General features: G+C 70.4%; 47 protein-coding genes, 1 pseudogene and 1 CRISPR repeat array (1 of these 49 running past the window's edge). Of the genes and pseudogenes, 8 read left to right on the top strand and 40 right to left on the bottom strand.

The genetic code is table 11. The annotated features are described in order from the left end of the window. From cas6e to QCN29_RS26220, 18 genes are all read right to left on the bottom strand, one after another. On the bottom strand, nucleotides 1-154 hold the 5' end (the start) of the coding sequence (gene cas6e, locus QCN29_RS26305) for a type I-E CRISPR-associated protein Cas6/Cse3/CasE (protein ID WP_279931257.1). It extends 638 nt beyond the left edge of the window; only the first 154 of its 792 coding nucleotides appear in the window; its start codon is at nucleotides 152-154; its stop codon lies beyond the left edge, outside the window. Nucleotides 155-158: 4 nt separating this feature from the next. Next, a complete protein-coding gene (cas5e, locus tag QCN29_RS26300) occupies nucleotides 159-959 on the bottom strand; it encodes a type I-E CRISPR-associated protein Cas5/CasD (RefSeq protein ID WP_279931256.1) in 801 nt (266 codons plus the stop codon). After that, nucleotides 956-2,134: a type I-E CRISPR-associated protein Cas7/Cse4/CasC gene (gene cas7e / locus QCN29_RS26295; protein ID WP_279931254.1), complete on the bottom strand. Its 1,179-nt coding sequence runs from the start codon at nucleotides 2,132-2,134 to the stop codon at nucleotides 956-958. Before cas7e ends, cas5e begins: the two co-directional genes overlap by 4 nt. Before the next feature lie 140 nt (nucleotides 2,135-2,274). Beyond that, entirely contained in the window at nucleotides 2,275-3,468 is a 1,194-nt protein-coding gene (gene casB / locus QCN29_RS26290; RefSeq protein ID WP_279931252.1) for a type I-E CRISPR-associated protein Cse2/CasB, read from the bottom strand. Further along, entirely contained in the window at nucleotides 3,465-5,255 is a 1,791-nt protein-coding gene (gene casA / locus QCN29_RS26285; RefSeq protein WP_279931251.1) for a type I-E CRISPR-associated protein Cse1/CasA, read from the bottom strand. Before casA ends, casB begins: the two co-directional genes overlap by 4 nt. Before the next feature lie 228 nt (nucleotides 5,256-5,483). Beyond that, entirely contained in the window at nucleotides 5,484-8,378 is a 2,895-nt protein-coding gene (gene cas3 / locus QCN29_RS26280; protein ID WP_318036743.1) for a CRISPR-associated helicase Cas3', read from the bottom strand. Between the two features lie 176 nt (nucleotides 8,379-8,554). After that, nucleotides 8,555-10,046: direct repeats of the CRISPR family, unit length 28 nt; unit sequence GTCGTCCCCGCACCCGCGGGGGTTGCTC. Between the two features lie 364 nt (nucleotides 10,047-10,410). Next, complete coding sequence (locus tag QCN29_RS26275; protein WP_279931250.1) at nucleotides 10,411-14,115, bottom strand: LysM peptidoglycan-binding domain-containing protein; 3,705 nt, start codon at nucleotides 14,113-14,115, stop codon at nucleotides 10,411-10,413. Nucleotides 14,116-14,118: 3 nt separating this feature from the next. After that, nucleotides 14,119-14,583, bottom strand: a complete 465-nt coding sequence (locus QCN29_RS26270; protein ID WP_279931248.1) for a TadE/TadG family type IV pilus assembly protein — start codon at nucleotides 14,581-14,583, stop codon at nucleotides 14,119-14,121. After that, the gene (locus tag QCN29_RS26265; RefSeq protein WP_279931247.1) at nucleotides 14,580-15,038 is read right to left on the bottom strand and encodes a TadE/TadG family type IV pilus assembly protein; all 459 of its coding nucleotides are present in this window, start codon (nucleotides 15,036-15,038) and stop codon (nucleotides 14,580-14,582) included. Before QCN29_RS26265 ends, QCN29_RS26270 begins: the two co-directional genes overlap by 4 nt. Beyond that, nucleotides 15,035-15,433 carry a TadE/TadG family type IV pilus assembly protein gene (locus QCN29_RS26260; protein ID WP_279931246.1) on the bottom strand — a complete coding sequence of 133 codons (399 nt, stop codon included), beginning with the start codon at nucleotides 15,431-15,433 and terminating at the stop codon, nucleotides 15,035-15,037. The genes QCN29_RS26265 and QCN29_RS26260 overlap by 4 nt, the downstream gene beginning before the upstream one ends. 62 nt (nucleotides 15,434-15,495) lie before the next feature. Then, a complete protein-coding gene (locus QCN29_RS26255; RefSeq protein WP_279931245.1) occupies nucleotides 15,496-15,684 on the bottom strand; it encodes a hypothetical protein in 189 nt (62 codons plus the stop codon). Between the two features lie 24 nt (nucleotides 15,685-15,708). Continuing rightward, nucleotides 15,709-16,596 (bottom strand): type II secretion system F family protein, encoded by an 888-nt coding sequence (locus QCN29_RS26250; protein ID WP_279931270.1) that lies wholly within the window; start codon nucleotides 16,594-16,596, stop codon nucleotides 15,709-15,711. A gap of 5 nt (nucleotides 16,597-16,601) precedes the next feature. Beyond that, nucleotides 16,602-17,522 carry a type II secretion system F family protein gene (locus tag QCN29_RS26245; protein WP_279931243.1) on the bottom strand — a complete coding sequence of 307 codons (921 nt, stop codon included), beginning with the start codon at nucleotides 17,520-17,522 and terminating at the stop codon, nucleotides 16,602-16,604. Beyond that, the gene (locus QCN29_RS26240) at nucleotides 17,519-19,087 is read right to left on the bottom strand and encodes a CpaF family protein (protein ID WP_279931242.1); all 1,569 of its coding nucleotides are present in this window, start codon (nucleotides 19,085-19,087) and stop codon (nucleotides 17,519-17,521) included. The genes QCN29_RS26245 and QCN29_RS26240 overlap by 4 nt, the downstream gene beginning before the upstream one ends. Continuing rightward, the gene (locus tag QCN29_RS26235; RefSeq protein WP_279931241.1) at nucleotides 19,080-19,949 is read right to left on the bottom strand and encodes a hypothetical protein; all 870 of its coding nucleotides are present in this window, start codon (nucleotides 19,947-19,949) and stop codon (nucleotides 19,080-19,082) included. The genes QCN29_RS26240 and QCN29_RS26235 overlap by 8 nt, the downstream gene beginning before the upstream one ends. A gap of 3 nt (nucleotides 19,950-19,952) precedes the next feature. Then, on the bottom strand, nucleotides 19,953-20,636 hold the full coding sequence (locus QCN29_RS26230; protein WP_279931240.1) for an SAF domain-containing protein: 684 nt from the start codon (nucleotides 20,634-20,636) through the stop codon (nucleotides 19,953-19,955). A gap of 38 nt (nucleotides 20,637-20,674) precedes the next feature. Further along, the gene (locus QCN29_RS26225) at nucleotides 20,675-21,451 is read right to left on the bottom strand and encodes an ATP/GTP-binding protein (protein WP_398859999.1); all 777 of its coding nucleotides are present in this window, start codon (nucleotides 21,449-21,451) and stop codon (nucleotides 20,675-20,677) included. A 128-nt stretch (nucleotides 21,452-21,579) separates the two neighbouring features. After that, complete coding sequence (locus tag QCN29_RS26220) at nucleotides 21,580-22,101, bottom strand: hypothetical protein (RefSeq protein ID WP_279931238.1); 522 nt, start codon at nucleotides 22,099-22,101, stop codon at nucleotides 21,580-21,582. Nucleotides 22,102-23,159: 1,058 nt separating this feature from the next. Here QCN29_RS26220 and QCN29_RS26215 point away from each other — a divergent pair. Then, the gene (locus QCN29_RS26215; protein ID WP_279931237.1) at nucleotides 23,160-23,342 is read left to right on the top strand and encodes a hypothetical protein; all 183 of its coding nucleotides are present in this window, start codon (nucleotides 23,160-23,162) and stop codon (nucleotides 23,340-23,342) included. Between the two features lie 42 nt (nucleotides 23,343-23,384). Here QCN29_RS26215 and QCN29_RS26210 read toward each other — a convergent pair whose 3' ends face one another. Both QCN29_RS26210 and QCN29_RS26205 read right to left on the bottom strand, forming a co-directional pair. Continuing rightward, nucleotides 23,385-24,032 (bottom strand): hypothetical protein, encoded by a 648-nt coding sequence (locus QCN29_RS26210; protein WP_279931236.1) that lies wholly within the window; start codon nucleotides 24,030-24,032, stop codon nucleotides 23,385-23,387. A gap of 892 nt (nucleotides 24,033-24,924) precedes the next feature. Next, complete coding sequence (locus QCN29_RS26205) at nucleotides 24,925-26,175, bottom strand: transcriptional regulator (protein WP_279931235.1); 1,251 nt, start codon at nucleotides 26,173-26,175, stop codon at nucleotides 24,925-24,927. 230 nt (nucleotides 26,176-26,405) lie between these two features. On the opposite strand from QCN29_RS26205, the gene QCN29_RS26200 reads away from it, so the two are divergent. The 5 genes from QCN29_RS26200 (at nucleotide 26,406) to QCN29_RS26180 (ending at nucleotide 30,537) form a co-directional block, all read left to right on the top strand. Continuing rightward, nucleotides 26,406-27,041, top strand: a complete 636-nt coding sequence (locus tag QCN29_RS26200; protein ID WP_279931234.1) for a hypothetical protein — start codon at nucleotides 26,406-26,408, stop codon at nucleotides 27,039-27,041. Nucleotides 27,042-27,046: 5 nt separating this feature from the next. Continuing rightward, the gene (locus tag QCN29_RS26195; RefSeq protein ID WP_279931233.1) at nucleotides 27,047-27,661 is read left to right on the top strand and encodes a hypothetical protein; all 615 of its coding nucleotides are present in this window, start codon (nucleotides 27,047-27,049) and stop codon (nucleotides 27,659-27,661) included. Between the two features lie 33 nt (nucleotides 27,662-27,694). Then, a complete protein-coding gene (locus tag QCN29_RS26190; protein ID WP_279931232.1) occupies nucleotides 27,695-27,859 on the top strand; it encodes a hypothetical protein in 165 nt (54 codons plus the stop codon). Between the two features lie 102 nt (nucleotides 27,860-27,961). Beyond that, nucleotides 27,962-29,134 (top strand): YcaO-like family protein, encoded by a 1,173-nt coding sequence (locus tag QCN29_RS26185; RefSeq protein WP_279931231.1) that lies wholly within the window; start codon nucleotides 27,962-27,964, stop codon nucleotides 29,132-29,134. Beyond that, nucleotides 29,131-30,537 (top strand): TfuA-like protein, encoded by a 1,407-nt coding sequence (locus QCN29_RS26180; protein WP_279931229.1) that lies wholly within the window; start codon nucleotides 29,131-29,133, stop codon nucleotides 30,535-30,537. Before QCN29_RS26185 ends, QCN29_RS26180 begins: the two co-directional genes overlap by 4 nt. Here the strand turns inward: QCN29_RS26180 and QCN29_RS26175 are convergent. Then, nucleotides 30,456-31,694: an MFS transporter gene (locus QCN29_RS26175; RefSeq protein ID WP_279931227.1), complete on the bottom strand. Its 1,239-nt coding sequence runs from the start codon at nucleotides 31,692-31,694 to the stop codon at nucleotides 30,456-30,458. The two genes, QCN29_RS26180 and QCN29_RS26175, sit on opposite strands and share 82 nt — an antisense overlap. On the opposite strand from QCN29_RS26175, the gene QCN29_RS26170 reads away from it, so the two are divergent. Next, a complete protein-coding gene (locus QCN29_RS26170) occupies nucleotides 31,621-32,862 on the top strand; it encodes a DUF6083 domain-containing protein (RefSeq protein WP_279931225.1) in 1,242 nt (413 codons plus the stop codon). The genes QCN29_RS26175 and QCN29_RS26170 overlap by 74 nt on opposite strands. A gap of 230 nt (nucleotides 32,863-33,092) precedes the next feature. Here QCN29_RS26170 and QCN29_RS26165 read toward each other — a convergent pair whose 3' ends face one another. The 18 genes from QCN29_RS26165 to QCN29_RS26080 form a co-directional block, all read right to left on the bottom strand. Beyond that, complete coding sequence (locus QCN29_RS26165; protein ID WP_279931224.1) at nucleotides 33,093-33,494, bottom strand: DUF6009 family protein; 402 nt, start codon at nucleotides 33,492-33,494, stop codon at nucleotides 33,093-33,095. Then, nucleotides 33,491-35,014, bottom strand: a complete 1,524-nt coding sequence (locus QCN29_RS26160; RefSeq protein WP_279931223.1) for a DNA primase family protein — start codon at nucleotides 35,012-35,014, stop codon at nucleotides 33,491-33,493. Before QCN29_RS26160 ends, QCN29_RS26165 begins: the two co-directional genes overlap by 4 nt. Next, nucleotides 35,011-36,120 carry a bifunctional DNA primase/polymerase gene (locus QCN29_RS26155; protein ID WP_279931222.1) on the bottom strand — a complete coding sequence of 370 codons (1,110 nt, stop codon included), beginning with the start codon at nucleotides 36,118-36,120 and terminating at the stop codon, nucleotides 35,011-35,013. Before QCN29_RS26155 ends, QCN29_RS26160 begins: the two co-directional genes overlap by 4 nt. 818 nt (nucleotides 36,121-36,938) lie before the next feature. After that, nucleotides 36,939-37,883, bottom strand: coding sequence for a replication-relaxation family protein (locus tag QCN29_RS26150; protein ID WP_279931220.1), 945 nt, complete (start codon nucleotides 37,881-37,883; stop codon nucleotides 36,939-36,941). Nucleotides 37,884-37,898: 15 nt separating this feature from the next. Next, complete coding sequence (locus tag QCN29_RS26145; protein ID WP_279931218.1) at nucleotides 37,899-40,073, bottom strand: type IV secretory system conjugative DNA transfer family protein; 2,175 nt, start codon at nucleotides 40,071-40,073, stop codon at nucleotides 37,899-37,901. Continuing rightward, nucleotides 40,070-40,537 carry a hypothetical protein gene (locus tag QCN29_RS26140; RefSeq protein ID WP_279931217.1) on the bottom strand — a complete coding sequence of 156 codons (468 nt, stop codon included), beginning with the start codon at nucleotides 40,535-40,537 and terminating at the stop codon, nucleotides 40,070-40,072. Before QCN29_RS26140 ends, QCN29_RS26145 begins: the two co-directional genes overlap by 4 nt. 242 nt (nucleotides 40,538-40,779) lie before the next feature. Beyond that, on the bottom strand, nucleotides 40,780-41,127 hold the full coding sequence (locus QCN29_RS26135) for an SH3 domain-containing protein (RefSeq protein ID WP_279931216.1): 348 nt from the start codon (nucleotides 41,125-41,127) through the stop codon (nucleotides 40,780-40,782). A gap of 86 nt (nucleotides 41,128-41,213) precedes the next feature. Next, on the bottom strand, nucleotides 41,214-42,299 hold the full coding sequence (locus tag QCN29_RS26130; protein WP_398859997.1) for a C40 family peptidase: 1,086 nt from the start codon (nucleotides 42,297-42,299) through the stop codon (nucleotides 41,214-41,216). A 62-nt stretch (nucleotides 42,300-42,361) separates the two neighbouring features. Then, on the bottom strand, nucleotides 42,362-44,716 hold the full coding sequence (locus QCN29_RS26125; RefSeq protein WP_279931214.1) for a hypothetical protein: 2,355 nt from the start codon (nucleotides 44,714-44,716) through the stop codon (nucleotides 42,362-42,364). Beyond that, nucleotides 44,713-47,256, bottom strand: coding sequence for an ATP-binding protein (locus QCN29_RS26120; RefSeq protein ID WP_279931213.1), 2,544 nt, complete (start codon nucleotides 47,254-47,256; stop codon nucleotides 44,713-44,715). The genes QCN29_RS26125 and QCN29_RS26120 overlap by 4 nt, the downstream gene beginning before the upstream one ends. A 1-nt stretch (nucleotide 47,257) precedes the next feature. After that, nucleotides 47,258-47,866: a hypothetical protein gene (locus tag QCN29_RS26115; protein ID WP_279931212.1), complete on the bottom strand. Its 609-nt coding sequence runs from the start codon at nucleotides 47,864-47,866 to the stop codon at nucleotides 47,258-47,260. Further along, complete coding sequence (locus QCN29_RS26110; protein ID WP_279931211.1) at nucleotides 47,863-48,165, bottom strand: hypothetical protein; 303 nt, start codon at nucleotides 48,163-48,165, stop codon at nucleotides 47,863-47,865. The genes QCN29_RS26115 and QCN29_RS26110 overlap by 4 nt, the downstream gene beginning before the upstream one ends. Nucleotides 48,166-48,271: 106 nt before the next feature. Beyond that, nucleotides 48,272-48,649: a hypothetical protein gene (locus tag QCN29_RS26105; RefSeq protein ID WP_279931210.1), complete on the bottom strand. Its 378-nt coding sequence runs from the start codon at nucleotides 48,647-48,649 to the stop codon at nucleotides 48,272-48,274. Then, on the bottom strand, nucleotides 48,646-49,824 hold the full coding sequence (locus QCN29_RS26100; protein ID WP_279931209.1) for a conjugal transfer protein: 1,179 nt from the start codon (nucleotides 49,822-49,824) through the stop codon (nucleotides 48,646-48,648). The genes QCN29_RS26105 and QCN29_RS26100 overlap by 4 nt, the downstream gene beginning before the upstream one ends. Next, a complete protein-coding gene (locus QCN29_RS26095; protein WP_279931208.1) occupies nucleotides 49,821-50,087 on the bottom strand; it encodes a hypothetical protein in 267 nt (88 codons plus the stop codon). The genes QCN29_RS26100 and QCN29_RS26095 overlap by 4 nt, the downstream gene beginning before the upstream one ends. Before the next feature lie 54 nt (nucleotides 50,088-50,141). Continuing rightward, entirely contained in the window at nucleotides 50,142-51,050 is a 909-nt protein-coding gene (locus QCN29_RS26090; RefSeq protein ID WP_279931207.1) for a hypothetical protein, read from the bottom strand. Nucleotides 51,051-51,542: 492 nt separating this feature from the next. Next, nucleotides 51,543-53,039, bottom strand: coding sequence for a DUF2637 domain-containing protein (locus QCN29_RS26085; protein ID WP_279931206.1), 1,497 nt, complete (start codon nucleotides 53,037-53,039; stop codon nucleotides 51,543-51,545). 740 nt (nucleotides 53,040-53,779) lie between these two features. Then, on the bottom strand, nucleotides 53,780-54,202 hold the full coding sequence (locus QCN29_RS26080; protein ID WP_279931204.1) for a GNAT family N-acetyltransferase: 423 nt from the start codon (nucleotides 54,200-54,202) through the stop codon (nucleotides 53,780-53,782). Nucleotides 54,203-54,397: 195 nt separating this feature from the next. Here QCN29_RS26080 and QCN29_RS26075 point away from each other — a divergent pair. Then, nucleotides 54,398-55,638: pseudogene (locus tag QCN29_RS26075) on the top strand (IS701 family transposase); the annotation flags it as partial. Between the two features lie 1,657 nt (nucleotides 55,639-57,295). On the opposite strand, the gene QCN29_RS26070 reads toward QCN29_RS26075, so the two are convergent. After that, nucleotides 57,296-57,571 (bottom strand): hypothetical protein, encoded by a 276-nt coding sequence (locus QCN29_RS26070; protein ID WP_279931202.1) that lies wholly within the window; start codon nucleotides 57,569-57,571, stop codon nucleotides 57,296-57,298. Between the last annotated feature and the right edge of the window lie 100 nt (nucleotides 57,572-57,671).

The following is a 57,671-nucleotide window of genomic DNA, read 5'->3' as shown; positions in this document are numbered from 1 at the left end:
GGGTGCTGTTCTCCAGGCGCCACAGGACCCGTTCGGTGACGGGCTGGACGGCCAGTCCGGCGAGGATGGCGGCGTGCAGGCGGTGGGGGCTGGAGAGCAGAGATACAGCGGCGCGGCGGCGCGGGTTGAGTGCGATCTTCGACAGGTAGGGCATGAGGTCACCAGCCCAGGAGGGCGAACGGGTCGTGATCGGAGTATCCGGCGGCTCCGGTGTCCGGTGCGGAGTCGGACGGGTGGGTACGGCCGGTGGGCACGGTGACCCAGAGGTGGCGCACGGCGCGGCGGCCGAAGCGGGTTCCGGTCTTGAGGTCGAAGGTGTCGGGGACGTCGACGGCCAGGTGATCGCCGGCCGGGTCTTCGACGGTGGCCTCCAGCGACACGCTGGCGCCCTGGACTTGGCCGCGGCGGTGACGGCCCGCCTGCCACGGCACTTCCCTCAGCACGTTCTCCAGTGTTGCGTCGGGATGCAGGCCGAGGCTGACCGGGCCGGTGGGCGGGCAGGAACGACGACCGAGGGACAACGGGTGCACGGGATTGCGTACGGCCTCTTCCAGGGCCTGCAGGAGGGGCTTCGGGCCGCGGAGGGCGGCGACGAAGGCCGCGTCTTGGAGGTAGAAGCGCCGGGTGACGCCGGTGTACTTGCGCGGTGTGGTCCGCGTCTGCTGTCCCTTGGCGTTGGTCTTGGCCGACAGCAGCGGAAGTCCCCGGTAATCGCTGTAGGTGTGGTAGTCACGAAGCAGGGTGCCGGGCTGGTCCGCCCGGACCCCGAGTTGCAGGCCAATCAGGTCGGTGAGGGACGCCTCACGGTCGCGGCCTTCGGCGGCGGCCAGGAGGCCGAGGACGCCGGACTTGGTCGGTTGGGGGCGGGTCTCTCGCCAGTTGTAGCGGGAGGGCCCGCCCCAGGACTGCAGGGGCGCGGCCAGCCTCAGGGCCAGGACAGCGTGCTCGGTGCCGGTCATCGGGCGCCGACCTCGGCCGTGTCGGCAGGGGCCAGTTCGCCGCGGTCGAGCCACTCGCCGACCAGGGCGTCCACGGAGTCGAGGAGGGCGGGGAAGGCCAGGGAGGCGCCGAACACCTCGGCGATCTTGTTGCCTTCTGCGGTGTAGGTGGCCAGGGTCCGCAGCGGCTTGTTGCCCCAGGTGTCGCCTACTGCCTTGAGCTCGGCGGCCAGGCGCACGACGGACTCGGCGGCCAGGCCGGTGACGCCGGTGACGGGCTCTTCGTAGGCAGAGACCAGGTTCACCGGCTGGTCGGTGCGGACGGTCAGCAGGACCAGGTGGGGCAGGGTGCGGTGGGCGAAGGAGTTCTGGTGCCCGGTGGGCATGGAGCGGGCGAAGGCGTCGACGAAGCGGACGGCAGTCTGGCGGGTCGCTTCGGCGTCGGAGAGGTTGTCGCGGAGTTGGTGGACACCGAGAACGGCGTAGCGGTAGAGGGTGGAGGAGTTGAACTCGACTGTGCCGATCATGCCGGCACCGTGGTCGTCGGTGTTCTCATCGTCCACCGCTGTGTAGTAGTCGAACTCGGTGCGCACGGCATGGGTGGACAGGGCGTGCGCGACCTGGACGGAAGCGTCCACCTTCAGGGTGGGCAGGTCGGCGACCATGCGGCCGAACAGGGCGACCTCGGCCGGGTGTCCGGTGGACAGTGTCTGCACCACGTGCAGCTTCTTCATCTCGCCCTTGAGGTCGTCGCCGGACAGAGCGGCGAGTTCGGCGGCGCGGCCGTCCAGCAGCTTCACCAGAGCGTCGAGCTGCTTCTTGCCGAAGAACAGGAGGTAGGCGGACTGGTCATCCTTCTTGGCGGACTTGGTGATACCGAGCGGTTCCAGCAGTGCGGCTGCCAGGTGGTCGGCCTGCTCCTCGGCGAGTCCAGCGCCGCCGTCGGCGGCGGGTCGGGCGAGGCGCTGGGCGAGCAGGGTGGCGATCCGCTTGGTGCGGGTGGCCCGGTCGGACTCGGGTACCTGCCGGGCGTACTCGGTGCGGGTCGCGCGCTTCCACGCCTGCGATGAGACACGGGCACGTCGGGCGCCGCCGAAGACCGCCTGCTTCGGAGTCCCGGAGTCGTCCCGGTTGGCGTTGGAGGGCGGAAGGCTCTGCAGGATGTGGACCTCGACAAACAGGCGGGGCTGGCTCATGGGACGGTTCCTTGATTTCCTGGGGCGCCGCCGGAGCGTGCGCGCGCTGGGGTTGTAGTGGAGAGGTACAGGTTGCGCATGGCCGAACTAGGCAGGTCGGCCCTTGCTCGGGGCAGGCGGGGCTGCCTCGGCTGGTGGTGTCAGGCAGTGGCGGCGCGGTGGAAGTCGTGGTCCCACCGCTGTCTGAAGTCACTGGCGGCGTCCGGGTGGCGGGGGTCGTCCCAGACACGCAGCGCCGTGCGGAGCAGGTCGTAGTCGAGTCCGACGCCTGCCTGGTTCAGCTGCGGGACGAGCGAGCGCAGATGCATGGCGAGTTCGTCGGCGTCAGCGGAGGTGAGCAGGGCACCGAAGCGTCTCTCCAGCGCTGCGGTCGCGCTCTTGCCCTCGCCGCTCGCGGCTGCCTGCCTGGCGAGCAGACCGGCGGCCCTGCCCGGGCTGTTGCCCGGGATGTGCATCCGGCGTTCGTGCGTCTGCTGGTGGCGGGCGAAGAGAGTGAGGACGACGTGCTCGGCCGTCAGGTCCCGGGTGAGGGAACCTTTGTCGCGCCACTGGGACGTCATACGGGTGCGGTGGAAGGGCCACATCACGGCGACCGTTCCGGGCTCGCGGCCGGTGCCGGACCGCATTGCGGCCAGCGCCGCAGCGGCCTCCGGGTCCTTGGGGCTGTACGTCACCCAATAGGGTGCCGGCTCCTGGCCGGGGCTCTTCTCGTCACCGCTGTCGAAAGACGAGGCGGGGGTGCCGGGGTCGGTGTGCTGCAGGCCCCAGGCGCGCAGCACGCGGTTCCTTTTCCCTCCGTCCCAGTGGGTCAGTTCATGGAACAGGCGCGTGTAGTCGAGGCGGACGTCAGCTTGCCGCAGGAGTGGCACGAGGCGCTGAAGGTGCTGCGCGAGCTCGTGCACGTCCTGGGCGGTGGCCGCCGCGATGAGCCGCCGCTCGACTGCAGCCTCCGTCAGGGTCTCGCCTCTGTGCAGTTGCAGGCATGCGGTGCCCAGGCCGATGCCTGCGTGGTGGACGGGCCCGGACGCTGCGTGCTGGTGCAACCCGAACAGTGTCAGTGCGTAGTGCTCGGCGATGTAGGAAGCGGGGAGACGGTCGGGGCCGCCGTCAGGGAGGAAGACTCGGTGGACCGGCCGCATGGACGCGACCGTTCCGGCTTCCCGGCCCACGCCCTCACGCAAGGCCCTGAGGCTTCGGGCAACGTACTCAGAGAACCCCGGGGAGCGCCCCTCGCCCGGCGTCGGCTGCCAGTCCTGGGCGGCTTCCTCCCAGAAGAAGCGCCGTAACCGCCCCGTCGCGAGACGCGGGCCTTCGGTGTTCAGTGAAGATGTCATACCTCAAGCGCCTCCTTCGCGGGAGCGTGGCGTTCCTGGGTGGCTCGCTCAAGAATCTCGGCGACTCTCGTCCGGAAGACACCGATGGCCTTGCCGCTGCGGTAGACGAACTCCTTGTCACCGTTCTTCACCGCGCGGCCCACTGCGGCGCGCGGCGGGGTGGCCGCGAGCAGCAGGGCGGCCTCCCGGTCCGCGGCCATCCGGACGGACTGTTCCCACGCCAACTGTGCGCGCTCCAGGAGTTCGTCGTCGTCCTCTCCGACGCTGCGGAGCCCGACGAGCAGGCGGCGCACGGTCCGGTCGAGGGCGTGCAGGAACTGGGCGGACGGCCTGCTGCCCTTGTCGCGCGGCAGCGGATCGCCGCCCGACGCACGCCGCAGGTCGTTGTTGAGGCTGTCGAGTGCACGGGCCACTTGGTCGGCCTGCTCCACACACTCCAGCAGGGCCCGGCGCAGCCATTCGTCCTGGGCGAGCAGTGATTTCACGGGGAGGGGCAGGTCGTCGCCGATGGCGTTCTCCACCACGGCGGACTGTGTGCCGTACTCCAGCCCCGACGTCTCCACGCCCAGCAGGTACCCGTCGGACAGAACGCCAGCGCCCTGCAGGTCCCCGATCTGACGCAGCAGCAGGGAGGTGTACGGCCCGTCGCCCTGCGCAGGGAGCGTCATGGCCAGCAGGGTCGCCAGGCCCTGCCAGGCAGCGCGGCCCGAGGTGTGCCGGCGGGGGCGCTGGTGCGGTTGGTTCTTCTTGGGCTTGGCGGTGTGCTGCCACGCGGTGTGCGGCTCAGTCTCGGGGGTCCGTGCCAGCCGGTCACCCGCGGACACGATCACGCGGTTCACGCGGAGTCCGCTCTCCGTCTCGCATGGAAAGAGTCGGATCCGGCGGGACTGGAAGGTCAGCAGGTCCAACAGCCCGCTCACCGGCCGCTCCGACCACTCTGGGCCGGCCGGCGACTTGCAGCCCGCCCCGGCCGGACGCTCGTCCCACGCCCACTGCGGCCGGTCGTCGGCCTTCAGCCCGTCGGGGAAGATCGGGGTGTTCAGCAGCAGCGTCTCGTACAGTGTTGCCCCGGTCGGGACGATGACACCCAGCTGGCCGAGAGGCCCGGGCGGATTGCCGGAAGTAATTGCTTTCTTCACCTGAGGATCGCCTTCAGCGCCGGTCTTGATCGAGGCCGTGTCCCAGCACTGCACATGAAGCAGCCACAGCACCGCGTCGCCCGGAGTGAGCAGAAGCTCATCGGCCTCGCTCAGCGCGCTGAACATGGGCACGTTGTTGCCCGACGCCACCGACTGCACCAGCTGCGCGGCCGGCTTCGTCTCCCCGTTGGCTGCCTGGAGGTCTGCGACCTGCGCGAACGGACGCTCCGCGTCGAAGAGCCGGAACCGGTCCCCGTAGCGAGGCCCCAGGTACTCCTCGAGACGATTGTGTTCGTCCTCGGAGAACCGCCCTCGTCGGAATCTCTCGCCCCACTCCTGCCGAGTGCACGGCACCCCGAGGGCGTCGAACACAATCGGCAGCAGGAGCTGGCGGAGCGCCACGGCCAGCATCGTATGGACCGGTAGTTCGAGGCGCCGGATCCTGTGCGCCTCGGATAACGCGCCCAGCAGACCGACGGGCCGTGTGGAGCCATCCACATCGACCGCGGTGAGCACAGCGCCGTGGACCAGGTCTCCATTGGCGTCCATGGCGGCCTTCCCCTCCATGAGGCAGCCCCACGCCCCGCTGGACGTGGGGGTGGCAGTCGGATGCGCATCCTCCCCGGAGCGCACTACCTCGCCACTCATCACGCTTCCACACAACGTTCAGTGCTTTCAACCGAGTTGGCCATTTCTCCGGCCACGAACCTGGACCGCCTACTCAGCACTGGGCAGCGACTCAGTAGGCTCTGCCGCGCGTACGGAGGGTCCCTCGCTTCCCCGCAGGGCTGGGGGTGTTCCCGTTCAGTGCTTCATGTGGTCCCCGCACACGCGGGGGTGACCGGAACCGCGGGGGACGCTCCGCACGCACCCCACTTACTGGCGCTCGACGACCAGACCGAGGACGTCGTCGTACGACACCAGGTCCGTCCCCAGGAGCCTTGTTCCGCCCTCCTCCAGTACCAGAGCGGACCGGTGCTGGAGCCACGGACGGCCGGCCCATCCCGGCAGAGGGCCCAGTTCCGCCTGGGCAGCGTCGGTGAGTCCCGGCGGCAGGCGGACGGTGCCGCCCATCAGGCGGTCGGTCACCTCATCGTCGTCCACCTCGCCGTGCACGCCGAGCCAGGTGCCGTCATGCGCCCGGTAGCCGCCGGGAACCCGGCGGACAATCACCGCTTCGACCGTGACCTCGCCATCCCTGACGACGGCGTCGAGTTGTTCCTCCGTGGCCGCCCGGCTGCCCGCGTAGTGCAACCCCTCCAGCGTGGGGGAGGCCCACTCTCGCTGACGGCAGAGGAGGAATTCCTCAGCCTCCCTCGCCCTCTTCAGCTCTGCAGCCTGCCGCCGCTCCCATGCCTCGGCTTCGGGCCAATCGGGCGGGCAGACCGCGGCATCCCCGTAGGCGGTGGCAACCAGCTCCGGCACGTCGGCGGGAATGCTCCAGGATGACCTGGGCGGCCCCTGCCCCTCTCCGCCGAAGGGGCCGGCGACCTCCATGACAAGGGCAGCCGCACGCAGCAGCGACCACTTGCCATAAATGGCCTCCGACGCCCCCAGGAACCGCGGGACACCATCCCGCCCCGCCGTCACGCCGGTGACCAGAACCCGCGGCGCCCGATGCGCATCCGGCCGCCGAGTACCGCTATGGCGGTGCAGCCGGCCGATACGCTGAAGGAGCAGGTCCGCGGGCGCCAGGTCGGTAATCAGCACATCGGCGTCCACGTCGAAGGACTGCTCCGCAAGCTGGGTGGCGATCACCACCATGCGATGCGGCCGATCCTCTCCAGCATGCGGCCCCAACAGACAAAGACACTCCGCCGTGCGGTCCGCACGGTGTGCCGCGCACAGACGCGCGTGCAGCAGATGCAGACTGCCGTCGAAGCCCCCTTCCAGCAGTTCCTTGTAGATCGCCTGCGCCCGGGCCACCTGATTGACCACCACCAGCGCCACACCGCCATTAGCGACGGATCTCCGCACAGCCTCCGCCACCCGCGCCCCGGCACGATCGACATCGGGCAACCAAGCCAGCTCCACCGGCACCGACTCCCGCCAGGACTCCACCGCCTCAGGAGACGTCTCGGCGACCGCCCGACCGCCCACGCCATAGGCCACCGTGACGCACGGGTACCCGGCCGGCTCCGGCACCGGCTCGTGCACGTCGGTCCCCAGAGCACCGGACACATAGGCATCGACGAACGTCTGCCGCTGAGAAGGCGGCAGCGTAGCCGACAGCAACACCACCGGAACCCCCGCCTGCCCCAGCCAGCGCAGCGCCTCCACAAGGAACTGCCGCATATACACATCAGCAGCATGCACCTCGTCGACGACCACAACCTTTCCGGACAGCCCCGCGAACCGGAGCATGACATGCCGAGTGCGTGTCGCCGCATGCAGCAGGTGATCGACGGTGCCTACCGCAAACGCGGCGAGCAGCCCCCGCTTGCTCCCGAGAAACCAGTGCGCCGGGCCATCCGCCGCGGGATCGGCCCCTCGGCCCGTCGACGGCAACTCAGCCGGATCCCTGCCGTACCAGGCGTCCTCGTCAATGGCTCCGAAGTCATCCTCCCCCTCATCCGGCCCGCCCCCGGAGCTGGCTCCGCCCTCACACCCGCAGCCGTCACCGCCCGGCCGCGGCTCACCCTCCCAGATCGCTCGCCACCAGGCGTTGAATCGCCGACGACCGTGCAGGAGCGCAACCTGCGACTCAAGCTCCGGCTCGAAGGTGCGCACCCACTCGAGCACCTGCTCATACATCGGATCGCTCGTCGCCTGCGTCGGCATCGCCACGAACACACCGTGCAGACCGAACCTGGCCGCCAGAACCTCCGCAGCCGCAAGCGCCGCCTTCGTCTTGCCCTCCCCCATGGGCGCCTCGGCAACCAGAAGCCCCGGCACGGGCATCGCCCAAGCCCGCTCCACCAACTCCTGCTGTGACGCACGGGGTCGCACCCCCAGACGGCCGGTGAGCGGATCCAGCCGCTTCTTGGGCAGCGGCAGGTCTCGCCAACCGCCACGCAACCGCAACCGCCCCCACGCCCCCTGCGCCCGACGCCGAGCCTCGCCGAAGGAGACGAGCTTGGCATCCGACAGGCCGGTGAACCGACTGCTGTCGCTCGCGATCCAGTCAGCCATCACGATGAAGCCCGAAAGCGCCAGCTGCTCCGCCTTCCGGAGAGCACCCACCGGCCTCACGTCCGCAAAGTCCTCAAACCCAACGGCCCGGGTGAAGACGTCCACCACCGCCCGCTGCGCCTCTTCCCACGAGGCACCCCGCCCCTGGACCTCCCGGTGCGACGGCCTGATGTCACAAACGGACGGAAACGCACCATGATGCCCCGCTACCAGCGGCCACACCCATCCAGCGGCCTCCTCACTGCCCCACTCAGCCACCATGCGAGGTAGCAACAGCGCAGCCCCAGCGACATCATGACGCCACCTTCTCCGCCGGTTCGTCGGCAGCCGTCCCCACGTTAACCCCGCCGCCAGCACGGGGGCGGCCTCGGCCGCGTCGACCGCCTGGAACGCCGGGCATGCTTTTCCGCAGTCGTGGATGCCGCACACCCACATAAACCACAACCTGCCCCGGCCCCCGCTGACCTCATCCAGTCGCCGTCGGAACGCCGCAGACACGTACCGGTCCCACATCTCCGCCGCCACAGCCGCCGTATCCAGCAGATGCCCCAGCAGCAAGTGCGTCCGGCCCCCATTCCGCACAGCCGACTTCCCCCACAACTGCGACACCCGCTCCACGGCCTCCGACGACAGTCCCATAGCCGCCATCAACTCGACGACCGAGCCTTCACCGTCGACCACCCGAACCACCCCCAATCCGACGCTGCGCCACACTAGGCTCTGCCACTGACAACGCACCCGGACAAGCCACCAGAACCCCCATGCATGTAAAGGAAAACCGCACCCCCGGCTAGCATCAATGCAGCGTACGAAGTGTCGTCCCCGCACCCGCGGGGGTTGCTCGCGGCCCGCGGATATGAGGTGCACGCTGCCGTCGTCGTCCCCGCACCCGCGGGGGTTGCTCGCCTGACCAACCGGGATGACGTCCTCGGCTCCGGTCGTCCCCGCACCCGCGGGGGTTGCTCCCACAGGCCGCCGAACACGGCGACCCCGAACACGTCGTCCCCGCACCCGCGGGGGTTGCTCGGCGCTTATGGACGGCGTGACCGCCAGCAGCACGTCGTCCCCGCACCCGCGGGGGTTGCTCAGGACGACCTGCGCGACTACCAGGTCGTGCTGCGTCGTCCCCGCACCCGCGGGGGTTGCTCCCTCCATGCTCGAGACCGGGCAGTGGCTGCGACGTCGTCCCCGCACCCGCGGGGGTTGCTCCTCAGACGGGGCGTCGTTCACGCACGACGGATGGTCGTCCCCGCACCCGCGGGGGTTGCTCCTCCGCAGCCGCATCCGCGCCGTCCTCGACCAGGTCGTCCCCGCACCCGCGGGGGTTGCTCGCTGCTGGGGATCTCGACCCCGACGGTCCAGCAGTCGTCCCCGCACCCGCGGGGGTTGCTCCTCCGCCAGCCTGCACGGCAAGGACTCGCACGAGTCGTCCCCGCACCCGCGGGGGTTGCTCCTCAGCCGCCGTGCCCTGCTCGATCGGATGCCCGTCGTCCCCGCACCCGCGGGGGTTGCTCCCACACGGCGGCGCGCGCGGCGAGGTGGGTCTTGTCGTCCCCGCACCCGCGGGGGTTGCTCCGCCGCGGTGCGGCTGCCCTGCCACGGGTAGGAGTCGTCCCCGCACCCGCGGGGGTTGCTCTCGGGTCCGAGAGGTAGTCCTGACGCGCCCCATGTCGTCCCCGCACCCGCGGGGGTTGCTCCCGCTGCAGATACATGCCGCGCTCACCGGCGATGTCGTCCCCGCACCCGCGGGGGTTGCTCGACGTTCCACGGATTGTCGGCGGTCGCGGTGCCGTCGTCCCCGCACCCGCGGGGGTTGCTCCGTCCTCAGTGAGCGCGCCGCGATCGACCGCACGTCGTCCCCGCACCCGCGGGGGTTGCTCCCTGGTCTGCGGGCACTCGGAGCCGTACTCGCAGTCGTCCCCGCACCCGCGGGGGTTGCTCGCTGGTGACGCCTGTGTAGAAAGTCGCTCCCACGTCGTCCCCGCACCCGCGGGGGTTGCTCGTCGGATCCGCGGGGCTGGTCGCTGCCGGTGATGTCGTCCCCGCACCCGCGGGGGTTGCTCCATCACCCCGGGCGGGTTCCTGCGCGGGGTGCGGTCGTCCCCGCACCCGCGGGGGTTGCTCCCCGAGCTGGTCGAAGAAGTCGCTGTACTCCTTGTCGTCCCCGCACCCGCGGGGGTTGCTCCGGGGCCGACGCCGTGGCGGCGACCGGGGTTCCGTCGTCCCCGCACCCGCGGGGGTTGCTCCGGGCGCCCCTGGCGGGGCGGCTGTTCCCGTTCGTCGTCCCCGCACCCGCGGGGGTTGCTCCGCCTGGACGACGTCGGTGCCGTGGACGGGGCCGTTCGTCCCCGCACCCGCGGGAGCCCGCAGCACCCACGCCGCCCTCACGGAGGTGCTCGTGGCCCTGGACGACCCCGATCGCCGCGGCTTCTTCGTCCTGACCACCGGCGCGCTGGCCGGACTCGCCGCCGACTGGGCCACGAGCGCTGACCAACACCAGCGCACCCGAGTGCACCACGCTCCTCCACCCGCTTTTGCACACAGACCGGTGGTGTCGGCCCCTGGTCATGCGAGCGCGTAGGTCCGCGATCCGGTCTCGGCGACGACATCGTCGGGCCCCTCGGTGAGCAGTACTCGCCACCAGCGGGCTTCCTACGCCGGAGTCCTTCCGTCAGCGGGCACGGCTCACGGGGCGCGGCAGCAGGTTGCGCAGGAGCTCGGCGGTCTCGGCTTCCATATCGACGCCGCCGAGGAGCTGTTCGTTGATGCGGGCGAGACGAGCGGCGGCCTCGCGCAGGGCGTCGATGTCGCCGGCGGCATGGTGGGCGAGGAAGATCTGGCGGTGCAGCATCTCGCTCTCCTCGGCGGCGAGCAGTCCTCGCTTGGCCGCCCATAGGGCGCCGGGCATGTCGTCGGCTTCCCTGCGGCGGGTGGACAGCTCGTACGCGACGTCCACGACCGCGGAGACCATCTCCTGGATGGCCGGCTCGGCCCAGGCGTAGCGCTGGGGGGCGATGCCGGTGAAGGGTCGTCCGCGGACCAGGGCGAGCGCGCGGCGCAGAGCGAGGTCGCCGTCTTCGTCGTGGCGGGCCAGGCCGGTGCGGGCGAAGCGCTGGAAGCGGGTCCAGTCGCAGGTGACGGCGGGGCCGAGGCGGTACCGGCTGTCGCCGGTGTCCTGGACGCGTGGCAGATGGGCTTGGCCGTCGGCGTCCTTGCCGAGCCAGGATCGGGTTCTGCTGATGACGGCGTTGCGCATCTGCTTGTTGACCAGGCGCCCGGGCCAGAGGGCGTCGTCGATGCCGTGGTGGTCGACGCCTGGGTTGAGGGCGAGGAAAGTGACCAGCTCGATGCCGGCGCTGCGGCGGCTGGAGTCGATCCGGCCGCTCGCGCCTTCGATGCTGATGGGTCCGAGCAGCAGGACAGTCGGCCCTTCGGCGGCGGCTGCTTCAGCCGCCGGCCCAGGCGGCGCGGCGACGGTTGAGTGTGCCGCCACCGGTGTCGGCGTGTCGCCGGCGGCGGGGTCGGTGTCGCCAGCGGGTGCTGGTGCGGGGATGGTGACGTGGACGGCTGGCGCGGCAGGCGTGGGGCAGGGGCTGGTCAGGGCGAGCGCAACGTCCGCCGGTCCGGAGGCCGGTCCGGGGCCGTCGTCCTTCGTGCCGGTGGCCTTGGGGGCGGCGGTGACTGCGTCGCCCTCGTCGTCGGCGGCCAGGACCTCGGCGAGCGAAGGGCCAACGGCGGCAGGGGCGCCCTGCGGCCCGTCCTCGTCCTCGTCTTGGCGCTTGACCAGGTCGGGGCTGGTGCCTTCTTGGGAGCCGTCCGTACCGGGCGCAGGCTCGTCGTCCTTGGAGGCGGCATCCTGTTCGAGCTCGGCATATTCCGCCGGCAGCCCGTCTTCGTCCGCTGCGTCCTCGTCGGCGACTTGCTCGGCCTCTTCAGCGGGCTCTGCGCCTGCGGCATCCACGCTGCTGGCGGCGTCGTCGATGCGCCCGGGCCCGTCCTGCTCGTCGTCGTCCTGGTCGTCCGCGGCGTGGGTCCAGTCGGGGGCCGGGACGTCGGCGTCGCTGGCCGCGAGGATGAGCAGCTCGATGGCGTCAGCGAAGTGTTCGTCGCTCAGGCCTTGCAGTTTGACGGGGAGGTTGGAGCCGGGCAGGGCGATGGTGTGGTCCGGGCCCTGGCATTCGAGGGTCCACGCGGTGGCCGGAAGTTCGGCTGGGGGGCTGGCGGTGATGACCGCGCCTGCAGCGCGGGGTTCTTCGGTGAGGGAGTCGAAGAGCGCGGTGCGGTCGGTGCCCTCCGGCAGGGACTCCGCCAGCAGGATGTGCGGGGTCCAGGCGCCGGCGGCGTCGTCCGTGAGGCGGGCAGCGCGCAAGCTGCTGGTGCCGACGACACCCAGGGCGCGGCGTTGGTCGTCCGTGTGGCCGGTCAAGTCGGCGGCGGCGTTGGCGAGGTCGGCGATGCGGACGACCCGCTCGGGGGCGGCCGAGTCCAGGCCCGGGGCGGTGTCGGCCAGGGCGGTGACTTCGAGGTGACCGGGAAGCGGGGTGCTGGCCAGCTCGACCGCGATGGCCTGCAGGACGTGCCGGGCAAAGTCGTCGTCGCCGGCGAGGTTCAGGATGCCGACGTGCTCGAGGTCGACCAGGACTAGGTGGCCGGCGCCGTCCCAGCCGATCGAGACTAGCGCCGGGTACGGGGCGTCGGCGTCCTTCAGCCGCTCTTCGTCGGCCAGGTCCGGGCTGGAGGCTGGGCAGACCCACAGGTCCGTGCGGCCGGCCGTCTGGGTGAAGGGCTTCATGGGTGCGGTGTCCTGGGCCAGGTGGAGTTCCACCTTCGCTTCGTGGAGGACGACCGCTTCGATGACAGGCAGTTCGCGGCCGGCGGCAGCGAGGTTGAGGGCGAGCGATCGCAGGGCGGTGCCGAGCAGATCGAAGCCGGTGGGGTGCTGGGCGGCGCGCAGGCCCTGTTCGGTCGCGGCCGCGCGTCCGGCGGGCATGGGGATGCGGCGGCCGGGCCGGCGGCGACGCTGCTGCAGGATCCGGCGGGTCGCCAGGGTGCCCACGAGCGCGGCCGCCAGGGCTCCGGCACCGGCCCATACGGCACCCGGTGCCAGGGCGGTGTCGTTGTTGCTGCTGGGCTGTGCGGCCGGTGCCGGGGTGGGGCTGCTGTCCTCGCTGGGCGCGGGGGCCGCGGTGCTGGGCGCGGGGGCCGCGGTGCTGGGGGCGGGATGTGCGGTACGGGAGGGCGTGGAGGCCGCGGCTGGCGGGCTCGGCTTACCGACCCCCGTGTCCTTGTCGGCGTCCTTCTTCGGAGTCGTCTCAGGCGCGGGCTTCTCGTCCTGCTTGTCCTGGGGATTCTCCGGCGTCTTCGGGTCGGCCGTGTTCTGGTCTGCGGGCGGCGCGTCCGTTTCGGCCTGGGGCAGGTCCAGCTCCTGGCCCGGGTAGATCAGGTTGGGGTTGTTGAAGCGTCCGCCGCCGGGGGTGGGTTCGCCCTTGTTGGCCTCGTAGATGGCCGGCCAGTCCTCCGGGTCTCCGTGCGCGTCGGCGATCGTCCAGAGACTGTCGCCCGCGCGGACCGTGACGCTGTCCGGCCGCTGTGGTTCGTCCTCGCCGTCGGTGGAGTCGCTGCCGCTCCGGTCTTGGGCCTGGTCCTGGGTGTGCTGCTTGGGGGCCTTGGTCTGCGGGCTGCTGCTCGCCTCGGGGGCGGGGCTGATGGCCGGGGCGGCGGGCCGGGCGTCGGCTGGCAGCTTGATGACCGCGCCCTTGGGCAGGTACTGGTCCCCTGCCGCCAGCTGCGGAATCTCGGGGTTCAGCGCGGCGATGTCCTTCCAGCGCTTGCCGTCCCCGAGATACTCCTCCGCCAGATCCCACGGCAGCTCGGTGGCGGAGGCGACGGTGTGCTGAGGCCAGTCGGCGTCGTCGACCGGCGTGGAGGCCTTGGCGCTCGGCGTGGCGCTGCTGCTGCTCTCCCCCGCTGTATTTACGGTGGCTGCGATGGCCGGCCCCGTAGTGGCCGCGGAGGCGGCGGTGGGGGCGAGCAGCACGATGCCGCCGATGAGGAAACTGGCGAGCGACTGCAGACTGCGCAGCCCCTTGATCCTGGGTGCGGAGCGGCGGCGCAGCAGGGCGACGATTTCCACCAGAACGGAGACGGTGAAGGCCGCCCAGCCGGTCCAGCCGATGCAGGTGAGCACGACCAGGAACAGGCTTCCGTCGTCCTGCTCCAGGAGGTTGATGCCACCGGCCAGTTCGGTCGGCTGGTGGCCCACGGTCAGCAGCAGGTAGGGGACGCCGGCGACCAGGGCGGCCAGGATGGCGAGGCCGAGCAGGGCCCGCAGCAGCACGCCGATGGCGCGCAGCGGGGCGGGGGTGCGATGGGGCACGGTTCAGCCTCCAGCGGCTTGGGTCTGCAGGTGTGCTTTCGCGGTGCCGGTCACGTGGATGGTGCCTTTGCCGACGAACTGCGCGAAGTAGGTGTCGTAGCTGTCGTTTACGGTGACGGTGAGGCTCTGCCCGCTGTCGGTGATCTCCACGCTGCCTTGGACGTTGGCGGCGGCGAGGTAGTCCTGGGCAGCGCCGACGGCGGCGTCAGGGTCGATCGTGATGGCGGTGCCTTCGATTGCCTGGGCGGGGTCGAGCTGTTGGCCGGCGGTGCGGGCCGCCTCCTGCGCGATGGAGGTGGCCCGGTTGGCGGCGTTCAGTGCGCCGCCGCCGTCGACGAGCAGACCCATCACCATCAGGATCGCCAGCGACGACAGCGCGAAGAACATGGACATGGAACCGCGGTCGCGGCGGCGTCCGGCCAGTGCCGCACGCCGCCGCGCCATGATGCGGTGAACGAAGGTGTTCACGAGCGGCCCCGGTGGGTGTCGATGGGGCTGGTCCACGACGCGGTGAGTGTCTTGGAGCCGGGCAGGCCCGGCAGTCCGATGTCGGACAGGTTCGCCGTGCAGGCGATCGTCGCGGTCACGTTCGCCTCCACGCCGATGTCGAGCGCGTAGCCGGAGGTGTCGACCACGACGCTGGAGGCCTGGCAGGTGATGCCCTCGCCCTGCAGGCTGCGGTTGGCTGCGGCCTGTGCCTCGGCCTGCGCGCTGCCGGCGTCTCTTTCGAGGGAGGCGGCACGGGCCGCGGCACGGGCTGCGGAGTCCACGGCGCCGTCGGCGTCCGTCACCCGCCCGAAGGCGATCATCAGCAGGAGCAGGCCGATCATCACTGGTGCGAGGATCGCTGTCTCCAACGCGTAGGAGCCTCGGTCGCGGCGCAGCGCCTGTGCGAGCTGCTGCAGGTTGGTTCGCGCGTTCACGGCTGGGTGAACCGTTCGATGGGGGCGTCGGCGTGCTGGACGACGTCCAGTGTCAGGCCGGGGACCAGGGTGGCGACGCTGCCGCGCACGGTGATGCGGATCTCCTCTGTGGTGCTGCCGGCCGACGACACGCTCGGCTCTTGGACGCTGCCGCCGAAGCGGTTGAGGAAGGTCTGCGCCTGGGCGACGCCGTCGCCTTCGCTGGCGCCGAACTGTCTCCCGGCCTCGACGCCCTGGCGGGCGGCGGACTGGGCGACTTTGCGGGCGTGGTAGTACAGGCCGACCTGGATGGCGGTGAAGATCAGCGCGAGGACGACGACGGCCAGGACCGCGAACTCCACGCTGCCGAAGCCCCGCTCGCTCCGCAGTTGGCGACGACGGATAAAGCGTCGCAAGCCTCTCAGCATCCGTGGTTTCACGCCTTTGTCCTCCTCTCGTGTTCGTCGGCAGCCGCTGGTCAGCCGCCGTTGATGATGCCGATCTTCTCCATGAGCTTGGTGCGGATGGCGAGTACCAGCAGGCCGGCGCCGACGAGCAGAGCGCCGGCGATGAGGGCCAGTTCGGCGGAGGTCTGTCCGGCGTCCTTGCCGGCCTTGAGCGCCTCAAAGCGGCCGCGGATCCACACGGTCAGGGTCTGGATGTCCATGGGTGGTTTCCCCCTTCTTTTGGTTCAGCTTCCGAGGATGGTGATCGTGATGGGGATCATCACGAAGACGAGCATGAGGATGACGCCGGCGGTGACGGGCAGGATCATCGCGGCGCTTGCCGCGTTGGCCTGGGCCTTGGCGTCGGACAGCAGTGCGATGCGCAGCTGGCGGGCCTGGGCTTGGAGGGTGGTGTAGACGGCGGCGCCGTCGCCGGCGAGGGCGAGGGTGTCGGCCGGGCGGGTTAGCTCGGGGATGTCGAGTTCGTCGCCGAGCTGCTTGAGGGCGTCCCAGACGGTGACGCCGGCGAGGTCGGCCTGGTGGAAGACCTGCCGCATGCGGACGAAGATGAAGGTGTTGCCGACCTCGGCGGTCTGGGTCAGGGCCTGGGCGGCGCCGGAGTTGGCGATGCGGGCGAGCGCGACGCGCTCGAGGTAGGAGGCGGCGGCGTGCCGCACGATCAGGCGCGCCGCGGCCGCTTCCCGGGCGACTTCCTTGCCGGGCCACACCCAGAACAGGCCGGCCATGGCCAGGGAGACGAGCGTCGGCAGTGCGAACGGCAGCGGGCTGCCGGCCAGGGCGAGCAGGGCCTGGAGCAGCTGCGGGAGCAGCAGTCCGTACAGGGCGAACAGGAACCTTTTGCCGAGGTGTTCAGCCGGGCTGATGCTCAGCAGGTTCAGGTCTCGGGTGGGCAGGGTCATGCGGCCGCCGAGCTCGCCGAGCAGCCGGCTGCCGACGCGCTCGGGAAGGGTGCCGGTGGTCTTGGGTGCGGCCGACGGCAGCAGCGGCCCGCTGGTCTTGGCGACGTCCAGGCGGTCCAGCGCGGAGGTGAGGTCGCGCCGGGCGGGCATGGCGGCGCGGACGGCCAGGCCGATCAGGGCGCCGGCGGCAGCCGCGGGCAGGACGGCCTCCATCGGGATCACCGGGTGCCTCCCGTCAAGGTGAGCTGCGTGTTCGCGGGCAGCGGGTCGATGAGGCGCGGGTCGGGCTGGGTCCGGGCAATCGTGCGGAGCCAGCGCAGCGTGTACGCGAACAGGCCGCCGAGGACGGCGAGGACGATCTGCCCGAGCGGTGACTGGTACCAGGCGGACCAGGCGTCGTTGAGCATGCAGCCGACGACGACCACGCAGATGACCATGGAGACCATGCGGGAGGATTTGCGGACCTTGGCGCGGTCGGCCTCGATGTCGCGGGCGTCGGCGGCTTGCTGGTGGATCGTGACGGCCAGGGCCTCCAGTGCGTCCGCCAGGCCGGGGCCTTTGTAGACGGCGTGGGACTGGAACAGCAGCACGACGTGGTCGCTGACGCCGTCGGCGAGCTCGTCGGCGAACAGCGCGAAGGCGTCCTCGGCTTCCATGCCGGAGCGCAGCCGGTCCGCCAGGGCGCGTACGTTCGGCGCGATCGGCGTGGGGGCTGCCTTGGCAGAGGCCCGGATGGTCTGGGTGAGGGAGATGCCGGCTTGGTGGACGCCGGCGAGGTGGTTGAGCCACTGCCCGAGTGCTTCGAGGCGTTCGATGCGCTGGGTGGCGGCGGTGCCGGGGTTGAGGACGTAGGGCAGGCCGAGTACCGCGGCGCCGGCGAGGATGCCGTGGACGGGCCAGCCGGTCCAGGCCCACACCACGAGTGTGACGATGCCGGCGGTGGTGATCAGGTGGCGCCAGCGGCGCTGCCACTTCTCCGGCAGCTCCGCCTTGGCGCGCTGGATCCGGCCGGTGAGGCGGGACTTCGGCTTCGCCGGGTCGGGGACGCGGCCGCGGATCTCCCGTACGGCGACCACGACCGCGATGACGGCGAGCACGGCGCAGCAGGCTGCGACGAGGGCAAGCTGGGAGGTGTTCACCGGGTAGCCCTCACCGTCGTCAGGGGCCCCATCCAGGCACCGAAGGGGTTGTCGGTGAGCCACTCGCGGCGCAGCAGGCCGGTGAGTTCGAGGTCGTCGATGAAGGTGGGCATGTTCTTGTAGACGGCGCGGACCTCTCCGGCCTGCGGGCCGAACAGGTCGGTGGTGACCGGGCGGCCGCCTTCGCCGACGATGTCGTGGACCTCGTACACGTGGCTGACGAACCGGTGTTTCTGGCCGCCGATCGCGGTCTCGTCCAGGTAGGTCAGGTAGACGACGACGTCGATCGCGGAGGCGATCAGGTGGTGGGCGGCGTCGGTCTGCATGCCGGCCTCGGTACACAGCTGGACCAGGCGGGAGATGATGGCGTGTGGCCGTCGCACGTGCAGGGTGCACATCGAGCCGGAGCCGCCGGCGGACATGGCCTGCAGCATCGGCACGATCTCGGTGGAGCGGACCTCGCCGACGATGACACGGGTGGCGTTGTAGCGCAGGGCCGTGGCGAACATGTCGGAGATGGTGACCTCGCCGGCGTTGTTGCCGCCGCGGACCTCGCCGTTGGACTGCCTGGCCTCGAACGCGTATGTCACCGGTCCGGGCTTGGGGCCGGGCTCGTCCAGGTAGAGCTCGCGGTCCGATTCGAGGGTGACCAGCCGCTCCGAGGGCGGGATCTCCCGCCCGAGCGCGCGCAGCAGCGATGTCTTGCCGGCGCCCATGTCGCCGACGACCAGGATGTTCATCTTGGCGTGGACGCACGCGGTCAGGAACCGCTCCAGCATCGGGTTGATGGAGCCCCACTGGACCAGTTCGGCGATGCCGTGCTGCCGGATGCGGTGGCGTCGGATGACCACCGAGGGCCGGGTGGTGAGCAGGGAGGCGGTGACGCGGGAGCCGTCGGGCATGCGGAAGCCGACCATGGGGGTGGCCTGGGTCAGGGCGCGCTCGCCGTGGCCGGACAGGCGGGCCATGCGGTTGACCCAGCTGATGAGCTCTTCGTGGCTGTCGGCAACCTTCTCGATCGTCTGCCGGGGCCGGTCGTGGTACTCGACGTGGGCGCGGAGCCCGTCGACCATCACGTCCTCGACGCCGTCCTGGTCGAGCAGCGACTGCAGCCGACCGCCCCGGTACATGGAGTCGAACACCGCGGTGCCGATCGCGGCTTCCTGCTCGGCCGTGAGCGGGGTGTTGCCCTGGGCGTACTTGGTGGCCCAGTCTGCGACGGCGTTGCGTACCAGGCGCTTGGCGAGTGCCCGGCGGTCGGGTTCTTCCAGGAGCTTGTCGGGGTCCTCGGTGCTGAGCTGTTTCGAGACCAGCGCCTGCAGGTCCTCGATGACGTCCCAGCCGACCGGGATCTCGCCCGGAAGACCGGCCAGCCGCGGAACGTCGCCAGCGCCGCTCGCGCCGGCCGGGACGGCGGGGGGAACGGTCGGCGTCGCGGGGGCGGCCGGTGCGGGGGCCGCGGGGCGGCGCTGGCCGATGCGTCCAGTGAGCAGGCCGGCGATGTCCTCGCGGCCCATGGGGGCCGGCTGGCCGTTCACACCGGGGCGCTGGTGAGTGTCAGCCACGGGATCCTCCCCTCTCGCTCAGGCGCTGCAGCACGCCGGCCAGCTGCGGGTTGGCGGGCCGAGCCGGGTACTGCTTCTGGATGTGCCGGCGGGACGCGGCCGCTTCGAACTGCTCGGTGGCGGTGCGGGCATGGCGCAGCAGAGGGCTGCGGCCGTAGCCGCGGGGAGGTCGGCCGCCGTTCGTGAAGTAGCCCGCGGTGCTGGGGTCGAAGGGCAGGGCGGCCAGGACGGGGCACGTGAGGGCCTCGGCGACCTGGTGGGCGCGGTACGGGCCGTCCTCGATGAGCAGCAGACCGAGTGCGTCGGATCCGCTGCCGCGTTCGGCTAGCTCGGTACGCAGCGGGTCGATGACGTGCCGGGCGAGAGTCAGGGACTGCTCGGTGCCGCGGACGACGAGCAGGACCAGGTCCGCATGGTGCAGCAGGGGCGCCGGGGTGAGGGTGGTGTGCAGCCGGCCGGACTCGAGCGCGAGACGGCCGGCGTCGATGAAGACGTCGTATCCCGCCTCGTCAGCCAGGACGTGCATGACCTCCGACAGGGCCGGCCAGGTCCGGCCCAGCGCGGCAGCCTGGGCCGGGTCGGTCAGCCCAGGGAGCAGCTTGCGGTGACCGGCCTCATCCATCGACCAGAGGTGGGAGGCGAAGGCCTGGGCCAGGGCATCCGGGCCCGTGCGCTCGGCGGCGGCCAGGTGGTAGAGGCCGAAGCCGGCGCCGACTTCGCCCTGCAGGAAGCCGGCCCTTATGGTGCCGCCGGCCGGATCGCACTCGGCGAGCAGGCTGGGCCGCTTCGAGGCGAGGGTGAGAGCGAGGGCGGCGGCGGTGACGCCGCAGGACTTTGCGGAGACGAGTGCGGTGACGGGCATGAGTCAGCTCCGCGGTTCACGCACGAGGGCGATGCGGCCCTGGGCTGCGCGGGTGGCCAGCAGCGGGCCGTCTGTCGGGGAGACGGCGAGGTTGACCACGACGTTGCCGGAGGCGTCCGGACGGGAGACGGTGACGACGACGGCGTTGACGGTCGACGGCGGCGCCTCGGCTTCCTTGGCCGTCTGCTGCTCGCCCTGGGCGGGCGTGGTGACGGCGAGGACCTTGTCACCGGGTGCGAGGGTTCCTGCCGGGGCCTGGCCGCGCTTGACCTGGACGCCGACCTGCTGCTTGTCGTCGCCCAAGCCGGTGCCCTCGGCGAGTTGGGAGGCGGTGAGCAGACCGCCCTTGCGCAGGTCGACGGCCGGCCGTTTGCCCACCATGGACGCCTTCTGCGACGCGGGCAAGGGGGTGAGGGCAGCGTCGGCGCTCACCTCGGCGACGGTCAGATCGGCCGTGGTCAGCGCCTGGCCGGCCGGGACGTCGCGGGCGATGGCCAGGACCTTGGCGCGGTCGCTGGCCGAGGTGACGGCCGCAGCCGCGCCGAGGCCGGCGAGGACGGCTAGGACGATGCACAGCGCGGCGACCGACCAGCGGCGCTCCCGCTTGACCGGCGCGGTGGTGGTGATGGGGACCTCGGGGCGTGCCGGAGCGGCCGGGCGCGGCACCGGCGGCGCGGGGGTTTCCATGCGGTGGTGTGCCTCTCGAAGTGCTGAGCGGGTCGGAGCTAGTTGAGGACCTGAACCTCGGCGACGGTGATGTCCACAGCGCTGTCGCGGACTTCCGTGAGCTGGCCGGTCGGGCCGCTGGTCGCTACCCAGTCGATCGTCCAGGTGGACGTCGCGGTCACGTGGAACCTGCCGGAGCCCGTGGTCGACGAAGGAACGTTGTAGCGGTGGCCGCAGTCCGGCGACGGCTTCTTGCCGTACTCGGCCCTGTAGGGAGTGCCGGCCGTGGTGCAGGTGACCGTCTTGCCGTCGCCCATCTGCCACACGATCTTGCTGACCTTGGCGGTGGCGGTGACGGTGATGCCGCCGGCGGATGCGCTTGCCACGTTGGGGCCGTACGTCTCCGGCCCCTTCTCGGTCCACATGTAGACCGGCATGCCAACCACGCCCTTGCCGCCCGGCCTCGGGGTGATACCGATCTCCGGGGCACGCAGCAGCATCTTGTCGAGAGCCTGCTGCGCCAGGACAGCCGGATCGACCGGTGGAGCAGCTGGCGGACCTCCCGGCCCCCCGTAGAGGGTTTCGGTGATCATCGTCGATGCTCCGCTGGTCGTGAAGTAGCGGCAGGTGCGTACGTAGACGGCGCCACCATCGGCAGGGTCGTGGCCCTCCCACACCTCGCTATTCGCTGGCGGCTGAGGCTCCAGCTTCTGCGCAGGAGTGCACTCGGGAGGCTTCGCTTTTCCCTTGCCCTCGCCGCCGTTGGTCCCGGCCGTACCAGCGCCCTGCTCGGCCTGGCCGGAGCCGCCGGGCTCCCCTGGGACTTCGACCTCCACTTGGCAGGTGAACAGACCGCACTCCGCCCCTCCTGTGCCACCAGCAGGGTCGTCATCGGCGTAGGCGGGGCCGGAGAGCGTCAGAGCGGCCAGGCTGAGCGCGGCGGCGGCCGCAGTGCGCCTGCGGGTCAGCATGACTTGTCCTGGGGTTCATCGCGGATGACGCGCCACCCTTCGGGCCAGCGTTCGACTGTGGTGACGATGACGTACTTCGTGAGTCGGTTGGACGGCAGGGTGACAGGCTTCTTGGTGGTGGCGTCCACAACCTGCCACCGGGAGATGTCCAGGCAACTGGCGAGCGTCACATTGGGGATCTCACGGTTGATGTCGGCTTTGGTCACGGTGGGGTTTTCGACGACCACCTCTCCGATGTGAATCCGGTTGCGGTCGTGGGCACGCTTGGCATCTGACTCCGCGGCCGTCAGTGCTGCGGCTGCCGCGTACTGTTTGAGGTTCGCGCTCTTGCGGCTGCGATCCGCATAGAGCTTCTCCATCTCCCGCCAATAGGCCTGGTAGGAGGCGATGGCGTCCTTCTTGGCGGTCTCAGTGGGGTCCGCCGGCTTGGCCGACTGGGTGGCCGAAGGTGTGGGTGAAGCCTTGGGGTCGTCGCCCTTCGAGTCGTTGGAGCTGCAGGCCGAAACGGCGGTCACGGCGCAGGCCGTCAAGAGGAGGGCTGCGGACCGCGTCCAGTTCCGTTCGCGAAGTAGTGATCGACCTGATCGTGCCGGCAGTGCCACTGTCCCTCCCCGTGTGTTGTTCCGCTGCGTCTCTCGGCCAGCAGCGTCGTGCCTGCGGTAATGGCTCCGTTGTGGCCTCAACCACAACAAGTGGCCAGCCTGTTCCCATACGTTACGCAACGATCCTCCAACGGCCCAGTCTGTTTGAGCAGTTCAGAACCACAAGGCGGGTGCGAAACCGCCACAATTCCAGACGCTGGGAGAAGTGCAACCGAATTCGGCCAGCGCTTCCCGGCCCGCGGGATGGGTTCAAGGAATTCGCGACCGGTAACAATGTCGACTCATCGGCAATGTGGTGCGCACGCCGGCGTGAAGAGGCAGGCGACAGTCAACGGAATGACCGAGCCGGTCATCTTCCGAGAGACGGCGAAGCTGCACGGCATCGACAGCCAACCGGGCCATGTTCGAGGCCTTTGCCCGCTCCTCGGCCGAGCGATCGCGCTCACCTCCCCGAGGCCGCTGTCCGCCAAGAGGTGACCCGCTGATGGCCGAGATCCGGATCAGGGGCGCGAGCGTCGAGGAACAGGAGCAGGTCACGGACCTGATGAGGAAGGCCCTCGCGGCGTACCCGGTACCGGTCGCCGTGGACGAACCGCGCCGTCTGCAGAACCGGCGGTCCGAACCCGGCACCCCCGCGTACCGGATCGACGATGCTGAAGGTGTTCGAGACGCTGGGGGTCAGGCTCGCCGTCGACCCCGTTCAGGCAGGCACGAGGGAGGACCTGGTCCTCAACCTCGCGCACGGCCTGGTCGGCGCCGCCGAGCAGCACGCCATGCGCGCCGAGCAGGCCGCCCGCGCGGCCGGTACCCGGGATCGAGCAGATCGGCGAGGCCACTGGGCAGGCCTTCAACGCGGCGGGCTGCCGCAACGCGACCGAGGACGCCACGCTGTTGTCCTGGCGCTCACAGGCCCTGGCGCAGGCAATCGGCCAAGTGAACGGGCATCACAAGCCCGATGAGCTGATAAGACGGTGGCGCTGGTCGCGGCGGCCTTGCTGGCCGCCACGCACACGATGCGCGATCCGGTCCGCGGCGCCACCGAAACCAAGGAAGCGGCCTGGGCGGTGCGCGCCTCGGCTGCCGCCCTCGACAAGGCGCTGACCACCGGGCCCGGTCTGAAGGTTCTCGCCGACCTGCTCGACATCGCGGACTGACTCCGCCGCCTCGTGAAGGGGCCCGGGGTCCCCCGACTGGAGCTATCCGCGGAGCAGAGACACGATCGAGGCGAGCGAACCTACGATTCCGAACCGGGTGGCGAACGGTTCAATGCAGAGCCTCCACATGGACTCGCGCAGTTCCGGTGTGTCCCCTTCTGACGCTGCCTGGCTCTGGAGTTCGTCTATGAGCGCATTCCCTCCGGGATGCTCGCCCAGGTCGTGCCGAAGCCGGTCGAGAATCGTGATCAGGTCGGCGTGTTCCAGGCCGGTGTTCTGCTGGTTATGGCTTCCAGCGATGGCACTGCCGCCCCGGGACGCTGCGGAGGCGTGGCCGCTGCCGAGACTTACGGCGGCGCCCGCGCCGATGTCACCGACGCTGATGTTGGGCTGGGGGGCCTGCGGGTGGTGCTGACTGTGGTCGGTCACGTTCCCTCTCACGGTCTGGGCGTTGCTTGCTCCGGCGGCCAGGCTGCTGTCGTGCACCTCTCCGTACACGACGTTGCTGCCGACGAAGGTGTTGACGTTCGGGGCAGACCGCTGCTGGCGGGTGGTCAGGAAGAACGACAGAGTCTGCTTGGAGCGCACGAAGTCGATACCGTTGGCGGTCAGCGCGATACGGTGGGGCCGGGGTGCGCGGTCGGCCACGAGAATGCCTCTGGCTTCCAGGTAGGCGACGGCGACGTCCACCTCATCCCATGTGACCTCGGTGCCGCAGAACCACCACTCCTTGGCCGCGGCGAACGTCTGCAGGTCCGCCGAGCCCCCGACGGGGAGTTGTGATACGCCCAGCGGGGCAGCCAGTTGTTCAGGTGCGTCTCACGTTCGGCTCGTGACTCCGAATGCTCCCGCAACTCCCGGGCCTTGGCCACGCCTGCCCGGGTCAAGCGGATAAGGGGGGAACGGCGGTTGGCCTGGTTGACCGCACGCTCCGCCCAGCCGCGTACCACGAGATGGGAGACCACGGCCTGCTCGTCGGCCGCGTCCAGCCTGGCGGCTCCCATGATCCTTCCTGCATGGAGGATCTGCTCCGGGTCGTTGCCCATGGCGTCGAAAGCGCTCTGCAGGAATCGGTCGGCGTACACCTCGATTGTCACGCCGTCCATCGTAGGGCGGGAGAACACCACGCCCCCGAGACGAGCGTGAGCAGGGGTCCTGGGGCGCCCACTCACCAGTTCACCCGGAGAACCGACCGGCCCCAAAGCCCGGAGAACCGACCGGCCCCAAAGTACGTGAGTCCCGGAGTCACAGACTTCGGGACTCGGCCGTGCTGGGGACAGGTCAGACGAAGGGGGGCGTAGCGGGATGACGTGTGCCGACACAGCGGTATCTCCGCTCCCGCCCCGGCCGCCGAGGAGCACACCGTGCACGTCGAGCGGGAGGAGCCCGCCCGCCGCGGCGGACGCCAGATGAGCGGGCGCCGAGACCGAGTGCCCGCCCGTGAGGTCACGCCGGAACGAGCAAGCCCAGCGCCGAAACGGGGGATTCGGCGCTGGGCTGTTGGCCCACTCTGCCACGGAATTGCCCGTCCGTACCCTGATTGAACCTTTGGGTGCTCCGCACGACAGAGCCCTGTCAGGTGTTAGGCGAGAGCTTGCCCAAGAAGGTCCCGTGGGCGGCCATCGAGTGCCTGGTGCAGGACCTCGGCCCGAGACCGGATCAGGCCGCCACGGTAGGGGGCCGGGAGACGGTCGAAGATGCCTGCCGCCATCTCGGCAGACGCCGAAGGGTCGCCGTCGAGGCGCAGACAGGCGGCGGTGTCCATCACGATCAGGGCCCGGGTCATCACCGATGGGGAATCGGTGAGGGCGAGGGCATCGTCCTGGGCCGAGTAGGCGGCCCCGGTGTCCCCGAGGAGGGTGTACGCCTGGGAGAGGTGGACGAAGTGCTTCTGTCCCGGATAGCCGAACCAGGTGTCTGCTGTCTCCTGTCCGTCGAGGCGTTCCACGAGGTTCCGCACGTCCGTGACTGCCAACCGGGCGCCCCGAAGGTCACCGATGGCGGCCAGGGAACGAGCCGTGACCGCCGCCGCCAACGCGCCGGCGGCGGTGGGCGTTCGACCGGCGGCCCTACGGGCTCGGGAGGCGATCCGTACCGCCGTCTCGGGAGCTCCGTAGTTCAGCGGCACCATCGCGTGCCGTGCCAGCACCCAGGCGGTCATCCTGCGGTCACCGGACTCGCGAGCCGCCTTCTCCGCCGTCGCGAACCATCGGAACGCGTCCCCCTTGTCACCGCGATCGTGCTGGACGATGGCGACGAGACCGGCAATCCCCGCAGCGGTACGGGCGAGATCAGCGCGTGCCCCGGCGGGATGTGGCTGGTTGAGGACCTGACCGAGGAGATCGAGGTCCGCCTGCATTTCGCTCAGCACGTCGTCGGGAGCCCGGCCGTGGTAGCCACCCCGATGCCGCTCGAATGCCGACTCCAGGTAAGCCAGATCACCGGCTCCGGAGCCCGTGAGGGCCCCGTCGATGCCCTCTCGCGCCTGCGCGATGCCCGGCAACGCGGTTGAACCTACGGCCGCGGCCGCCACCCCGAGGAAACTGCGTCGCTTCACGTCCTCTTTCTCCCTGCGCTGGCTACGTCGGTACTGCCGCGATGCGGCGACGGCCCGCTGCACGTCCGCGACGCTCAGCCCGTATGCGCGGGCGATCGTCTCGTGCCAGTCCGGGACCGGTAACCGCTTCTCCAGTTCCCACCGCTTGATGTTCTCCCAGTCGAACCACCGGCCGCCCTGGGCCTGTTGGACGACCTTGGCCTGCTGATCTCGGGTGCGTCCGGCGCGTTCGCGGATCGATCGAAGTAAGACGCCGATGCCGTCCGGGGCCACCATGACACTTTCCCTCCGTCGCCGTCGGGTGCGGCCCTCATCCTGGCCCCCCGGAGCGGCCCCCCGCCGGGAAACGCACCCCTTCGTGGCCCCTCATTCCTTGTGTTCCCCGGCAGTTCAATGGGCGAACGCCGCCGACCCCTCGGCTCGCCGCCGGAACGGCTTCGGCTGCGGGTCGAGGTTCCACCGGCCGCACGGCGCCACCCGGACAGACAGACCAACTGGAGGGGATCATGGACACCGCAGCACCCGTGGATCGGCTGCCGGCTCGCGCCGCATGGGAGGAGACGGGAACAGCAATCGTTCCCGGTGTCCTGGAGCCCGACCGCTTCAAGGCCCTGGTCGAGGAGGCACACGGCCGGATCGACCTGGTCACCCCGCACGTCCACGAGCACACCGCCGCGCACCGTGACGGCAGCTTCGCCTCCCCGGTCCACTGCGGCTTCATCCCGCCCGGCCCGGTGCTGGAGACCCTGGCCTACGACAAGACCCTGCTGATGACCCTGCGCGAGGCCACCGGCATTCCCCGGCTGATCCCGCGCGGTGGCGCCGTCGTCCTCTACAAGGAAGGCGACTTCCAGGGCCTGCACGTGGACTCGGTGAAGTCCACCGTGACCGTCGCCGTCGCGCTGACCGAGGACCTGCCGCCGATGGGCTGGGCCCCCGACCTGCTGGGAGCCTTCCCCGACCGCTTGGGGGAAGTCGTCGCCGAGCACGGCATGTTCCCCGAGGGGGAGGGCTTCACGACCCTGGCCCACCCGTACGGCGACGGCAGTGTCCGGGCGTTCGCCGGGTACCACGTGCCGCACTGGCGCCGGCCGGTCACGTCGACGGGCCTGCTGGTGACGATGTCGTTCATGGACCTGTGATGGCCATGACCCCACGTCAGCTCTGGCTGGCGGAAGGACGGGCGGTCGTTCCGGAGAATGTGGTCGACCCCGGGCTCTGGGAGGAGCTTGCCAAGGAGGCCAACCGGTGCGAGCCGCACGCGGTCGTCCGCCACAACCGGCGGCCGGGCCTGCTGGTGATGCGGGACGGCTCGATCACCTCCCCCCAGCGATGCCGCGTTCACACCGGGGGAGACGCGCTCAGCCGACTGGCCATGTCCAAGGGCCTCGCGGAGGTGGCGGGCGAGGCGACCGGCCGGGCCCGGATGACCCCGATCCGCTTCGGCCTGAAGTTCTACGAGCCCGGCGACTACATGCACGTCCACCGCGACGACGGGAAGTGTGAGATCACCTTCTCGTGCGGCCTGACCCCCGGTCTCGTCTCGATGGGCTGGTTGCCCCGCCTGCGGTGGCTGACCACCCAGCAGGTGGCCGACCGCCTCGGTGACACCCCGTACCCCGACGGCGGCGAGACCTTCCCGGTCCGCCACCGCGTCCTCACCGGATTCGACGGAAGCCGAATCCCCCACTGGCGTACCCCGCTCGACTCCCAGTCGCGCGAGGTACTGATCACCATCTGCTTCACCGACCTCTCGGTGTAGCAGCGTCCTTCCCCAGACCCAGGAGGAACGACCATGTCCCAGCAGATCCCGTCCGCCACGACGCAGGCCGTGGACCCGGCCGACTTCGTGGCCGAGCTGCACGCCGAGGGCAACATGCCGCAGAACTCCGGCGGCGACCCGGCCGTGCCGGACTCCGCCTTCCCCGACAACCACACCTACCCGCTGCCGTCCGCCTGACGGCTCCGCAGGCGGTAGCTGAACCCGCCCGGCCGCCGGGGCACCCTTCACGACTGGGTGTCCCGGCGGCCGGGCTTCGGCATCTGCGAAGGGAAGAGCCCCATGCGCAAGGCGTACTTCGACGGCACCCACCGGACCCGTCATCCCGACGAGACCTGGGAGGCGATCCAACCGCTGCTGATGGCGTACGGCATCACCCGCGTCGCCGACGTGACCGGGCTGGATGACCTCGGTATCCCGGTGACCATGGCCGTGCGGCCGCTGGCCCGCACCTTGTCCGTCGCCCAGGGCAAGGGCGTGACGCTGGCCGCCGCCCGGGTCTCCGGGGCCATGGAGGCGATCGAGGCATGGCACGGCGAGCGGGCCGTCCCGACCGCCGAAGTGCGGGCGCCGACCGACGGTCTCGGCCTGGACCTGCCCTATGGGGTCACCGCCCTGGAGAGCCACCCCGGCTCTCTGGTCACCTGCCGGACCGTCCTGGACTGGATCACGGCACGATCGGCACTGGACGGCGAACCCACGCTCGTTCCGGCGGCGTGCGTGCAGTTGGGCCGGGAAGCCCACGCCCGGTGGCGGCTGCACCTGCCCAGCGCGTCCACGAACGGTCTCGCCTCCGGCAACACGCGCGCCGAGGCCGTCGTCCACGCCCTGGCCGAGCTGATCGAGCGCGACACGATCAGTGCGCTGGCCGACGGGTCGGGGCACGGCCGTCTCATCGACCCCGGCACGGTCGAGGACGAGCACTGTGCGGCCCTGGTCGACCGGGTGCGGGCGGCAGGGGCCTGGCTGGAGCTGTGGCACCTGCCGAACCGGTTCGAGGTGCCCGTCATCAGCTGCTATCTGTGGCGCGAGGACCAGCCGGCCCTGCTGGTCTCCGGCTCCGGTGCCCACCTGGACCCCCACGTGGCCCTGTCGAGGGCGATCACGGAAGCGGCTCAGTCCCGGCTCACCCAGATCACCGGCAGCCGGGAGGACATCCACCCGGCCGCCTACCGGCCCGCCGTGCACCACGGACCCCAGCAGTCCGCCGGCCGTGGCGCCAAATGGGCGGAAGTCGCCGCGCAGCACACCACCGGCTTCGCCACGGACGAAGGCGAGGCCGAGCACCTGGCGGCCCGCATCAGCGCGGTCACCGGCCACTCCCCGCTGGTCGTGGACCTCACCCACGGACCCCACCAGCGACGTGAGTTCGCCGTCGTCAAGGTGCTGGCCCCGGCCCTGCGCTACGACGCGCGGCACGTCATCCCCCGACCGACCCAGGAGGCAGTCGCGTGAGCGTTCAAGTCTTCTCCGGCCCCACCGTGCCCGCCGCCCGCGTCAGGGAAGTCCTCCCCGACGCCGTGACGCACCCCCCGGTCCGACACGGGGACCTGATGCGGCTCGGAGCCGGCCCCGGCGACACGGTGCTGATCATCGACGGTCTCTGGCACCAGAGCGCCCCGGTACGGCACAAGGAGATCCTGGCGCTGCTGGCCGACGGCGTCACTGTGGTTGGCGCCGCCAGCATGGGAGCCCTGCGGGCCGCCGAGCTCGCTCCGTACGGCATGGTCGGCATCGGGCGGATCTTCGAGGACTTCCGCAGCGGCGCCCTGGACGCGGACGACGAAGTCGCCGTGCTCCACACCGACGACGACCGCCCACTGTCCGAAGCCCTGGTGAACCTGCGGGCCGCTCTGACCCGGGCGGCCGCCGACGGACAGATGGAGACCACCGAAGCGACCCGGCTGGCCCACCTGGCTCGCTCCCTGCCCTACACCCGCCGGTCCTGGACCGCCCTGGGCCGCCTCGCGGCAGGGGAGGGGTTGAAGACCGCGTTCAACCGGGCGGATGCCTGGCGTCGCGTGCACCCCTGCGACGCCAAGCGAGAGGACGCCGAGCGGGCCCTTGCCCTGGTGGCCGCCGGCCTGCCCCCGGCCCCCGGCACAGCCGGGGCATGGGCTGGCGAGCCGTGGCAGACCAGCTTCGTCCGGTACTGGCAGGCGACCTTCCGGCCGGTCGCGGAGGCGAGCGGGCAGTCCGTGAACTGCCTCGCTCTCCTGAACTATCAGCAGCTCTACGACCCGGGGTTCCCCAGCCGGTGGCGCACGCGGGTCCTGGCTGCTCTCGCGCAGGAAGAGGGCGACGACGTGTGCCGCCCGGTGCGAGCCGCGGCGGTGGAACGGTCCGCTCTACGGCGCGTTGCCGAGGCCGGTGTGGAGCTGGGCGGCATGTCCGGCGACCAGCTCGCCCACTGGCTCACCGAGGACGAGGTGAGCCAGCTCCCGCCGGAGGAGGCGCTGGTGCGGATCGTCGTCCGCTCCGCCCGCCTGGACGGAGCTTGGACGGTGTGGCCGGTCACGGTGGCCGAAGCGGGCGACCTGATCGGCCCCGTCCCTTCAGTGGCCGAGGCCGTGGCCGCCGCGTTCACCTTCAACGCCGAGGTCGAGGCGGCCGACCCTCACCACACCACGGCCCACCTGAGCGCTGACCGCATCACCGCATCGCTGGTCCAGCGGTGGGGGCTGCCCGAACGGTGCGGCCGGACCGTGCTCGACGCGGCGGCCCGGGACCGGGCGTTCCGCGACTTCGCCGGCGCCGTCGAGGTGGCCCGAGCGTTCTACCTCTCCGCCCGCGCCGGAACTGCCGGGCCGTCGCCCTCCTTGGTCACCAGCGGCGCGAGGCAAAGCCCCCGGACCTGAGCAATGGCCAGCGGCACGACAGCGGCGGCCGTAATGATCAGGGCGCCCACCGCCAGTGTCGTGCGAAGCCCGAACACCTCAGAGGCGGGGCCCGCCAGGAGGTATCCGAAGGGCACGGGAAGGATCTGCCCGAGCGTCGAGTAGGACAGGGTCCGGCCCAGCCGGTCCGCCGGAATCCTCTCCTGCACCAACGAGGCCCACACGGTCATGCTGACCGCCAGCCCCGAGCCCGCCAATGCCGTGGCGGCCGCGAGGACGGGCAGCGGTACGGACGCCGCCATCGCTCCCAGCGGCACCGCCATGGAACCGGTGCCCGCACAGACCACGAGCCCGACACGGCGCGGCTTCCACATGAGGGCGAGCGCCGCCCCGGCCACCAGCCCCGCGGTGAAGCCGGACACCACCACACCCCACGGAGCGGCGCCGCCGAGAACCCGCTGTCCGTACACCGGGCCCAGGAGCTGGTAGCCGACCAGCCACACGGGAACGATCACGGCGGCCTGGCAGACCATCACCCACAACCAGCGGCGGGAGCGGAAGTCATCCCAGCCCTCGCGCAGGTCGGCGGTGAAGCCGGTCCGGACCTTCACGTTCTTGGCCTTGAGGCTGATCCGGGAAAAGAGCAGGGCCGAGGCGGCGAACGTGAGAGCGTCCCAGCCGAGGGCCCAGCCAGGGCCGACCACGGCGACCAGGACGCCGCCCAGGGCGGGCCCCGCCACCTTCACGGTGTTCTGCCCGATCTTCAGCAGGGCATTGGCCGCGTGCCGGAGTTCGGCCGGGACGACCTCCACGACGATGCCGCCGGCCGCGGGGGTGAAGAAGGCCCCCGCCGCCCCACAGACGGCCGACATCGCCACCAGGTGCCAGACCCGGGCCGTACCCGAGAGAAGCAGGAGCACCGCCGCCGCCTCCGCGGCCGCGCAGACGACGTTGGACCACACCATGACTCGGTGTCGGGGCAGCCGGTCCGCGACGACGCCGCCGACGAGCAGCAGCAGGATCTGGGGTACGACGCTCGCCGCGAGAACCGCGCCCAGCGCACCGGGCCCGCCGCCGATCTTGAGCACCGCGAAGGCCAGCCCGATGGGCGCCACGGCCGAGCCGGTCCAGGAGAGCAGGCGGGCGGCGAAGTGCAGCCGGTACGGTCTGATCGCCAAGGGGGCGCTTGCCTCCCGGACCCGGGCCGCCCAGCTGATACGTGGGACGGGCCCCGCTGGATTCCGGTCGTGCAGCCGCGCCTTACGCAAGATCCAACTCCACCCAAAGAACACGAAATCCCGGCAGCGAGGCGCCACCGGGAGGGTCGCCCCGACTCTAGAGCAACCCGAAGATCGTCTGTCGCAGACGCACCAACAGGCACCCGCAGAGCCAACAGCGGGGCGGCTGGTGCGCGAGTTCCCCTCCCACCTCGTGCCCGAGCGCTACCGGTGGTCCGTGTTCAACGGCCTGGTCTATCTCGCGGACGGCGGAGGGGCGGGTTGCCGGATCGTGCACCCGACGGTGTGCCCCGCACTCGACCACGATGACGATCCCGTGCTGCGCGGCCTGCGCCGGAGCTACGCGGTGACTACGAGGAAGTGGATTCACGAACGGGCTTTTGTCCCGGCGCCTCGCAAGGTGTTGGAAGAGAATGTGGTCGAGCAGCTGGTTCAGGCCGGCCCCGGTCCCCGGCACGTCATCACCTACACGTGCTGGACCTGGCTTGCGCCGTCCTCGCTGGACCAAATCCGTTGCGTCGCCATCGCCGCCAGCACCGGGGAACGATGTAAGAAGACGGTACTCTCGGACGACCTCTACGAGAGGCACTGGACGCAGGTCGACATCCCTGTTCCTCCAGGCCGCGCGGGACAGAACACCCTGTGGGCCGAGCAGAAGATGTGGGTGTACGACCTGAACGCCCTCTACCCCGACCAGTACAAGCGGTGGAGGGACCAGCACTGTCCAGAACACTTCGACAGCAGCGCGCCGGACGCGACTGTGCCGCAATGGGTCGTCTTCGACACCTTCCGGCACAGCGACTTCATCACCTACGAGCGGCCAAAGATCACCCAGGAGCGTAGGCGCGAGGATCATCCTCTGCTGGGGCTGCTACGACCCGTGTCGACGGGGTCTCAGTGCAGCGGCGAATCGTGCACCAACCGCAGCCACCGCAAGGAGCAAGAAGGGTGGCTGTGCTGGACGTGCACTCCCCTCGCGCGTCGGCGCGCGCGGATCCACGAGAAGTGGCAAGCCCCGCCCCCCGAGGACGAGCCGCCTTTTTGTTGGGGACCGGCGCTGTCGGATTCGATGCGTCGCGGCTGGGCCGTTTCATCTCGTTCACGGTGAATTGACCCGGCAGCTCGGGGCGCGAGCCTGATCTCGCGGGCGAACTGGACTGAAAGCCTCGAACTGCAGGCGGATCACTGCCGGCCGTGGTCGGAAGATTCTTCTCGATTCTCCAACCACGGCCGGAATCAGCCTGCGGGCACCAGGAGCAATCGCCCTGCTGGCTACGGCTACAACCCGGTGGGCACCATCCCTGCGGGGACAGGAAGCAGGAATGACGACCTGACGTGCTACAACGGGAGCGTTATCCCAAGCTCCTGCATGGCCGTCGATGGGGGGCCGCCTTCGGAGCGTTCGGTCTTGCGCCCTTTAACGCCGGGGGTGAGGGTGCGCGGGTCGACGGCTTCTGCGGGGGCTCCCGTGGCGTAGAGGCCCTCCGGGGCCGTGTCACGGTCGTGGGGCAGGAGCCAAAAGACCCGGCGGCGGAAAGTGCCTGAGGCGCGGGAGGCCTTGGCCTTGGGGCCGAGGATGGCGTAGCCGACCATGCGCCCGTCGCGGAAGTAGGCCGGTTTTGCCCCGCGGGTGGGGAGGCGGTCGAGGCTCTGGCGAACGTAATCGAGCTGGGCAATGTCTTCCAGCCAGACCAGTTCGGTCTCGTGTTTGATCTCGTCGTCGCTGATCAGGGCACTCATGCCATCTCCTCGTCGGCGAGCAATCCGATGCCAGGGTAATACTTCCGCGAATTCGACAAGATCATCTCTTTCGGGGAGGACAGGCCTACAAGCTCGCGGGCACGGGCGGCAAACGCCCTGCTCGAGGCTGGCGGGGCGCCTTCGCTCAGGCACCAGGATTTGTACACGCTGTACAGGCGAGCTTGCTCGGCTCGGTAGTCGGGATGCAGCACGCAGGTCTCGTCGAAGAAGCGGCCGGTGTGGTCCTCGGTCTCGGCGTACGCAGTGGTGGCGATGCGGACCTTGCCGGGACCGGTGAGGTCCTTGTCGCCGCCGAGGTAGCGGCGTGCACCCTCAATCAGCCAGTTGAGGATGCCAGGACCTTCCTCGGCGACGAGGATGTCGGCCAAGTTGTCGATCTTCCGGTCGTCGGAGACCGTCCGCTCGAACGGGATCAGACGCATGCGGCGCCAGAACGCGAAGCCGCCGGTACCGACTTCGGGACGGTGGTTTCCGAGCAGCCAGAGCTTGTGGGTGGGTTCGAAGCTGAAGAAGTCCTGCCTCATGCGACGGGCTTTGATCCGGTCACCACCGGTCAGTAGTTTCACGCGGGCTTCGTCGAACTTGTCGCCTGGCTTGACCTCGGAGCAGACGATGACGCGTCGGCCGTGGAGCTCGGCGAGGTCAGTGGGGTGTCCTTCGTAGGGGCGGGCCATGAGGAAGCCCGGCGGGGCAGCATCGGCGTAGTCGCCGAGCAGTTTCATCAGGACGTCCAGGAGAACGGACTTGCCGTTCTTGCCCGCGCCGAAGAGGAACGGCATGACCTGGCCGCCTACATCGCCTGTAACGGAGTAGCCGAGCAGCAGCTGCAGGAAACTGATCATCTCGGCACCGTCGGCGTCGTCGCCGAAAGTGTCGGCCAAGAACCGGTTCCACCGGGGGGTCGCCATGGCGGCCGGGCCAGTGGTGGTGGAGCGGGAGTGGAAGTCCTTGTTCGGATCAGGGGTTCGCAGCAGGCCGGTGCGCAGGTCGACAAGGCCGGCCGGGGTGCACAGGGCGTAGGGGTCGGCGTCGAGGAGAGCGGCGTTGAGGACCATGCCAGGGGCTGATCTGGCCTGGGTCAGCATGGCGTTGATACCGGAGGTGCTCAGGGCGCGTCGGCGGTGTTTCTTAAGGGCCTCGGCGGTGTAGAGACCGCGGGGGTCGGTTGCCGCAATGTGTTCGCCGAGGTCGCCGGCCGCCCAGAGGACGGTGTCGTCCTCGTCCATCTGCCAGCGGGTCGTGTCCCAGCGGTACCAGCCGAGGCCGGGGACGTGCCGAAAGTCCGATGCGTAGATGCGGACGAACAGCTTGGCGTTGCCGCGGTCGGTCAGGGTGTCCGGCAACAGCCCGTGGGCCGTTGCAGCGCCGGTTCTGTTCTGGGGCTCGTGGGCGGTCTGAGCGGGTACGGGGGTAACGGACTTTGCGATGATTTGCTCGGCCATGGCCTGCGGGTCGAAGTCGAACAGCAGGTTTTCGCTACCGCCGGTCGGGCTGGTCATGGGCGGCTCCCAGAACGCAGGGGGCGTCGGGCGCCGGCGGTCATGCCGCTGCGGATGATCTGGGCCGAGTGGCGCTCCTGGCCAGGGCGGGCGAGCTCTGCGGTCTCAAGCAGGATCCGCTCGGCATCTTCCTCGGTGAGGTGACCGGCGGCTGCGAGACCACCTGCGGTGAAGGCCGCGCGGTTCAGCTTCTCGGAGAACCCGGTGCCTTCGGGAGCGGCGGCGCATGCGGCGACCTCTGCCAGGACCGTGGCAAGTGCTTTGGTGGCTGGCCCGCGGCCTCCGCCCGCTGCGATCACCGCCTGTCGTGCTCGCGCCGGCACCGGCCGGGGTGCCGGGATGTGGAGGGGAGGCAGGTGATGTGTCCGCTCCAGTTCGTGAGCCAGCCATGTGGGCAGTGGTGCCGGCATGCGGGCGGTGCCGACGGGCGTGTACGTGCCGACCGACGTGGCTGTGCCAGGAGCGATGATGTAGCCGCCATGGGCTCGGATGTCGACTTGCCAGGCCAGAGCGCGGCCGGAGCCGGTACCTGTGGAGCATTGCCAGCGGCGACCGTCGGTGGCGCGGTACCAGATGTGCAGGCCCCCTGACGGGGTGCGGACACGGAGGGTACTGGTGTCGTCAGCTGGGTTGGGCTGGGCTCGGAGAGCAGCTAGGACAGCCAGAGTGTGGAAGCCGGTGGTCATTTGAGAAACGTCGATGTCGTCCGCGATGGCGATCCCAGGAAGGAGCTTATTGCGCGCCGGTTGGACGGCGGCGTGGGCATCGACGTCAATGACGATGAGGTTTGCGGGTCCGCAGGCGACTCCGACGCCCATCTGGGGGCGGGTTGCCCACCACTCGTTGATGCGGGTCATGTCCAGGGTGGCTGCGTGGAATCCGTGGCACCAGCGGCCTGCGGTGCGGCAGATGCAGGTCTTGCGGTCATGAGCAGGGTCTCGACAGGTCTCGCAGTTTCCGGCCGGGGTCTTCCTGCCAGGGGCCAGGGGGTGGACGGGCCAGCCATGACTGGCGCACCAACGGGCGATGGCCAGCGACTCAGCGACTGAACCGGTGGAGACCTCAGTTCCTGAGTCGCTGGGGGAAACCCACAGGTCAGCAGGCATGCAGATCCCCCATCAGCGACTGAAGCGACTCAACGACAGAAACAGCCTAGCGAAAGCGTCCGCTCGGAGTGGCGAGACCTGCCGGGGAAGCGTGCTGTGTCGGGACGCTGCAGCAGCCAGCGACTGAACGTGCGGGGCAGCGACCCAATGCCGCTTCAACACTGTTAGCTGCACTCGTAAATCTGCAGGTCAGCGCCTTAGTGCCGCCGTCGCAGCGACCGAAGCGACTGAAGTCTCTTATATATGACGCATACGCGCGCACAGGTTGCTCCTCATATACCCGGACCTTCGGTCGCTTCAGTCGCTGTCCGATGGAAAAAACACCTCTCACCTGGTGCTTTACCAAGCACCTCAAGTCGCCGTGAGTCGCTGCCGTTCGGTCGCTGCGAGATGTGCCAACGACTGTCTCAGGACTTCCGAGCTACTGAAGCGACCGAAGCGACCGATGTTCCAGATCAGCCTTCAGTGCGAGAGCACGTGTGTAGGCATTCCACCGTGGGCCCTGTGTCGCTTTTGGAGCAGGAGGTCGTCTATTGTGCCGCGCCCTCCGGGCTGGTTCTCCAGCCCTCGAGGATGTGGTGGATGACCGAACGCGCGATGAGCTGGTACTCGTCACGGCCGTCTTCCTTCTGTGACAGCAGCCCGATGGGGCGCGTATGACAGTAGAGAGCAAGGAGCTCCCCGATCGGCGGAGAGAAGGGCTGGGCGATGGCGCCGAGTTCGTCGCAGGATCGGTGAGTGCCAGCGGGGGACGGGGCTGGTGCCGCGGTGCGGCCGCCGGAGCTGGGGCGGTTGAAGGCATGATGCGTCCTTTCGGTTCAGGCGGCGAGGCTGACGGGGCGCAGCCAGGCGTCGGCGAGTTCGGCTGGTCCGAGGATCGGGGTGAAGATCGGTTCGAAAGGACCGCGGTGCTGGAGCTGGCCGAGCGTGGTGACGCCGGCGCGCAGGCCGGTGGTGGTGAGCGCGGGGTCGCTGGCGGCGAGGCTGCGCAGGTCGGCGATGCGCCGGGCCAGGCGGGAGTCGGAGGCTCCGGTGAGGACCATCAGGAGACGTGGGAAGGCCGGGTAGCGGTAGCGCCAGGCTGGCGTGGTCGTGGTGCGCCTGCCTGTTTTGGTGCCTCGGCCGGCGGTTTGCTGCGGGGTGTAGTCGTAGTAGGCGGCGTAGGCGTGGAGCTTCTGTGCGAGGCGTGCGATGGTCATCTGGGTGCGGTCGACCTCGATGAAGAAGGTGAGCAGGGTCCGCTGCTTGGCCTTGGTGTCGGTGTGGACGTAGTTGAGGACGGCGTCGGGGACGAGGCTGAGTTCCTCGCCTGGGCGGGCGTCGTCGCGGTAGTAGTGGGCGGTCTCGGGTGACCAGTCGAGCGGGCCGCATTCGTGGCCGAGTCTGCGGGCCCAGTCGACGAACGCGAGGCCGGTGTCGACGGTGGCGAGGGTGTGTTCCTGCAGGGGGCCGAGGGCGGCTTCGGGGCTCATCCGGTACGGGCGCTGTGGGAGCAGCCCGACCGATTCGACGGCGTCTGCGCCCTTCTCGGTGAGCCACCACAGTAGTTCGGTCTGGCCGGACAGCCGTCGGCCGACCGTTTCGGCCAGGCCGGCTTCCCGCAGTGTGTGGAGCTGGCGCCGCAGGTACTCGGTTCGGGTGTGGTGCGGGGTGATGAGCTGGTGTAGCTGGCGGGTGGAGACCAGGCGGTGCTGGTAGAGGACCTGGGTTGCCTGCTGGGCGATCTGTCCCAGGCCGGTGGGCCCGGTGTGCGGGTACGGCATCGGAGTGCTCCTGGTTCAGTCGATGAGCGTGGTGGGGTCGCCGGCGCCGGTGGCGTCTGGGCGGCGGCCGGTGTGGTGGGCGAGCACGATGGCGTCTAGGTCCTCGAGGGCGGCGAGGATCTCGCCGACGGGCCGGCGCCGGAGGTTGGTGTCGATCGCCTGGTCCAGGTCGGGTACGCCGGCGGGGTTGTCGTAGTGGGCGAACAACTCCTCGATCGGCAGGCCGCGGACGCGGAAGGGCTTGGTCGGGGTGCCGTTCAAATTGATCGACATGACGTAGTGGTATTTCGGGAGCTCGGTGATGGTCTCCGGCGTGACGTGTCCGTTCCAGCGGCGGGCGACGAACGCGGCTTCGTCGAAGTCGGCCGCGCAGGTGGAGAGCAGGGACTGGTTCTGCAGCAGGGACTGCCGGGTGATTGCTGACAGGCGCAGCGCCATCTGGGTCATGCCGATGAAGCGGACCTCGTACTTGCGCAGCTGCTCGGCGATGGCGGCGAGGAAGCCCTTGCTGGAGGAGTCGAGAGCGGTGAGCTCGTCTCCCCAGGCCCAGAAGGTCCTGCGCTCGTCGCGCGGGGTGTCCTGGCGGGACAGGCCGGCGCGGTGCAGGTCGTGGATGAGCAGGCAGGAGACGAGGGCGTCGCTCTCGCTGCCGGACGGGCAGACGAAGACGACGCGGTTGGTGTCCATCGCCGTGCGGACGTCGTAGGCGGAGCGTGGGCTGCCGAAGAAGGCCTGCAGCGCCTGGGAGGTGTCGAGCCGGTCGATGGCGTAGGTGACCGTTGGCACGGCGTCGTTGGCGAGCTTCGGGAACGTCTTCTCCCAGTAGTCGCGCACCCGCTGCGGCAGCTTCGGGAGCAGCTGCTCGCGCCAGTCCTCATCCGTCAGCCAGCTGCGCAGCTGGAACAGGGTGCACTGGGCGTCCGGCTGGCCGGCCTGGACCGCCTGGTGGTTGAGCAGCGCCAAGGCCTGGGCGCCGCGGGCCAGGATGGTTCGGGCGCGCGGAGCGTTGTCGCCCCAGTCCTGGGCGGCGGCGATGCCTTCGGTGACCGAGCGGACGACGTCTTTCACCGCGCTGAGGGTGCGGCCCTCCATGGACAGCGGATTCCAGGACGCCACCAGCTGGTCCGGCTCGGAGTGGGCCAGGTTGATTTCCCAGACGCGTGAGGCGATGTGGGGGTGGGCCAGGTACGGCTTGGCTCGGACCCATCCCTCGCCGTGCGGGTCGAGGAACCAGGTTCCATAGCCGCTGTGGGCCATGGCGATGCACTGCACCAGCGCCGCCTCGGTCTTGCCGTGGCCGGACTTGCCCAGCTGCAGGCCGAAGAGGAGGTCTTTCACCTTGGCGGCGCCGATCCGCTCGCGGCCGTCGGAGTAGATGACGGTGCCGAGCGGTACAAGGTCGCGCTGGCCGGTGTAGACGGGCAGGTCCGACGGGGCCGGCGGGACCAGGCCGCCGGAGCGCACCACGCTGGAGGCGCGGCACTTCACGGTCGGCGGCTTGAGGAAGCCGGCAAGCTCCGGGACAGTCAGCCACTGCCGCTTGCGCGGGACGAACTCGCCGGTGACGAAGCGCCGGTCGAAGTGGGCAATCCGCCACCTGGTGCGCGGCCGCCGGGGCCGCAAGTAGTTCTCGCCGGAGGTCGCGGCGAACGCGGCGAGCAGCTGGTTCATGCGGGCCAGAGCGGCCTGCGGGTGCCCGGCCTCGGTGCGCAGCAGCAGCTGCACCGCGAAAGTCGCGCCGGCCGAGGGCTCGAACTTGCCGACTCCGTCGCGCAGGTCGGTCATGCGGGGCAGACGCTCGCCGCGGCCGCCGCTGACCGTCTTGCCGCCGGACCAGGCAGCGGTGACCGAGCCCCACACCCCTCCCCCACCGAGTCCGCCCGTCAGACGCTCGCCGTATGCGGAGGGACCGCGGCGTTTGGACTGGGCGAGCAACCGGCGGCGGCGCCGAGCGAGCTGCCGTTCACGGACGGGGACCAGGTCCAGGACGACGTCGGCGCACTCGCCGGCCTCGGTACGTACGGACGCCATGGCTGCAGCCAGCTGCTGGAGCGGATCGGGGTTGAGGCCGAGGGAGGCCAAGGGCTTCTGGTCGGCCAGGGCCAGGGTGAGCTCGGCGCGCTGCACATAGCGGCGGGCGGTCGGGCGCGGGGCGGTGGTGGGCTTGGTGAAGTCGATGGTGGCGGTCACTTCGCCCCCTCGCGCGGCGCGGGGAAGCGGACCGGCTGGATGCCCTTCTGGGCGCGGTGGGCGCGGACTTCGACCTCGGCGAAGCCGGGCATGGCCAGGACGGCGGCCGCGGTGGCGGGGCCCTCGAGGTAGCAGCGCATCTTGCCGTCTTCGGCGCTGTAGCGCAGCCGGGCAGCCGAGCCGCGGGCCGGGACGCCCTGAGCGGAATGGTGAACGCGTCCCAGCTGGCGTGCCCAGCGGCCCACTTCCCCTTCGCTTGGGTCGAAAGTGGAGGTGGGCACGACTTCCACGGTGACCCTGTCGGCGAGGGCGGACGTTACGAGACGGGCGCGCCGGAGGGCCCACCAGAGCCACACGGCCAGGGCGACCGGGGAAGCGGCCGCTATGTACGGGGCTGCGGCACTGGCCCAGGTGCTGACCTCGGCGAGGATTTCGTCGGCGGCCGGCAGGTCGGCGATGTTCATGCCAGCCGCCGAACGGTCATCCGGAGCGCTGGGGTGTCCTGCACGGTGGCCTCCTGATCGGTGCGGGGTTGAACTCCCTTCACCTGGACCAAGTCAGCCCGTGCGGCCGATTCAGACACCGACCGAGCGACTTTGCTATTCCTTTACGTATTCGGTGGGGCTGCCCGATCCGTGCTTGGTGCTGCATACGCGGAGCGCCGGGCGGGCCGTCTGCAGGCCTGCCCGGCGCTTTGGCCAATGAGTCAGTCGAGTTGCATACACGTGTGGGGCTTGAGGCCGGACTTCGCGACCCAGCCGGTGGTGCCGGCCTTCATGCCGGACTTGGACTTGAAGTCGACGCTGACCCGGTACCAGCCGCCCTTCGCCTTGTCGGCGCTGACCGAGTCGTCCGGGTAGAGCAGGCCGAGCGTCGTGTACTTGGTGCCGGGGCCGGTGCGCAGCCTCAGCGCGGACTTCGGGTAGTAGCCGCAGGAGTTGAAGTCCTGAGCAAGAGTGGTGGCCGGAGCCGGGAGCGCTTGCGCTGCTGGCGTGGAAACTGCGGGCACGGTCAGGGCCGCCACGGTCAGGGCGTATGTGATCAGTTTTCGCATAACCTGCTCAACCTGCCTTTATCCGGCGTCCGTCACGGTCGGCATTGTCCGATCACCCGCATGTGCGACCGCGGCGCCGTGTGCGCTCAGCCGACGATCCGGCGGGCCACCAGGACCTTGCCGTGTCCCTTGAGCTTGGCCACCTCCACGACGCGCCCCGGCCGTGGTGCATGCACGACGAGGCCGTCCCCGATGAACATGGACACGTGCTCCGGCCGGGAGGCGCTGCCTTCGGTGAAGACCAGGTCGCCCGGCTGCAGAGCGCCCGCTGGTACCGGCCGCCCGTCGTTGATCTGCGTGTACGTGGTGCGTGAGATCTCCACCCCGGCGATGCCGTACGCGCGTTGCATCAGGGAGGAACAGTCACATCGGTCGCGTGGGTTGGTCCCGTGGGGGTTGGTGCAGGTGCCGCCCCACTGATACGGCGTGCCGAGCTGGCCGAGGGCCCAGCGGATGGCGTTGCGGACCTGGAGAGGGGCGGTGACGGGGATCTGGTAGCCCTCGGGCAGGGTGCCCGGGGGAATGTCGCCGTAGTCGGTGCTGGCCTGGGTGACACAGCCGGCACCCAAGCCGCCGGCGAACGCGGGCGGGCCGGCGGGGCCCGCGGCCGCGCCGCCGAGCGTGGGCGCGATGGCCTGCTGCAGCGCGGTGGCCAGCGGCTCGTGCTTGGCATAGGCGTCCGGGAGACCGGACTTCTGCACCTTCTGAGCGGCAACCGTGAGCGGCATGCTCTCCCAGTCCTTGACCGACTTGAGGGCCTTGTAGAACTTCGTGGACGCGTACACCGGGTCCATGATCTGAGCGCGTGTGCCCCATCCCTGGGACGGGCGCTGCTGGAACAGGCCGAGGCTGTCGCGGTCGCCGTGGTCCAGATTGCGCAGGCCCGATTCCTGCAGGGCGGTAGCGAGCGCGATGACCTGCCCGCGGGCGGAGATCTTCGTCTGCACGCCGGTGGCGACGATGACTTTGGCGTTCGGGATCTGCTCCTTGGGTGCGGGCAGACCGGAAACCTGCACCTCGCCTGTGCTGCCGGCCAGTACGGCCTTGACCTGTTGGGAGACCTGCGCCGTGTCGACGTCCAGGCCCGCGTCACCGCCCGTGGTGCACTGCTGCTGGGCTGCTTCGGCTTGGCTCTGGCCGATGCCGACGACGTGCCCGGCGACCGCCCCCATCAGGACGATCGCCAGGACAATCACGATCACGCCGCCGGCCAGCCACTTCTTGCGCTTCTTGGTCACGCCGAGCTCCGCGGAGGCCTGCGCCGACGGGCCAGTTCCCGCTCCTCGCGGTCAGCCAGCCAGGCGTCGAACCCGCCGGCGCCGCTGGAGGACCGGCTCGGCGGCGTGGCCGCACGCTGGGTGCGGCGCTGGACAGCTCGGTGAGCCTGCACGTGACGGCGGGGACGGCTGCTCTGCCTGGCCGAGGGCGCGCTTCCGCCGGTCGAGGGCGAGCCCGATGCTGCAGCCGGGGTGCGCGGGCGGGGCGTCCGCGCGGCGGGGCCGGGGCGCCGGGGCGAGCCGGCCGGGCGGGGGGTGCCGGCCGGGCGCGGTCGGGCGGGCGGCCGCGCGGGCTGCGGCGGCTGGGCGCCCTGGGGCGGCTGCGGGCCCTGCGGCGTGGGCGGCGGAGTGCCTGGAGCTCCGGGGCTGCCAGGCTGTGGGCTGGGGCCCGGCGGGTTGCCGGGACGGGGCCTCGGGCGGCCGGCGGGCCGGGCGCGGTGCGGCCGGCCGTGCCGGCTGGCGTTGAGGCGGGATGCCAGCACGGTGGCGCCCACGGTCTGCGGCATCGAATAGGCAAGGGCTCCCAGTGGGTTGCCCTGGGCGAGGGAGACGCCGACCAGCGCGGTGCGTACGGCGCCGCGGCCGACCTTGCGGCCGATGTGCCGGTTCTTCGGGACGGTGGCGGTCGCCGGCGGCGTGAAGATGGATCCGTGTGTGCCGCCGATGCGGGCACCTGCCATCTTGGCGCGGAAGTTGGCCGCCACCTGCTTGGAACGGGCGGCGAGCTTCTTGCGCTTCTTGATTGCGCCGATGCACACGATGTCGACGACGAGGAACCGCAGGGTCAGTTCTCTGCCCCAGTCGTCCTGCACGGGGTTGAGGACCGCCTGGATGATCAGGATGAGCACGGCAAGCCCGACGACCGATACGAGCATCTGGCCCAGCCTGTGCAGGACGGAGGCGGCCCAGTCCCACAGGAACGCCCTGCCCGCGCCGGGGATGGTTCCGGCGATCAGGGCAGGCTCCCCGCGGACGGCGTCCCAGGCGATGCCGCACTGGGCGACAAGGAAGCTGCCGGCGAGCGCGGTGATCAAGATGGTGACGATGAAGGCGGCGATCAGGAGAAAGAACCCGCCGCCCAGCTTGTCGAGCGAGGCCTTCTTCGCAGCGTCGACATCGCCGGGGACGCACTTGGCTTCGAAGCGCTCCATCGGAGGGTCGCCGAAGTGGTCGACGGCCCAGCGCATGGAGATGTCCAGGCCGGCGTTGAAAGCGTCCGACGGTCCGGGAAGCCCTGCCCACGCACTCGGGCTGAGGTAGTCGGCGTAGGCGCTGTACTTCTTGACCTTGTTGGTCCTCGAGTGGACAGCGCGGTCGAAGGCCAGCTGCTTGAGGCGGGTGTCGGCGTACTCGGTGGCGCATTCGCCTTCGAAGACGCGGCCGTACTGCAGGAGCATGGCCGGCTTGACGATGAAGGCGTCGGTCAGCGCGTCGGTGAGTGGCCGGGACAGGGTCGTTCCGGTGGCCGGGGTGGTGACGCCGTCGTTCTTCTCGGGGGTGGCCGGGTTGGCGTCGAGGATGACGTCGGCGACCTCCAGGGCCAGCCCGCGGGTGACGGCGATGGCCCCGGTCTCCTCCCCCAGCAGGGTCTGCGGCGGGGACGCCAGCAGCGTGACGGTCAGGGCGGACAGCAGGAGCGATAGGGCGGCGTCGCCCCAGCCGCGGGCCTTGTCGCCGAAGAAGATGCGTGCGACGCAGATGAGGGCGCACACGGCGAGGAACAGCGTCGGCAGGCCCATTTCCAAGATGACGCGGGCGTGCAGGGAGTTGGCGACCGACAGCACGGGGACGAGCAGCAGCTTGGCCAAGCCGAAGGACAGCGCCCAGGCGATGAGCCAGCAGCAGAACGCGATCACCCACTTGGTGACCATGAAGCAGAGTTCAGTGAGCAGGTTCTGGATGCCCAGGTCCCAGTCGAGCACGCCGCCGGTGTCCGACTTGACGGTGTAGACGCTGATGGGCAGCCCGCTGGCGTCGGTGACGTTGAAGACGCCCAGCACGCCGCCCTCGTCGGGCAGCAGCTTGCGCAGGCGCTCCTTCTCCGCTTCGAGCATCGCCGCCTGCTGGGCCTTGCTGAGCCGCTCGCCCTGCTCCTTGAGGAGCTGCTCGATCTCCGCCATCTCCTCTGGCGTGGGCGTGCGCTGCCCCGGGGCGGCCGGCGTGCTGGGCGCGGGGGTGGGCTCGGCGTGCGCGGGCAGGGAGGTGAGCAGGGTGAGGGTGGTGGCGGCGATGGCTGCGAAGAGCAGCGCCAAGCGCAGCCGCGCGGAGCCCAGCGCGCGCAGCCGCATCCGGAAGTTGAGGATGCGTGTCATGCAGCGGCCCGGTAGTCGCTGGGTGTGGTGTGGATGACGCGCTTGACGGCTTCGTCTTCGGGGATGAGGACCTTCATGAGGCCGATGCGGCCGGCCAGGTCGCGGTAGAGGCACTCACCGGCGCGGGCGAGCTTTTCTTCGTCGGGCAGATCGAGCGGGGACAGACCTGCGGTGACCAGGTCGAGCAGCTCGGCGTCGGTGGCGTCCACGCCGAGGAACTCCAGCCCCCGGGAGGCCAGGGGGCGGGTGGTCTGGCGGAACAGGAGCCGGTGCGGGATCAGTCCGCGGATGATGGCGCCCTTCTCCGAGTCGGCCGGGCCGATGTCGTCCGGGTCGTGGCTGCCGACGTAGGCGGCGGCGTTGTGCTTGCGGCCGTCGCGCATGAGCTCCAGGAGCAGCTCCAGGCCCTCGTCGCTGGAGGTGAGCCACCAGCATTCGTCGAAGACGGCGACGCCGAACTCGTGTCTGTGCCGCATGACGGTTTCGCGGGCCACGGCGGCGATCAGGTACATCAGCGAGCGGCCGAGCACCTTTTCGAACTCCAGGCGCTCAATGCGGTGCTCGCTTGCCAGTTCGCTCTTCTTGGGCAGGGCGAGGGAGCTGACGAGGAACACGACGCTGTCGGCTCGGGCGGTGTCGACGATGGGCAGGCGCTCGTCGAAGACGACCGCGGCGAGGTCCTTGCGGGCGACGGCCTTGAGCTTGCGGCCGAGGTTGCGGGCCGGTGCGTCGTGTTCGCCGCGGCGGGTGAGCTCGTCCATGAGCGCGGCCATGGACGGCTCGGGCCGCTCCAGGACGGCCTGGACGGCCTCGGACAGTGCGACGCCTTCCAGGTCCATGGGCTTGACGCCGAGCAGCAGGGTCAGAAAGGACTCGCAGAACCGGGCGGCGACCTTGGGGCTGTCCTTGACGTACAGGCGCAGCGGGTCGAGGGAGACTTCGGCGCTCTGGTCGATGCGGATGATCTGGGTGGTGCCGGGGCAGGCCTTGGCGAAGCGGGCCCATTCCTCTTCCTTGGTGCGGTCGACGATGACGGCGCGGCCGCGGGAGCCGGGCTTGCCGGGCTGGTGGCCGCGGGCCAGGACGTTGTAGACGGCGGACTTCAGCCCGACGGATTTGCCGGCGCCGAGCTCGCCGATGAACGCCATCGACGCGGAGGCGTTCTCGCGGGGCCCGCGGGCGGGGTCGACCATGACGGGCCGGGCGCCGCCGGAGGCGAGCTGCAGGCCGAACAGTCCGCCGCGCTCATCCCCCAAGGCGCTGCCGCACCAGGGCATGGCCATCGCGAAGTCGCGGGCGAGCAGGTACTGGGCGTACCCGGTCATCACCCTGGGGGTGCGGCAGCCCGGCAGCATGGCGTGCCACAGGTTGGCCTGCTCCCCCACCGGCCGGCTGAAGGTGTAGTCGGTGGCGCCGAAATCACTGGCGAGGGCGGCGGCGCGGTCCTGAGCGTCGTCGGCGGTGGCGCCCCACACGGCGAGGGTGACCATGGCGCGGATCTCGACCTCGCGGGCGGAGGCGGTGAGCCGGTCCCGGTATTCGTCGTTGTCGGCCTCGTTCTTCGCCAGCGCGGCAGGCGGGCCGGCCGGGTCGCCCTGGTACTCCGCAGCCTGCGCCTTCAGGTGCCGGGCCCGCTTGCGGGTCTTGGCCTCGGCCTTGGAGCCGGGGGTGATGACCAAGCGGGCCGTCCAGTCGACCGGATAGGCCAGATCGTCCAGCTGCTGCAGGTAGGCCGCACCGGGCAGAGCGAAGGCCTCCGGCATCTCGGACAGGGCGAGCATGGCCTGGTAGGAGTCGCCCCACTCGGAGGAGACCTGCAGGAAGCGGCGCTCGAAGGGGTTGCCGGGCACACCTCTGCGATCGGTGAAGTCGGCGCCGCCCTCGGCGAGCAGGACCTCCCCGAGCGCGGCGACACTGCGGCCGCGGCCACGCACGCCGGGCTCGGTACCGTCAGGCAGGAACGGCTCCGCCAGGCCCCGGCGGGCGCTGTGCCCGTAGATCCACAGAATCTCTGCCTCAGTCGCCGGCCGCATCGTCACGCCCGTGGGCCACGCCGCGTGCATCCGCGTGGCCTGCTCCGTGCGCTGCTCGATCTCGTCGGTGGTGATGGGCGCGGGCATCAGCCCGAGCTGCAGCGCGACTTCGGCCTTGGCCGCGGAGAAGGCGGACAGGGCCGCGTCCTTGCGGGAGGTCGGCGGCAGCGGGATCGCGAGCCAGTCGGTGCGGCCGGTGAGCTCCATGGTCTCGAGTTGGTCCAGGACCGCCTGGCCGAGCCGTTCGTAGCGCGGCGACTTCTTCAGGTCGACGTCGGCGACCATGGCGCGGACCACGGCGATCGGGTCGACCTGGGGGCACAGCGACATCAGCATCGGCTCGCCCGTCAGCGACTTGAAGAGCGACTCGAGGGCCTTCAGGCGACGCTTCTTCGCGGTCGCCGGCGCGTGGGAGTAGTTGGCGGCGGCCACGCGCCAGATCGCCCAGGTGGTGCCGTGGGTGGTGAAGACGAGGTTGTTCGCGACGTGCCGGATCGGCAGGCGCATCTCAATCCTCCTTGGGTGCGGATGCGGTGCGGCGGCCCAGCAGGGCCTGCACGCCGGACGCCACGGGGGCACCTGTAGCGGCACCGGTGGCGGGCGGGACCGCGGCGGGTCGGGCGGCGGGTGGTGCGATGGCGGGTGTTGGCCGCACCGCGGTGGCGGCAGGGGCCGGGCGCTCGCCGGAGGGGGTGAGGGTGATGCGGGCGTCACGGCGGGTGGGGCGGGCGGGCCGGTAGGGCCGACCGTGCAGCCGGCCCCACTGGGGGCCGGTCAGCATCGTCATGACGCTGACCAGAGCGGCGGCGGGGTTGCGGCCGTCGATGTGCAGGTGCCGCAACAAGAAGGCGGCCGTAAACGGCAGGCCGAGCAGCAGCACCGCGTCCAGGAACCCGTGTCCGCCCCAGACGGCGCGGGTGAGGATAAGCACCACGAAGGTGGTCACGATCGCCGCGAGTTGGGTGAGCGTGTACGGGCCGCCCGGCAGGCGGATCCCGCGGCCGCCGTTGACGTCGCGGATGACGCCGTGGACCAGCGGGGCGCGGCGGGCCTTGGTGTAGCAGCGTCCGATCAGCTCGCGGTCGGCCTCGGCGGCGTCGACCAGGTTGGTGGTCACATGTCACCCGGCCCAGTGAGCTGTCCGCCGGCTCCGCCGTTGCCGCCGTCGTACTGGGTGATGTCCTCGGTGGTCTTGTCCTTGAGGGTGTCCATGTTCGCGGAGCCGCCCCAGACGATCGCCGCGAAGATCACGGCCATGATCGTCGGCCCGGGCGCCTTGGTCTTGAAGCCGACGATGACGACGAACGCGCCGCACAGGACGGGGATGGCGACGTTGAAGATCAGGTCCTTGATGTCGTTGCCGAGTCCGGTGCCGGTCTGGATCCAGCCGGCGGCGAGGATGACGGTGTCGTGCACAGGTCTTCTCCTTGTCAGGGCGTGGGGGTGGGGGTCTGTTTTGAAAGGCGACAGCAGCGCGGGCAGACCAGCGCTGTTGACGCCGTGTCGGCCGTCGGCGCGGGGGCTATCGGGCAGTCCTGCGCAGGCGCACGGCCGCCGTGATGCCGACTGCGACCGGTACGAGCAGCAGCGCCCGTCCCGGAGTGATCCCGGCGTGGTCGCCCGTCACCGGCGAGGCGACGCGTGTGCCGCTCGTGAGGCAGTAGTCGCGAGCCGGGCCCACGATCAGGGCGCAGGCGTCGCTGCCCTCGGCGCGAGACGGGGCCTGTTGCGTGCGGGAGGGGTGGCTGGCGGCGAGGGCGTGTCCGGTTTCGGGCCACCAGGCGTCCGGCACGCCGGTGCATGCCAGGAGCATGGTGCCGATGGCGGCGGCGCAGACGGTGAACCAGCCCAGGGCGCCTGTCACGCGCTGGGCCAGGGGGCGGGCGAATGTGTGACTCATGGCTGGCTCCCCTGGGTGGCGGCTGTCTTGGTTCGGTCGGCCGAGGCGGGCTCAGTGGTGGCGGGGATGGGGCTGGGTGTGGACAGCGGCACGCTGGAGGCGGCGGGCGCTGCTGGGCCCGCGGGGGCGGGGGCGCCGTCGAGGCTTGCGATCTCCCACCGGCCAGCCCGGGCCTTGAGCGTGAGGGCGTAGGTGAGCGGGACGCGGACCTCGTCGCGACCGGTGGCGCGCAGCGCGACCAGCAGCCGGAGCGTGGTGCCGTCGCCGGGCACCGTCATCACCGGCTCGCTGCCCCTCTCGCCCTCGATGGCGAGGGTGTCGACAGCGATGCCGGTGTACGGAGCGGGGGCGATGGCGGTGAGCGTGGTGCCGGGGGCGAGGTAGCGGTCGAGCTCGCCGGTGCCGGTGAGGTAGGCGCTCAGGAACTCGGTGACGGCCTGCGTGCGCGGGTCGGCTGGCAGGGCCGGCCGCATCGGGCCGTAGACGAGTGCGGGGGCTTTGATCCGTTCCGGGGCGGCTACTTCGGCCGGCATCGCGAGGGCGGTGTAGCCGCTCGCGCCGCCGGCCGTGGGGGCGGTGGCGACGGGTGCCTGGAAGTACCGCACGGCGCGGGCGGCCGTGGCCTTCGCGTCGCCTTTGTCGTCGGTCCGGTCGCCCGCCGACGGCTTCGCGGGCTTGGTGTCGGTGACGCGGGCGGCCACCGTGACCGACCAGACGCCGCGGTCGGTCTGCCGCAGCCGTACGACGGTGAGCTGCTCGCCGCGGCGCCGTCCCGGATCGCCTTCGAGGCGAAGGCCGGTGGCGTCCGGGTAGTAGGCGGCGAGCTTGGCCTGGTCGCCCTCCCCCGCCTCGATGAAGGCGGCGACGAAGAGCTGCGCGAAGCCAGCCGCACCCTGGGCTCCGGTCGTGGCCGGTGCCGCCTGGGCGGGCTTGTTCTGCGACGGGCCGGCCTGCGCAGGCGCCGACAGGTACGCGGCAGCTCCCAGCAGCGGGCCGAGGATGAGCAGCCCCCAGGCCGTCCAGCGGATCGCGGCTGACATGTTCGCCTGGGCGCCGGTCGACCAGCCGGCCACATCCTGCGGCCCCTCGTCGATGTCCCAGTCCTGCGGCTCGACTTCATCGGGCCGTGTGGCCGCGCCCTTCGGGGGGCGGCGGGTCCATGCGGACATCTTCATGCCGCACCTCCGGCGGGAAGCAGGTTGTGGCCGGCCAGCTCGGCGACGCGACGGCGCAGTTCGGACTCGGGGCGACGCTGCAGCGCCTGCAGGGAGGCGAGGACGTCGTCGGCGTCGTCGGCGAGGAAGGCCCGAAGCTGGTCGTGGGTGCGGGTGTCGAAGGGCTGGGAGACCAGGGCGGCGCCCAGCTGGATGAGCAGACGCTGGGCGCGGGCGACGCGCTCCTCGTCGGCGTCCAAAGGCGCCTTGGCGGTCTGGGGCATGCGGAACTCCTGTCGTGGCAGCGGGCGGACGATGGCCGGGGGAGGCAGGTGGGGTCATGCCGCGCACCTCAGCTGGAGCGCGGCCGTCAGTCGGGCCACGGCACGCGAGCGGCGGCGCTGCCAGGCACCGGCCGTGGTGCCGGCGCGGGCGGCGGCCTCGGTGTCCGGCACGGCGGCGGTGTAGTGCCAGGCAATGGCGCGACCGTCTGCGAGGGAGAGGGCGCCGGCGTCCATCGCGTCCAGAACCAGCTCGAGCAGCTCCAGGCGGGCGCTCGTCGCCTCGGCCTCATACGCCGGCCCGGCGGGGGTCAGGCCGGCGGTCGCGGCAGCGGTGCGGACCTCGGCTGCCTCGGCCATCCGCCTCGGTCCCGGCGTCCGGTCGGGCAGGTCCTCGGCGGCGGCCAGGTCCTCGGCGCGGACTTCGCGGTCGGCGGCGAGTTCGGCGCAGACGTAACGCAGCGTGTCCAGCGCGAGGTTCGCGGCAGGCCGGCCGGGCCGGGTGTGGATCCGGCCCGAGCGCGCCACCTCGAAGAGAGCGGCCACCGTCATGTGGCCGATGTCGTCGAAGGATCGGCCGCCGAAGGGGCGGACCTGGCCGCGGGTGATGCGGACGGCGGCCGGGATCATCGCCTGGACGATGATGCGGGCGGCGAGGGTGGCCGATCGGTCATGGCCGGCCGCACGACGCAGCAGGGCACGCAGGACGGCATCGGTCAGCTCGTCGGTCAGGCGACCGCTGGCGGGCCGGAGCGCGGCGAGCAGCTGCGCGGGGCCCAGGGTGCGCACCCAGGAATCGGCCACGCCGTCGGTCACGGCTGCGACGTCGTCGGCCAGCCGATCGGCCACCAGCCAGTCGGCCACGGCGGCCTGAATGTCGGCGTCTGCGCACAGCGCTGCCCACTCCGCATCCAGGCGGTGAAAGATCCCGCCGGCGGTGCGGGCGGGGTGCTGTACGTCGAGCACGGCACGTCTCCTTTCGGATCTCGTGCCGTGAACTCTCCTCAGACCGGCTTGCCCGAAGGCTTGCCCAACTACCCAAGAGTGCAGGTGGCAGGCTTGCCCATGCGCTGGGCAAGCCTCCTGGGACCGATTGGGCAAGCCAGTCAGGGGGGTGGGCAAGCCTGCCTGACCGGTCGATGCAACCCTCGGCAAGCCTCCGTGGGAGGTGGACAAACCTGCGGCCCGGCGCACTGGAACCCCACGCGGGGCCGACGATCGGGCAGGGGCGAGGGGTGACCGATGCGCGGCGGATCGGTCATGACCGATGGCCGATGAGGCCTGGATCGGTCACCGGTCACGGTCGCCCTGGACCGGTCACAGTGCCGTCGGTCATCGGTCACGGGTGTCGGTCACGCACCATCGGTTGCACACCCATCGGTCACGGCCGACGGGGAGCGGACATGACGGTGGCTGACGACTGCTCGGTCATCGGCCACTCGTTGAAGGTCGGTCGGTTTAGGGGTTGACCGACCGCAGGTGCGCGCGGCCTTGCCGCTGGCGCTTCTCCTCGAGGTGCTCGGCAGCGGCGTTCACGCGCCTCTGCCCGGTCTTCGGCGACAGCCCGAGTCGGCGGGCGACCTCCGCGCCGGAGAGCTTCTGCCCGGCTTCCTCGGCCTCGACCAGCCACCCGGCGACCATCACGATCTGCTGTTGAATGGGGTCCAGTTCAGGCTCGTCAGTCTGCTGCTTGGGCAGCCGCGCAGTGGCCGCTCCGGCGCCAGTGACGGTGGATTCCCAGACGGTCGGCTCACTGGAAGGCTCCGACGGCAGCCGTGGGGAGGGGAGGTCCAGTGACGTCTGCTCTGGCACTCCCCCACCGGCCCGGTGCTCGTCGACCGCCGCGGAGGTGGGTGCCGCTACCGGCTCACGTGTGGACGGCTCGTCGACCAACGGGGCCGCAGGCGCGGTGAAGGGCTGCGGCGTGGGCAGCTCAAAGAACGTACGGGGCTCGGCGACGGCCTGGCGCTCGACCAACTCGTCCCGGTCCGGGAGGAAGCCGGCGTCGTCGGCCACGGCCGACCGATCACCAGTCAGATCTAGCGTGGCAGGCCAGCGATCGGTCACCGGCTCCCCCGCGGCCTGACCGGCGTCCACGACGTCCTGCGGCACAGCCGCAGGATCGTTCTCCAACAGCTGCTCCTCGGCCTGGTTCTCCTGGTGCCTGGCAGCTTCACTCTGGCCGGCGTCCAGCGCCAGCTGGTGCTCGTCGGCTGCACGTTCGGCCGCCACCTGGATATCGACGCGTTCCACCGTCAGTGCGGCGGTCAGATCCAGGCCGGCCTCTTCCAGGACGTGAGGGGCGGTTTCGGCGAGCGGCACACCATACCGGGCCAGCCGCAGCGGCATCAGCGCCTCCACTGGCGCCTTGCGGCGCCAGCGACGCCCGTACTGGGACTGCAGCTGCGCCTCGTAGACGAGCCGGTGCTGCTCCAGCTGCACGGCCTGCTCGTAGGAGCGGATCTCCCACAGCTTCATCCGCCGCCACAGCAGGAACGTAGGCAGGGGTGAGAGCAGCCAGCGGGTGAGCCGCACACCCTCCATGTGCTTGTCGGCGGTGATGTCGGCGATCCGGCCCACGGCGTGGCGCGCCGCCTCGACCGCCACCACGAACAGCACGGGGATGACAGCGTGCATACCGACGCCGAGCGGGTCAGGCCAGGCGGCCGCGCCGTTGAACGCGATCGTCGCCGCTGTCAGTAGCCAAGCCGTCTGGCGCAGCAGAGGGAAGGGGATACGGATCCAAGTCAGCAGGAGATCCAGCGCCAGCAGAACGCAGATTCCGGCGTCGATGCCGATGGGGAAGAAGTACGAGAAGTCGCCGAACCCCTTCTGGGCAGCGAGCTCGCGCACAGCGGCGTACGAACCAGCGAAGCCGATTCCGGCGATGATGACGGCACCGGCGACCACCACCCCGATCAGCAGTCGGTGTGCGCGAGTCAGCCGCGGCTTCACAGATGCGTTCCTCTCCCCCGCTGTAATGGACGATGGCTCGGGCACGGAGTCCAGACTCCCCTGAGGATCTAGCCTTGCATGGTGCGGGTCTCTGCCTCAGCCTTCTGCACAGACGAAGTCCCCTGTTCGGCGCGATCAGTCCTCTGTAGGGAGTTTGGCCAGCGTGTTGCGGTCCTCGGCTGACATGCGCGGAAGGGGGTTGAGAGCCCGGTGGCGCTGTGCCACGGCAGCGTCGGGGCTGCATCCGGCTCGGCGGTGAGGGCAGCCGCTGGGGCCGAGCTGCCAGTCGGCGTCGACTTATTACGCCGTTATCACTGTCTTCGGCCCGCATCCGGGCACCCGGGGCGGTGACTACGTCGCTTCGCCTGGCAGAGAGTGCTCCCCCCTCCCCCGTTGCTGATTACGCCGCTGTCGCTCTGACCGGAAGGCAGTTCCGCTCCGCTCAGACGAACTTGAACAGGCCGCTACGCGGCAGCCACCTCGACGAGGACCGCTCCCTTGCCTCCCCGGGCTCAAGCGCCAGCTGCTCGGCCTTGGGTCAACGCCTGCGTGATACCTCTCCCCCAGCTTGGACCTATCACGCCGTGATAGTTGTCTATTCAACAGGAGGACGAGGTCTGGCCATCTCATCACATGCCACTGATGCCACGGTCACTGAACGCCTCACGGAACCTGTGCCAGACCCGATTAGCCAGCTGTACTTGTGATCCTGCCGGGCACTGCAGACGTTGGCGGGACCTTCACGTAAGCGGTCTGACCCAGCGGCTCCACTGGTCCTCGGCGTGGTAACCGGCGGCGCGCCAGGCGTGCTGACCGAGTTTGTTGTGGTCCAGGACCATGGCATCGGCCCGGCGGCCGCCGAGTGTCACGAAGCGTTCGTGGGCGGCGGCGAGCAGTGCGGCGGCGATGCCCTGTCGGCGCTGATCCGGGTCGACAGCCAGCCGGTACAGGTGGCAGCGCCAGCCGTCGTAGCCGGCGATGACCGTGCCGACGATTGCTCCGTCCCGTTCGGCCACCAGCAGGGCGTCTGGGTCACGGGTGAGGAGGCGGGTGACGCCGTCCGCGTCGTCGGTGATGCTGGCACCCTCGGCCGACCGAGCCCAGAAGGCCAACACGATCGGGACCTCGGCGATACTCGCGGTACGGATCTTGATCTTGTCCACCAGGGTGGTATAACAGCAGCGACACCGGCCAAGCAGAGAATTTCGGCTGTCGGACACCGACTTCACGACGACACCTCATACAGAAGTGGCTGCGGTCACCGGTGATCATCGTGAGGTGTGTGGACTGACGATGAAGCGGTGGCCGCAGGTCACAGCGTAGTGCCGGCCCAGTGGCAGGCGATGTTCGAGAGCCTGATCGGCCGGATCGCGGGTCGCTTCGCTGGGGCCGAACCGCGGCTTTGGACAAGGCAGTTGGTGCTCGGCTTGGTGGCGGACCTGCCGCACAAGAACTGCTGGACGCTTGCCGAGCACACCGGGGACGCCACCCCGCACGGGCTGCAGCACCTGCTGGGGCGGGCCAAGTGGGACGCCGACCTTGTAGGGGATGACCTGCGCGAATTCGTGCTGGAGCATCTGGCCGACGACCAGGGCGTGCTGGTGGTCGACGAGACCGTGACCTGAAGAACGGCACCCACACGGTGGGCGTGCAGCGCCAGTACACCGGCACCGCCGGGAGGATCGAGAACGCCCAGGTCGCCGTCTACCTCACCTATACCTCCCGCCACGGATACGCCGCCATCGACCGAGCCCTCCATCTGCCCAAGTCCTGGACCACCGACCCGGACCGCTGCCGACAGGCCGCCGTTCCCGACGGGGTCGGCTTCGCTACCAAGCCGCAGCTCGCTCAGCAGATGATCGAACGGGCCCTGGACGCCGGGGCCCCGGCCACCTGGGCGACCGGCGACGAGGTCTACGGCGACAACCCGAAACTCCGCACCGCCCTGGAGAAACGACAGCTCGGCTACGTGCTCGCCGTCTCCATGACCCACCGCCTACCCACCCTGGCCGGACCCCAGCGTGCCGCCCACCTCGCCAAACGCATCCCACGCCATGCCTGGCAGAAGCTGTCCGCCGGGACGGGTGCGAAAGGCCACCGCTGGTACGACTGGGCACAGGTCGTCCTCACCGCAGACGACCTGGCGGGCCACCAGCACCTACTGGTCCGCCGCAATCGCAGCACTGGCGAATTCGCCTACTACCGCTGCTACTCACCCCGCCCGGTGCCACTGTCCATCCTGGTCAAAGTCGCCGACAGCCGTTGGACTGTGGAGGAGAGGCTCCAAAGCTCCAAAACCCTCGCCGGACTGGACGGGCGCCAGATCCGCCGCTGGGACTCCTGGCACCGATGGGTCACCCTGGCTCTGCTCGCCCACGCGATCCTCGCCGTCACCGCAGCCATCGAACGCCGCCACCAGGCCCCGGCCGACGAAGGGACCAGCCCTGACGGACTCATACCGCTCGCTTGCAACGAAATCCAGCGCCTGTTCACCGCCCTGCTTGCGCAGCCCGCCCATGACCTCGCCCACCGACTGCGCTGGTCTACCTGGCGCCGACGGCACCAAGCCCGCGCCCGCCGCAGTGACTACCACCGCCAGAACACCACCATGAAGATCGCATCTACGGCTGGAGCACTAGAGAAGCTGGATTTTCACGGCGTGATACCTCTCCCCCAGCGTGGATCTATCACGCCGTGATAGTTGCCCATTCAACAGTGGGTGGGTTCGGGCTGCGGCAGGTCGGTGTTCCGCCTTGGCGGAAGAGTTCGCTGTGTCATGGGGCTGCCCGTCAGGGGTGAGCGCTATGCGCTGTCGCTGTGCTGCCAGGGGCTGTCGTCGCCTCCCGACTCAACTCCCCAGGAGGGAGGCGGTTCAGTCCACCCGGCTGTCGGGGTCCATGCCGTCATGGCTAGGGCGCTCTGTTGCCCGGCGGGCACGGCGCGGTGGGTAAGGCGTGCGGCCCCTGCCGATAGACGTGATGGGGGAGTGGCCGCGTGCACTCGCTGGACCCTGGGGGGCAGATGCCTCATGGAGAAACGGCAGCATGCCCCTCTCCAGAAGCGCGTCGAGCCAGGCCTGCTTGGCCTGGAACACTGCATCGGATCGCTCAGTTGCACCAGGCGTCCTGGGAGAAGAGGACCTCATGTGCCTGCGCGCAGTGCGCGTACGAGCGACTGCGGTGATCGCAACGACGGACGTCGCCATCGCCGCCATCACCCAGCCGCTGGCGCGGAAGGCTGTGGCGGCCGTGCCGCTGGTTCCGAGCGTGGGCAGAACAAGCAGGGCCGCCACCACCGTAGCGGTGAGCAGCAGGTACAGGAGTCTGCCGTTGTTTCGAGGCGAGCTGGGTTGAGGGGCGGCTGGGGGCTGAGTGACGCGGTTGGCGTCGTCACGGACATCGACGTAGTGCGCGTATTCGGCTGCGGCAGCGGCCGTGATGAGGGGGGTGGCGTCAAGCGCCATGACACGCAGCTGTTCGCGGGAGAGCTGAGCAGTGCCGTCCGCGTCTGGCTTGGGGAGAGTCAGGTGCAGGGCCCTGTCGAGGAGCCGCTCATAGTCGGGGCGGTCCTGCGGCTGCAGGTGCGGGGCCGTATCGGGGAAGGCTCGGCGCCGGCTTCCCTCTATGCGCATCTCTGTCGGCGAGAAGACTCGGATGCCGTGTGTGTCGGCACGTCTAGGCGCAGGAGCCTGTGCGGTTCGGATCGAGGGCGCCGTCTGGGCTGGCGGGCGGGTGGGGGAGTGGACTGCGTGGATGCCCAGGACGGAGATCAGCAGCCGCCGTCCCAGAGGGAACCGTCGCTGGTGTGAGACTGAGGCGCGGACGTCTGCCGTCTGGTGGGAACCGAGGATTGCTGCGCTGATGCGTCGGCTGAGGGTCGGGCTCACGGTGTCGTTTCTCCCTCGCCGGTGGACTGTCGGCGGGGGAGCGGCCGAGCTGCCCGGTGATGGCCGAAGTCGTGGGCGCTGTGTGTCTCTTGGGTGTGTGCCAGCCTCATGGCAGACGGCGCATCGACACTGGATTCCGCAGGGGGAGCAGGCGCTGTCCGGGGTGCAGGTTGGGCCTCCCTGCGCACGGTGGCTTCGGCGGGCTGCGCGATGGCGGTTTGGCTGTGTGGGGGCTGATCTGCTTCGGTGGTGGGGGCCGCGGTGACGGCCTCTTGGACGACGTCGGGCTGGGCTGGCGATGTGTCGGCCACGGCATCGCTCACTGACTGGATGCGGCCCAGCTGGGTGAGGATCACGGGCGCTGAGATGCCTACGACGATCGTTGCGTAGGCGCCGTGGATCTGGCCTGTGGTGCCGAACAGCACGGCGGCGCCGGCACCAGGGCGCTATGGACCGCGGCGGCGATCGGGTCGGCGACGGGGTCGAAGTATTCAGCGAAGCGGGGTGGCGACTCGCCCTGTTGGTCTGGCGTGTGGCGATGAGCGCTGCGGGCGGCTTGCCAGGACTGGAACCGGTTGTAGACATCGATGAGTCCGCGCAGCGCGCCGCCTGCTGCGCCCAGCAGGATGAGCGTCGGCACGTCCACAGGTTCTCCGTAAGTTGTTAGGTGGCCCGGGAGGGCCGGATGTGGCTGACGGGTTCTTGCCGACCGTGGCTTCCCAGGAGTGGCCGTCCGGCTCTCTCCG

It is taken from the genome of Streptomyces chengmaiensis (genome assembly GCF_029846775.1).
GTDB classification, from domain to species: domain Bacteria; phylum Actinomycetota; class Actinomycetes; order Streptomycetales; family Streptomycetaceae; genus Streptomyces; species Streptomyces chengmaiensis.
The sequence above is the reverse complement of the archived record's forward strand: the minus strand, read 5'-3'. Positions and strand labels throughout refer to the sequence as shown.

Bases quoted from the DNA above. Each gene is read 5' to 3' on its own strand.
- cas5e (WP_279931256.1), bottom strand. From the start codon at position 959: ATGACCGGCACCGAGCACGCTGTCCTGGCCCTGAGGCTGGCCGCGCCC.
- cas7e (WP_279931254.1), bottom strand. From the start codon at position 2,134: ATGAGCCAGCCCCGCCTGTTTGTCGAGGTCCACATCCTGCAGAGCCTT.
- casB (WP_279931252.1), bottom strand. From the start codon at position 3,468: ATGACATCTTCACTGAACACCGAAGGCCCGCGTCTCGCGACGGGGCGG.
- casA (WP_279931251.1), bottom strand. From the start codon at position 5,255: ATGAGTGGCGAGGTAGTGCGCTCCGGGGAGGATGCGCATCCGACTGCC.
- cas3 (WP_318036743.1), bottom strand. From the start codon at position 8,378: ATGGGACTGTCGTCGGAGGCCGTGGAGCGGGTGTCGCAGTTGTGGGGG.
- QCN29_RS26255 (WP_279931245.1), bottom strand. From the start codon at position 15,684: ATGGACATCCAGACCCTGACCGTGTGGATCCGCGGCCGCTTTGAGGCG.
- QCN29_RS26250 (WP_279931270.1), bottom strand. From the start codon at position 16,596: ATGGAGGCCGTCCTGCCCGCGGCTGCCGCCGGCGCCCTGATCGGCCTG.
- QCN29_RS26235 (WP_279931241.1), bottom strand. From the start codon at position 19,949: ATGCCCGTCACCGCACTCGTCTCCGCAAAGTCCTGCGGCGTCACCGCC.
- QCN29_RS26230 (WP_279931240.1), bottom strand. From the start codon at position 20,636: ATGGAAACCCCCGCGCCGCCGGTGCCGCGCCCGGCCGCTCCGGCACGC.
- QCN29_RS26205 (WP_279931235.1), bottom strand. From the start codon at position 26,175: ATGGTGGCCCCGGACGGCATCGGCGTCTTACTTCGATCGATCCGCGAA.
- QCN29_RS26200 (WP_279931234.1), top strand. From the start codon at position 26,406: ATGGACACCGCAGCACCCGTGGATCGGCTGCCGGCTCGCGCCGCATGG.
- QCN29_RS26195 (WP_279931233.1), top strand. From the start codon at position 27,047: ATGACCCCACGTCAGCTCTGGCTGGCGGAAGGACGGGCGGTCGTTCCG.
- QCN29_RS26190 (WP_279931232.1), top strand. From the start codon at position 27,695: ATGTCCCAGCAGATCCCGTCCGCCACGACGCAGGCCGTGGACCCGGCC.
- QCN29_RS26185 (WP_279931231.1), top strand. From the start codon at position 27,962: ATGCGCAAGGCGTACTTCGACGGCACCCACCGGACCCGTCATCCCGAC.
- QCN29_RS26170 (WP_279931225.1), top strand. From the start codon at position 31,621: ATGGGCGCCACGGCCGAGCCGGTCCAGGAGAGCAGGCGGGCGGCGAAG.
- QCN29_RS26165 (WP_279931224.1), bottom strand. From the start codon at position 33,494: ATGAGTGCCCTGATCAGCGACGACGAGATCAAACACGAGACCGAACTG.
- QCN29_RS26160 (WP_279931223.1), bottom strand. From the start codon at position 35,014: ATGACCAGCCCGACCGGCGGTAGCGAAAACCTGCTGTTCGACTTCGAC.
- QCN29_RS26155 (WP_279931222.1), bottom strand. From the start codon at position 36,120: ATGCCTGCTGACCTGTGGGTTTCCCCCAGCGACTCAGGAACTGAGGTC.
- QCN29_RS26150 (WP_279931220.1), bottom strand. From the start codon at position 37,883: ATGCCGTACCCGCACACCGGGCCCACCGGCCTGGGACAGATCGCCCAG.
- QCN29_RS26140 (WP_279931217.1), bottom strand. From the start codon at position 40,537: ATGAACATCGCCGACCTGCCGGCCGCCGACGAAATCCTCGCCGAGGTC.
- QCN29_RS26135 (WP_279931216.1), bottom strand. From the start codon at position 41,127: ATGCGAAAACTGATCACATACGCCCTGACCGTGGCGGCCCTGACCGTG.
- QCN29_RS26130 (WP_398859997.1), bottom strand. From the start codon at position 42,299: ATGGGGGCGGTCGCCGGGCACGTCGTCGGCATCGGCCAGAGCCAAGCC.
- QCN29_RS26125 (WP_279931214.1), bottom strand. From the start codon at position 44,716: ATGACACGCATCCTCAACTTCCGGATGCGGCTGCGCGCGCTGGGCTCC.
- QCN29_RS26120 (WP_279931213.1), bottom strand. From the start codon at position 47,256: ATGCGCCTGCCGATCCGGCACGTCGCGAACAACCTCGTCTTCACCACC.
- QCN29_RS26105 (WP_279931210.1), bottom strand. From the start codon at position 48,649: ATGAGTCACACATTCGCCCGCCCCCTGGCCCAGCGCGTGACAGGCGCC.
- QCN29_RS26100 (WP_279931209.1), bottom strand. From the start codon at position 49,824: ATGAAGATGTCCGCATGGACCCGCCGCCCCCCGAAGGGCGCGGCCACA.
- QCN29_RS26095 (WP_279931208.1), bottom strand. From the start codon at position 50,087: ATGCCCCAGACCGCCAAGGCGCCTTTGGACGCCGACGAGGAGCGCGTC.